Below are 42,528 nucleotides of genomic sequence, written 5' to 3' on the forward strand. Positions count from 1 at the left end.
ATGAACAGCCCGATCTTGGTGCGGACCACCGGAACACCGACCGCACGCGCGGCCTTCTCGTCCCCGCCCACGGCGAAGATCCAGTTGCCGATCTTGGTGCGCATGAGCACCCAGGAGGCGATGACGACCATGGCCAGCCAGATGAACACGGTGACCTTCACATCGATACCACCGATGGTCACCGAGGAGGCGAAGATCGCCTTGGCGCTGGCGAAACCGTCCATTTGCGAGATCGAGGGCGAGGAGACCGAACCGCCGATGGCGCGGGTCAGACCCAGATTCAACCCGGTGAGCATCAGGAAGCTGGCCAGGGTGACGATAAAGGAAGGCAGCTGGGTGCGGATCAGGATCCAGCCGTTGATAAAACCAATGAGCAAGGAGACGCCCAGCGCGAAAATGATTCCGACCCATACGTTCATACCGAAGTACCAGGAGAGCAGCGAGGCGCTCAGCGCCGAGGAAATCACGGCCACACCCGTCGAGAGGTCGAATTCACCACCGATCATCAGCAGGGAGACCCCGACGGCCATGATCCCGATGGTCGAGGCCCCGTAGAGCACCGTGGCCATCGAGGACGGGGCCAGGAAGACCGGGGCAACAATGGCGAAAAAGGTGAACAGTGCAATGGCGCCGACCAGCGCTCCGATCTCGGGTCGTCCTAGCAGCTTGGCCAGCAGGCTTTTTTCGGCGACACGTTCATCCTTGGAACCTGCAGCGGGGGCGGTGGTGGTTGTTGTAGCCATGATTACTCCTCATTCCCGGTGCTCCATGCCGGGCCATATGGCCCGGCATGGAGCCCTCCGGAATAGTTAGCGGATACCTTCCTGGGCGAATTCGGCGATATTCTCCGCGACTTCCTTATCAACGATCGCCGGACCGGTCAGTGTGGCCTGCCCACCGCCGATCGTGAATCCGCCGCGCTTGTTTTGCCAGAGCGAATCCACCGCGAGGTACCCCTGCAACCACGGCTGCTGGTCGACGGTGAAAATGATATTCTCCGCGACGATCTCGTCCACCAGCTGCTGGTTCATGTCGAAGGAAGCCACTGCGGCATCCGAATTGGCAGTCTCCTTGGCCTTGAGGATTGTCATGGTGAACGGAGCTCCCAATCCGATGACCACATCGACATCCCTACTCGCCTGCAACTTGGCGGTGACTGTCGACTCGACCTGGGTCATGTCGGTGCCCTGCACGTACAACACCTCGGTGTCCGGGACAATCTCCTTGACTCCAGCGCACCGGGCTTCGAGCCCCACATGTCCCTGCTCCTGGATCACACAAACCGGCTTTGAATAGCCGAGCTCCTCCATTTTCTCGCCTGCCGCTTGGCCTGCCAGCTCTTCGTCCGAGCCGAAATGCGCGAAAGCCCCGACATCAAGGAAGTCATTCTCGCCGGCGTTCAGGCTGACTACCGGAATCCCGGCCGCCGCAGCCTTTTGCAGCGCACCGGACATCGCGTCAGGCTTGGCCAATGTCAAGGCAATCCCGTCAACCCCTTGGTCCACGGCCTGTTCGACCAATTGGGACTGGCGGCCACCATCCGGGTCAGAGAGGTATTGTAGTTCGATATTGTCCTTGGCCGCGGCTTCTTCCGCCCCCTTCCGAACGATGTCCCAGAAGGTATCACCCGGGGCAGCATGCGTAATAAGCGCGACCTTGATGCGCTCGGTGCTGGCGACCTCCCCGCCGCCATTGGAATCCGAACCGGCCGCCGGTGCCCGGCCGCCTTCGGAGGAGCAGGCCGCCAGGCCCAACGCCGGGACGATTGCCAAGGCCACTGCTGCCCTACGCCAATTGATCTTTCCCATGATGTTCAAAACCCCTTCGTTGTCTTTCCGGCCTGCCGTACCCACTGCCAGCCAGCCGCCACCCCGCCTTCGGGGTGATGCGAGTCACATGACTATATGAGTGTGCGTGAGAATCCGGCGAGAGTCAATAGTTTGTAAAGACATAAGGATGTTCTGACCAAAATATTTCGGAAGCATTGTTGACCACAAGGAAGCGGCCCCTTCGGAATTACGGAAGGGCCACAGTGGCCGGCTATTGGAATTACCGCTGCGACGCGGTTGATGAACGCACCACGAGTCTCGGCCTAACCAGCACCCGACGTCCGGACGCGGAGGAACCACCAGGCGCCAGCGCACGCAGCAAAAGCCTGGCCGCCTGTCGGCCCATGGCGAGATTGTCGGAATCAACACTGGTCAGCGAGATTCTCCCCATGGCCGCCACCGGGATATTGTCATACCCCGACACCGCCATGCTGGCACCTGCGGCATCCAGGGCCTGCATGGCACCCAGCGCGCTCAGGTCATTGAAACAACACAGTGCATCGGGTCTGGTTTCCGCCGGGCGGGACAGCAACTGCGTGACTACTGCCTGCCGGCCTTCCTCGAAGGATGGTCCGGCATCCACGACCCATGCGGCCAAACCATGTCGCTTCATGCTTCGGTGATAGGCAGCCTCGCGTAGCGCCGACACCACACCGGGCCCGCCGGTCAGATGGGCGATCCTGCGATGACCGGACTCCAGCAGGTGAGTGACCAGCAAGTCGATGCCGGCGGCATCATCACCGCCAACCACATCCAAGCCAGGTGCCGGAGGTACGCCGCTACCGACGAAAACCGCCGGGATGCCATCCAGGGCTGACGCAAAACTGACGTTGTCATCCGCGGTGCCAATGACCAGCGCACCGCTGACCCGCAGGTCCCGCAACGTCTGCAGCGCCGTGGCGTCCACGCCTTGTCCACCATGTTGCCCCATCGCGCTGAACAGCACACCGAAGCCGGCGGCCTGCAGTTCTCCGCGGGCAATCTCGGCAAGATCCACCACCCACGGGTTGTGCAGTTCACCGAGCACCATACCCACGGTATTGCGGTTCCGGGCCACCAGGGAACGGGCAGCGAGGTTCGCCCGGTAACCCAGGGCCGCAATCGAGGCCTCGACCCGTGCGCGGCGTTCCTCGCCGACCCGCTGCGGCTGCGATAGCACCAGGGACACCAGGGATTTGGAGACCCCTGCATGCTGGGCCACGTCCCGGATCGTCGGTCGCTGCGGGCCGGCTGGTTCCATGGCCTATCCCCGGCTCTTCAGTGCCATGGACCCGCTCTCCACCGGCAGGTGCTGCCAGCTGCCGTCCACGGCCGACTTTTCTGCGGCGTCAACCAGTGCCGCACTGGCAACCGCGTCCTTGATGGTCGAGTTCCCCCCGTTACCCCCGGTGACCGACACCAGGAACTTCTTGGCCTCGATGGTTTTCAGGTCATCAAACCCCATGGTGTTACCCGGACCGGGCTGGAAGCGGGAGTAGTCCCCATGGGCCGGGGAGGCAATGACGGTGGTATACCCCTGCTGCGGGTTGTGCCGGCCGATAACCACCTGCAATTCATTCATCCGCTCAAAATCCCATTTGACCGATCCCTCGGTACCGTAGATCTCGATCCGGTAGCCGCATTCGGGGCCCACCGCGATCCGCGATGCCTCGATGGTTCCCACCGCTTCGGCCCCTGGCCCGTCGTCGCTGAAGCGCACCATGGCGGTGGCGTAGTCCTCGTTCTCCACCGGCCCCAATTCACCGCCTTCGATCACATCAAAGTGCGTCCCCTGCCCCATCGCCAGCTTCGGGCGCGTGGCATGCATGGTGCTGGTCAACGCGGTGATCGACCTGATCTCCCCCACCGTGTACCGGCAGAGGTCCGCGGCATGGCTGAAGAGGTCGCCGAGCACCCCGGTGCCGGACAGCTTGCGGTCGAAGCGCCAGGACAGCGCGGCCTTGGGTTCGGCGGCGTACCCTGCCAGGAAGCTGGCCCGCACATTGGTGATCCGCCCCAGCTGCCCTTCGGCCACCAGCGTGCGGATATGTTCCACCGCCGGGGCATGACGGTAGTTGAACCCGACCGTTGACTGTACCCCGGCGGCTTCTGCTGCCGCACTGATCGCCAGTGTTTCAGCCAGGCCACGCCCTGCGGGCTTCTCGATCCAGAAGTGTTTGCCCGCCTTGGCGGCCGCGATGCCCATTTCGGCGTGCAGGAAGTTCGGGGCGCAAATCGAGACGACATCCACCTCCGGGTTCTTCAGCACCTCTCGGTAGTCGGTGGTGCCCGTTTCAAAGCCCAGGACCCGGGTGGCGAATTCGACACGGGAGGCCTCGGTGTCCGCGGCCATCACCAGCCGGGGCCGGATACCCAGCTCCGGGTAGACATACGGGACCGAGCTATAGGCCCGCGCATGCAACTTACCCATCCAACCCACCGAAATGAGACCAACACCGATTGTGCGCTGCGAACTTGTCATGGACTCTCCTCATCGGCCGGTGCTCCGGCCGTCATTGCCATTCAGTTGATTCCCGGCCGATTGGACCGTTCCAATCGAGCGTACGAAGCGCCGGGGAACGAATCAATGGTTCATCGCACTTATTTTGTCCGGACAATTGGACAATCTACACTTCTGTCCAAAATGCCTCGTCACTCCATGGCGGGTAGGGCCCACGGGGGGGCAGAAGGGCACCAACAGGACCCGGAAAACTGATGATCCATGGCGCAGGGGGGCGAGAATTCACCGGACTTTTGGCCGATAGCTTCACTTTCCACGCAGATCGGATATAGTTTGTCCTGTCAAAGAGACATTTGATGACGTTGCGCGTTCCTAGGGAGTGTCCGTGAGTGCACCACTGAGTATCCAGATTGATCGTTCCTCACCGATTCCGCTGTACCACCAGGTGGTCCAGGGGATCGAGCAAGCGATCCATGACGGCTCCCTGGCCTCGGGAACACGCCTGGAGAACGAGATCGAGCTGGCACGACGCCTGAACCTTTCGCGTCCGACCATCCGCAAGGCCATGGACGACCTGGTGCGCTCGGGCCTGCTGGTGCGAAAGCGCGGGGTGGGCACCCAGGTGGTGTCCAGCCAGATCAGGCGACACCTGGAACTCTCAAGCCTCAACGATGACTTGCAACGGGCCGGCAAGACACCGACCACCGAACTGCTCGGATTTGAGCACATCGACGCGCCCGACAACATCCAGGAGCTACTGCAGCTGCCCAAGGGAATCAGGGTCTACCACTTCACGCGCCTACGCAGCGCCGGCGGTACCCCGTTGGCCCTGATGGAGAACTGGGTGCGCGACGATATTGTCGAGCTCACCGAGGAATCCCTGCGCGAGCATGGACTCTACGAACTGCTGCGCAATGCCGGAGTCAATTTCCGTCTCGCCCAGCAGCGCATCGGCGCCACCACCGCGACCGAGGACCAGGCCAAGTCGCTGGATGTCTCGCCGAAAGCGGCGCTGGTGACCATGCAACGCACTGCGGTGGACGACGCCGGACGCAATGTGGAAACCGGGTCCCACGTGTACCGCGCGGACTCCTACAGCTTTGAAATGACACTGGTGCAGCGTTAGGGCACCACCTGTAATCCTTGAAAGGACGGATGCATGACCGACTGGATCTACCCCTCCGGCAGCGCCACCGACGGCCCCTGGATGATCTCGCTGGGTGCCCACGATTCGGCATTGCCGGTTCCCGGATGGGAACACACCGGGCTCAAGGTCGCCCAGCTGGCACCGGCCGGCAGCGTGGAGTTGGCCGCCGCCGCCGAGGAACGCATTGTCATCCCGCTGACCGGGGATTCCTTCACCGTCACCCTGGACAGCGGCGAAGTCTTCGAGCTCACCGGGCGCCCCTCGGTGTTCCACGGTCCGGCCGATGTCCTCTACACCGGCATCAATACCGGCCTGAGGATCTCCTCCGCCACCGGCGGGCGGGTGGCCCTGGCCCTGGCCCCGGCGAAAGCCGGCTATCCGACGCGGCTGATCCGTGCCGAGCAGACGCCGGTGGAACTGCGCGGCGCAGGCAATTGCTCCCGCCAGGTGCACAACTTCGGCACGCCTGCGGCCCTGGAAGCCGACCGATTCATCGTCTGCGAGGTCATCACCCCGGCAGGGAACTGGTCCTCCTACCCGCCGCACAAGCACGACGAGGAGAAGGACGGGGAAACCAGCCTCGAAGAGATCTACTACTTCGAAACCCAGCTGGCCCGCGACATGCCCGCCCCGGTGTCCACCGACCCGATCGGCTACGCCCGGGTCTACGCCTCGGATGAGCGCCCGATCGACGTGAACACCGAGGTCCGTACCGGAGACGTGGTCCTGGTCCCCTATGGATGGCACGGCCCGGCCATGGCCGCCCCCGGCTACGACCTGTACTACCTCAACGTCATGGCGGGCCCGGGCCGGGTGCGCGAATGGCTGATCAGCGACGACCCGCACCACGGCTGGGTCCGCCAGACGTGGGACGAACAGCAACTGGACCCACGCCTGCCTTTCGGCGCCTGATCCAGGCGGCGGGGCGGCGAAGTGGCGCTTTAGCGGCACCGACTCCGGTCAGCGGAAACGTAACAACCCGTGGGGTGTCGTGATCCTGATGATCACAACACACCACGGGTTTCGCTGTTCCGGCCGGTACCTGCTCAAACGCCAGCCCACGGCGCGAAGGCCCTGCGGAATTCGGCCAGCGCCTGCTCATCCGAGCCGCTGGCGTAGGCTTCCATGCCCACAACCCCCTCGTACCCCGCCTCGTCCAGGGCCCGGGCGACCGCCTGGTAGTTGATCTCCCCGGTCCCCGGTTCGCAGCGCCCGGGCACATCGGCCACCTGCACCTCGCCGATGGAGTCCAGGCTGGTACGCACCAGCTCGACCAGGTTCCCCTCACCGATCTGCGCATGGTAGAGATCCAGCATCATCTTCACCCGCGGGTGGCCGACCGCTTCGACCAGGGCAAGGGTATCCTTGGCCCGGGCCAGCGGGATACCGGGATGGTCCACGATGGTGTTCAGGTTTTCCAGCAGGAAGCTCACCTGGTGCTTGTCGCCCAATTCCGCCAGCTGCTCCAGGGTACGCAGGGCGGTCAGCCACATGCCTCCGGTGCTGCGGTGCCGGGGCACGGCCGCCTGGCCGTCGATCAGCTGCGCCGGGTGCACCACCAGCCGCTCAATGCCCAGCCGGTGCGCGGTGGGGATCAGTTCGCGGGCCGTGCGCACCACCCGGTGGGCGTTGTCCGGATCGCACAGGCTGCCGTCGCTGTAGCCGGTCATCGAGCCGAAGCTGGCCCCGCTGCGCTCCAGCGCGCCCAGGTCCTTGGTGCTGCTGTCCCACAGTTCGATCTCGAACCCGGCCTCGTGCAGCCGTTCAACCCGCTCGATGAACGGCAGCGAGGTGAAGACCATTTCGGCGCAGACCGCCAGGGTGCGGCTCACTGCGCGACCGCCAGACGGGTGGCCGCATCCAGGCCGACCGGCAGGCCGGTTTCCGCGGATTCCAGGGCGGCCAAGGCCACCCGCAGGGCCGCCCGGGCGTCCCGGCCGGTGGGCACCGGCAACCGGGCTTCGGCGCTGCCGGCGCGGATCCCGGCCAGCTTGCGCACGAAGACCACCAGCTGTTCGCGGTAGGCCTGGGCAAACAGCTCGATGTTCAGCCGCTCGGTGGGGGCGTGGCTACCGGCGGCATCGAACTGCGTGACGGTGCGCTGTACCGGGTGTCCGGCCTGCAGCATCCCTTCCGAGCCGAAGACCTCGCCGCGCACGTCGTAGCCGTAGGTGGCGCTGAAGTTCGCCTCGGCCACCCCGATGGCCCCGTTGGAATAGCGCAGTGTCACTACCGCGGTGTCCAGCAGGCCGTTTTCGCGGTGTTCCGGGGCGACCAGGGCATCGGCCATCACGTGCACCTCGGTGACCTGGGCGCCGGGGTTCAGCCAGTTCAGGGTGTCGAAATCGTGGATCAGTGTTTCGGTGAAGATCACGTGGCGGCGGATCGCCGCGGCATTGGGCAGTCCCCCGGCCACCGCAGGGTCGCGGGTCAGCGAACGAAGCAGCTGCACCTGGCCGATCCCACCGGAGTGCACGCGTTCCCCGGCCTCGGCGAAGTCGCGGGCGAAGCGGCGGTTGAAGCCGACCTGCAGCAGCACCCCGGCGGCCTGCACCGCGTCCAGCGCCGTATCCAGGTCGGCCAGCGAATGCGCGGCGGGCTTCTCGCAGAAGATGTGCTTGCCCGCGCGGGCGGCCTGGGCGATCAGCCCGGCATGCAGGGCCGAAGGGGCCCCGATGATGACCGCGTCCACCCGCTCGTCCTCGAAGACATCCTCGATCCGCTCGGTGGCGTTCGGGCAGCCCAACTCCGCAGCCAGCGCGGCGGCGCGGCCCTCGGCGGGGTCGGCCACCACATGCAACACGGCATCGGGCAGGTAGTCGGTGACGGTTCGGGCGTGGAAGGCGCCGATCCACCCGGTGCCGATCACCGCGAGGTGCAGGGGTTCGGGGCGGGTACCCGGGATGTTCTGATAAGCCATGAGATTCTCCTAGAACGTTCTAAGTGGATGTACTGGGAAAATCATGGCACACTGGACTGCACATGTCTAGAACGTTCTAGGAAAGTGTTTTCGTGACGGTTTCACCTCCCCCGCGCCCGGCCAAGCGGCCGACCCTGGCCGATGTCGCGCGCGCCTCCGGCGTCTCGGTGGCCCTGGCCTCGATCGTGATGCGTGGGGCCGAGGGGGCCAGCGAGACCTCGCGCCAGCGGGTCAAGGCCGCCGCCGCGCAGCTTGGCTACCGCCCGGACTCCCGGGCACGGTCGCTACGCAGCCACCGCAGCCGGACCATTGGCCTGGCCCTGGCGCTCGGTGAGCCGCTGCATGCGGAACTGGCCGATGCGCTCTATGCCGAAGCCGATGCCCGCGGCTACCAGCTGCTGCTGGGCGCCACCGGGGCGCACCACAATGGGCAGCGGGCCATGGATACCCTGGTGGATGCCGGGGTCGAGGCGATCATCTCGATTTCCAGCTCGCTGTCTTCCGCACAGCTGGGGCAGATCACCACCCGGGTCCCGGTTCTCAGCCTGCTGCGCCGCTACCGGAACCATCGCTCGGTGCTCACCGATGAGGCCGCGGGCATTGAACAGCTGGTCACCCACCTGGTGGATGGTGGTCATCACCGGCTGTTGCATCTGGATGGTGGGCACGCTGTCGCGGCGGACCAGCGCCGCGTGGCCTTCGAACGGGCCGTCGCACAGGCCGGCGACGCGGTGAGTGGCCTGGTACTGCCCGCGGGCGCCGATGAATCCAGTGCCGCCACGGTGCTGGGCACCTACCTGACGCAGACCGCTGCCGCCTCCCGGGCCACCGCGGTGCTGGCCTTCAACGACCGTGCCGCCCTCGGGGCGCGGCAGGCGATCATCGATTCCGGATTGCACATACCCGGGGACATCGCGCTGACCGGATTCGACGACAGCGAGTTCGCCCGGTTGGCCCATGTGGATCTGACCAGCGTCCGGCAGGATGTGGCGGCGCTGGCCGCCTCGGCCATCGCCGGGGTCCTGGCGACCCTCGACCCGGATACCAAGGACGATACGTCGTTGGCGATATTCCACGCCCCGCACCTTGTGGTGCGCGGCAGCAGCCGGGAAAAGAAACCGCCCCACCGCGGAATCGATCCGTAGCAGGGCGGTTTTCACCGGTCTTCGCACAACAGTGGTGGAAGTCCGCGATCAGGCGTTGACGGCGGCCCCTGCCGGAACCTGCACGGTGTCGCCGCCGGCCTGGGCCGAGTCGACCACCGCCTGCAGGATCTGCATATTACGCACGCCGTCGGCGAAGCTGGCGTTACGTGGCAGCGAGGCCTCGGCGTCGATCCCGGCCACCTCTTCGAGGAAGGCGCGCGCCTGGTAGGCGAAGGCCTCGTTCTGGCCGAAGCCGACCATCGGGGCGTCCATCGCCAGCCCACCGCGCAGGTAGGGGTGGTCCGGGCCCAGGATGATGCGGCGGTAGCCGTTGCTGCGGTCCGACTCCCCATGCAGGTACAGCGCGATCTCCGAGGGCTTGGACTGGTCGAAGACGGCCGAGCCGTTCTCGCAGAAGACCTCCACGATCAGGGCGTTGGCATGGCCGGCGGCCACCCTGGAGACCTGCAGGGAACCCACACCCTGGGCGAAGCGCACCGCGAAGGAGGCCACGTCGTCGTTTTCGACCGGTTCGTAGGTATCGGAGACCGGGGCATGGTCATGGCCCAGCACCGCGCCCAACGGCAGCGGACGCTTGGTGATCACGGTATCAAGCACCCCGCCGGACACCGACTGGATGGGTCCACAGAGGAATTCGGAGACATAGGTCAGGTGGCTGCCCACATCGGCCAGCGCGCCGGAACCGGCCCCGCCCTTGTACCGCCAGCTCATCGGGGCGTTCTGGTCGCAGCCGTAGTCGGTCCAGTAGCGGCCGGAGAAATGCAGTACCTTGCCCAGGGTGCCGTCCTGGATCAGCTGGCGGATGGCTGCCAGTCCTGGAGTGCGGTGGAAGGTGAAACCGATCCGCGCCAGGGTGCCCGAGGCCTCGGCCGCGGTGGCCGCATGGGCCATCGCGTTGGCATCCTCGATGGTGTCGGACAGCGGCTTTTCGCACAAGACGTGCTTTCCGGCGGCCAACAGGCCCTCAACCACCTCGCGGTGCATCGAGTTGGCAATCACCACCGAGACCACATCGATGTCATCGGCCGCGGCAATGGCCTGCCAGGTCGAGTCATGGCGTTCATATCCGAAGCGGTCGGCGGCAGCCTGGCCGAATTCGGCATTAACATCCCCAATCGAGACCAGCCGGATCTCCGGCAAGGTCGGGGAGTACAGCGTGGATGCGGTCCGGTAGGCCGCGGCATGGGCCTTGCCGGCCATTCCGGCGCCGATGACGGCTACGCCGATTGATTCTTTCACCATGGGTCTCCTTGGATAATTCGGCCACCACCGGCGGCTTCACGTTATTCTGGTTGGTCCGGGCGCACGGAAAGTACCGGCACCGGGCTATTGAGCAGGATGCGTTGGCTCACGCTACCCAACAGGGCTTTGCCCATCGGGGACCGGCGACGCAGGCCGATCACCACGCGGGAAATCCTGGGGTCGTCGGCAATCTCATCAAGTAGTGCGTCCACCGGGTCCCTGTCACCACGGCCTTCGCGTTCGATCACGCGCCACTGGATACCGGCCGGGACATCGCTGGGATCCACCGGGGTCAGACCCAGGTTGAAGATCACCAGATCCTCATCCCGGGATCGGGCCTCGTCGATTCCGGCGTTCAGCGCCAGGGTGCCTTCCAGGCTCTCTGCTACTGCTGCGATGATGCTCATTGTGCTGATCCCTTCACTTTTTCGATGAAGCCAGTCTGGAACTCCTCCTCAAACTGTTCCAGAGACTTGCCGCCGGTCTCGGGAAGCTCGCGGTGCAACACGATGATGGCCACCACACCGATGCCGAAGAAGATGAAGAAGGTGCCGGCAATGCCCAAGCCAGCGATCAGCGGCGGGAAGACGAAGGCCACCAGGGCGTTGGCCAGCCACAGGCAGGTCACCGCCACGCCGGTGGCGAAGGTGCGGATCTTCAGCGGGAACAGCTCGGAGAGGATCAGCCAGGACAGCGGGCCGATCGCACCCTGCATGGAGATCACGAAGCACAGCACGAAGACCAGGATCAGCCACATCTTCAAGTCCCCTTCGGGCAGCAGCTGCGCGGTCAGGGCGATGAGCAGGTGGAAGGTCGTGGTGAGTACAAACCCGGTGATGATCATCTTGCGCCGGGAGATCTTATTGATCAGGTAGATGCAGATCAGTACGCCGGAGACGGAGAACAGCCCGTTGAGGGTATTGAACACGATCGCTGCATCGGCGGAGAACCCGGCATTTTCCAGCAGCTGCGAGCCGTAGTACATCACGGCGTTGATACCGGAGAACTGGGAGAAGACACCGACCAGGGCACCGATGATCACCAGCTTGCGCACCCAGGGCACGGCCAGGTCGGCCCAGCCGGCGGTCTGGGTCTTGTTTTCCTCCTCGGCCAGGTGCTCGACCTCAGCCATTTCGGCTGCGGCACGTTCCTTGTCACGCACCTGTTCGAGGACCACCAGGGCGTTCTTGTGTTGCCCTTGGGAGATCAGCCAGCGCGGGGATTCGGGCAGGAAGATCATGCCCACCAGCAGGGCGATGGCCGGCAGCACTGCCACAATCAGCATGTAGCGCCAGATGAAGTCGTGGTGTCCCCAGATCTGGTAGAGGATCGCGTTGATCACGAATGCGGCGAACTGCCCGGACACGATCATCACCTCGTTGCGGGTGACCAGGGAGCCGCGAGTCTCCTGCGGGGAGATCTCGGCCAGATAGACCGGGACGATCGCCGAGGCACCACCGACGGCCAGACCGAGGATGAAACGGCCGACAGCCAGCGCCTCCCAGTTCGGGGCCAGCGAGCACAGCACGGTACCGACAATGAAGATGATCGCCAGGTACAAGATGGTCTTGCGCCGACCGATCGCATCGGCCAGCCGGCCGCCGAGCAGGGCTCCCACGGCAGCGCCCAGGATCAGGATACTGACCACAAACCCCTCGGTCGTGGCGTTGATCTGAAGTTCACGGCGCAGCGGCTCCAGCGCCCCGTTGATCACCCCGGTGTCATAGCCGAAGAGCAGCCCACCGAAGGTGGCGACATAGGCAATGATGCCCAACCGCCGCGAATGTGGACCCTTGGTCAATGGGGGCAATGCATACACATTGCCCTTGGTACTTCCAGCCACGCAGAACTCCTTTGTTGCCGGCCACCCTCCGGTGACCTCAATCACAGGCTATTTGTAATGACATTACGTCATTAAGAGCTACGTGACAATGAATTGTCACGACACAGTTGGGTAAATGTCACCGGATGTTCCCCGTGGGCATTCGCCCGCACCGAAAGGCTAAATCATCACACCTTGTCAGCTGCTGGTTCCAGACCGAGCGAGAGGCCCCGCTGGCGGCGAACAGGCCTCCGCCAACGGGTAGTGCAACGCCCGTAATGTAAGACGCCTGCGCGCTGGACAGGAAGAGTACCGCCTGGGCCACATCCTCCGGTTCGGCGGCATTGCCCCTGACTCCTGCACCCCGGGTCAAGGGCCATGGACTGGACCAGGGCGTTCACCCCGGCCTTGGTGGTGTTGTGCCGGCTTGTCGCCAATCGCCGCCCAGGCCCGCAATGGAGGACACCGCGGTGAAGGTCCCCCGGCTGCCAATCAGCGGGAGCATGCATTCGCGGGCCAGGTGCATCACCCCGACCAGGTTCAGCGATCGCATCGTTTCCCACGACTGCGGATCCAGTCCAGCGATCCGGCACCCGTGAGGGGCACAACCTGGTCCTGCATCCCGGGGTCGACCATGGCCTTCACGCCACACTCCATTTCCGTGACCGGGCATAGGTCGGCGGCGCCGGGAACACCTCATGTGCTCCCGGCGCCGCCGACTGGTTCCCGCATTGCGCTATGGCCGCGAACCGGCCTTGCTGAACTTGTCAATGTACTCGTTCATCTTCTGCTGCTGGTAGCGGGCCACCTCATGGGCGCGCTCGTTTTCCGCGAAGACACAGGTGGCCATCACGGTTTCCTCGCGGTCCAGGAAGCCATTGGCGGCCAGGCCGCCGAAGAACTCATCCCAGTCCACATCCCCGTCGCCGATCTTCAGGTGCTGGTGCACACGCACCGCGTTGCCCGGCGGATTGGTGATGTAGCGCAGACCGTGCGAGGCATGGTGGTCCAGGGTATCGGCCACGTGGACCACCCGCAGCCGGTCACCCGCCGCCTGCATGATTTCCAGCGGCTCGTCCTTCATGTGGAAGGTGTGGGCCGCCACGTAGGCAAAGCCCAGGTTCGGGGAGTTCACCCCGCGGATCATCCTCCACCCAGCCAGGCCTTCCTCCACGAAGTCATCCGGATGCGGGTCGATGGCCACGTGCACGCCCTCGCGCTCGATGACCGGCACCAGCTCGTCCATGGACCGGTAGAACGCCGCCTCGGATTCCTCGGACAGCTCGGGGCGCCCGGAGAATTCGGTGTTCATCTGGGTGATCCCCAGGTCCACGGTGATTTGGATGGCGCGCTTCCAATAGCGCACCGAGGCCTCGCGGATCAATGGGTCCGGCGAGGACCACTTGAGCACGGGCAGGACCGAGGCGATCTGCACCCCGTGCTTCCTGCACTCGGCCACCAGCCGGGACACCAGTTCGTCGTCGGCCTTCGGGTGGCCGAAGAACGGGATGAAATCCTTGTGCGGGGTAATCTGCAGGTAGTCGTAGCCCAGTTCACGGGCGAGTTTCGGAAACTCAAGCAGCGAATGGCTGTGATGGAACGGGGTGGGATCCAACGCGATCTTCATGATGCCTCCTCAGGCGTAGAGTCCAGGCTTGGTCTTGAGTTCCACGGCGATCTTCTCACCGGTGTGCAGGGCCTGAACGCCGGCCTCGCAGCAGGCCGCGGCGGCGTAACCGTCCCAGGCGCTGGGCCCGGCAATCTCGCCACGCAACGACGCGTCCACCCAGTCCTGGATCTCGGCGTCATAGGCGGCCACAAAGCGTTCCTCGAAGCCCGGGGTGACCTTCCCTCCCCAGTTGCCGCCGGTGCGCACGTAGGGTCCCGAATCCCCGCCGATATTCACGATCCCGTCCTCGAAGGCCGCCTCGGTGGCGACCTGGTAGCCGAACTTGGCCTGGACGAAGATCTCCACGTCGGCCAACACCCCGGATTCGGTTTCGATCAGCACCTGTTGCGGATCGGCCAGCTCGCCGTTCCCGGTGCGGGTCCTCTTGCCGGTCCGTACCTGGACGGAGGTGATTTCCTCGCCGGTGAAGAAGCGGATGGCGTCGAACTCATGGACCACCGAGTCGTTGATCAGGTTCTCGCTGGTGAAGTTCGGTGGCACATCCGCGTTCCGGTGCTGGTGGTGAAGCATCAGCAGTTCACCCAGGTCACCGGAGGCCACCACTTCGCGCAGCTGCCGGTATTCGGCATCGAAACGCCGCATGAAACCGACCTGGATGCGCTTGGTACCCAGTTTGGTCTCGGCCTCGATCACCTCCCAGGAGGTCACCGCGTCAATGGTCAGCGGCTTCTCACACAGGACCGGAAGATCCCGCTCCAGGATGGCCAGCAGCGCGTCGCGGTGCAGGAAACCGGGGGTGGCCAGCAGGACGGCGTCCACCTGGCCCGAATCCAGCGCTTCATCCAGTGTCGCGTAGGCGGTGGCACCGGCGATCCCCTCGATGGCGGCGTTGGCCCGCTCAAGATCGATATCCACCACGGCGCTGACCGCCGCAGAGTTGATACGGCGGTGCAGGCGCTGGATGTGGTCGTATCCCATGCGGCCGGCTCCTACGACGGCGATGCGAAGCGTATCTGCCACGGTATGTCCTTTCAATTCGGTTCCGGGATTCCCGGCGGGGGTCTTCGTCTGGTTAATGGTGTGCACGGTCCAGGCCCTAGACCCGGGTCCGCGAACCGCAGCTGAGCAGGTACTGCCGGGTGCGGGTGGCGATGGGCAGCGGCACGGAGAAGTCGGCCACCGGGTACATGTCCTGCTCCACGATGCCGAAGACCGGTCGGTCCAGCTTCTCGATTTCCTCGATGACCTCGTTCAGATCCGGCAGGCCCGCCGGTGGTTCGCACATGACTCCGGCCAGGTTGGCTGCGGCCCAGGTCATGTCCTCGGCGCGCACCCGTTCGAGCACCTGCGGGTCGACCTGCTTCAGGTGCAGGTAGCCGATGCGCTCGGGGTACTTGCGGATCAAGTCCACACTGGAGGCGCCCCCGTACTCGGCGTGCCCGGTGTCCAGGCACAGGGTGGTGTACTGCGGGTCGGTGACGGACAGGAACTTCTCGATATCCGGCTGACCGCAGACATGCGAATCCGCATGCGAGTGGAACTGCTGCTTCAGCCCGTATTCCTCCTGGAGAATACGTCCCAGGCGGTCATGTCCGGCGGCCAGCGAGGCCCAGGCCGCGGCGTCCAGGGTACCCGATTCCACGGCCTGGCCGGTGACATCATCGCGCCACATCGCGGGAATCACCACAATGTGCTCGCCGCCGATGGCGGCGGTCAATTCGGCGACCTTGCGGGCCGGCTCCCAGGCATCTTCCCAGGCGTTGGCACTGCCCTCGATCCCGCGGTGGAACGCGGTGAACACGGTCCCGGCGCAGACATTCAGCCCGCGCTGGGCCAGTTCGTCGGCCAGCCGCGACGGATCGGTGGGTAGGTACCCGTAGGGTCCCAGCTCGATGGTCTTGTAACCGGCCTCGGCTACCTCATCGAGGAAACGCTGCCAGGGGGTTTGCTTCTCATCATTGGCGAACCAGACGCCCCAGGAGTCGGGGGCGGTGCCGATGGTGATGTTCTTTGCCATGATTTTCTACCGTGTTCTTTCGACACTCGTGCCGTTGCCGGCCCGGGTGGGACGGCAACGGCAGCGGGGTGTGACTGGGCTTAGTTGGACGGGAAGTTGTACGAGGCGGTGGAAGCCTGGGAGACTTCCGGCCAGCGCTGGGTCACGGCCTTGCCGCGGGTGTAGAAACGCACGCCATCCGGACCGTAGATGTGGTGCTCGCCGAACAGCGAGTCCTTCCAGCCGCCGAAGGAGTGCCAGGCCACCGGCACCGGCAGCGGGATGTTGACCCCGACCATGCCCACCTGGATGCGGCGGGTGTAGGTGCGGGCGTGCGCTCCGGAGGAGGTGAAGATCGCGGTGCCGTTGCCGTAGGGGTTGGCGTTGACCACCTCGATGGCTTCCTCCAGGGAATCTACGCGCAGCACCACCAGCACCGGGCCGAAGATCTCCTCGGTGTAGGCGCTCATCTCGCGGCTGACCTTGTCAAGGATGGTGGGGCCAACGAAGAAGCCGTTCTCATGGTCCTTGACCACCAGATCGCGTCCGTCAATGACCAGGGCGGCACCGGCTTGCTCGGCTTCGCCGACGATCTTCTGCAGCCGGGACTTGGAGGCCGGGGTGATGACCGGACCCATGTCGGCCTTCTCATCCAGGCCGTTGGAGACGTTGACCCCGCGGGCACGGTCGGCCAGCTTGTCCACCAGCGCGTCGGCGGCCTCGCCCACCGCGACGGCCACCGAGATGGCCATGCAGCGTTGCCCGGCCGAGCCGAAGGCGGCGGCGTTGATGTGGTCGGCGGCCAGTTCCATATCGGCATCCGGCATGATCACCGCGTGGTTCTTCGCCCCACCCAGGGCCTGGACGCGCTTGCCGTACTTGGTGGCGGTCTCGTGCACGTACTTGGCGATCGGGGTGGAACCGACGAAGGAGATGCCGTCCACATCCGGGTGCGACAGCAGCCCGTCCACGGTGTCCTTGCCGCCATGCAGCACCTGGAAGACACCGTCGGGCAGGCCGGCCTGCTTGAACAGGTCGGCGATCAGCAGCGAGGCCGAGGGGTCGCGCTCGGAAGGCTTGAGGATGAAAGCGTTGCCGGTGGCGATCGCCACCGGTGCCATCCACAACGGCACCATCACCGGGAAGTTGAACGGGGTGATCCCCGCAACCACGCCCAGCGGCTGGCGGAAGGAGAATACGTCGATGCCGGAGGACACCTGGTCGGAATACTCGCCCTTGATCGCCTGGGAGATCCCGGCGGCGTACTCGACGACCTCGATACCGCGGCCGATTTCGCCGGCCGCATCGGAGAGCACCTTGCCGTGCTCGCTGGTGACAATGCGGGCCAGCTCATCGGTGTGCTCGGTGAGCAGCTGCTGGAAACGGAACATGACCTTGCTGCGCCGGGCGATCGAGACCTCGGCCCACTGTTCGGAGGCGGCCTTGGCCACGGCCACGGCCTGGTTCAGGTCCTCGTCGTTGGCCAGGCGCAGCTGGCCGGTGACCTCGCCGGTGGCCGGGTTGTAGACCGGCTGGGTCTCGGTACCGCTGCCGGCAGTGGCTTCGCCGTTGATGTAGTGACGGATTTCGGTCACTTCGGTGGCTGTGGTGGTCATGGGAAATACTTCCTGTTCTCTTCGATTAATTCTTGGAATTCTTGTGGTCGGCCGGTGGGATCAGCCGAGATACGGCTTCTGGCGGGCCTTGTGCTCGGAGTACACCCGGTAGGCATCCTGGGTGGAATCCAGCTCGGAGATCTCGGAGACCGGCACATCCCACCAGGATTCGCTGGAGGGCGCATCGGCGTAGAGGTCCGATTCGATGTGGATCAGGATCGGCCCCGAGCCCTCGGGGGCGGCCTTGGCCTCGGCCACCGCGGCGGCCAGGTCCTCGATCGCCTGCTCTCCCGGGGCGATGCGGATGACCTTCACGCCCAGCGACTCGGCGTTGGTGGCCAGATCGATCGGCAGGGTGGGGCCCTCGTCGAAGGAGTGCGTGGACTCATCCAGGGTGCGGTACTTGGTGCCGAAACGCTGGGAGCCCAACGATTCGGAGAGCGAGCCGATCGAGGCGTAGCCATGGTTCTGGATCAGCACGGTAATCAGCTTGATGCCCTCGGCCACCGCGGTGACCAGTTCGGTGTGCATCATCAGGTAGGAGCCGTCCCCGACCATGACCACCACGTCGCGGTTGCCTTCCCCGCGCCGGGTTTCGTCGATGACCGCACGCTTCAGGCCCAGCCCGCCGGCGATCTCATAGCCCATGCAGGAGAAACCGTATTCCACGTGGTAGCCGAACGGGTCGGACACCCGCCACATCTTATGCAGGTCCCCGGGCAGCGACCCGGCGGCGCAGACCACCACGTCGCGGGGGTCCATGGCCTGGTTGACCGCACCGATGATGGAGTTCTGGGTGACCAGCGGGCTTTGGCGTTCGGCGAAGGCCGCATCCACGGTCGCATCCCAGCGCCGCTTCTCGGTGGCGGTGCGTACTTCCAGGGCGCCATCCACGCGGTATCCGGTCAGTGCCTCGCGCAGCGCGATCAACGCCTTGCGGGCATCGGCCACCACCGGCAGCACGGTGGCGTGCTTGTAGGCATCCAGCGCCGCGACGTTGATGTTCACGAACTTCACGTCCGGGTTCTGGAAGGCGGTGCGGCTGGCGGTGGTGAAGTCCTCGTAGCGGGTACCGATGCCGATGACCAGATCCGCCTCGGCGGCCAACGCGTTCGCGGCGGTGGTGCCGGTGGAGCCGATGGCTCCCAGCGAGTACTTCGAGTCCCAGGGCAGCACCCCGACCCCGGCCTGGGTGTTGCCCACCGGGATACCGGTGGCCTCGGTGAAGGCGGCCAACTCATCGGTGGCGTAGGCGTAGAGCACCCCGCCGCCGGCGACGATCAACGGGCGCTTGGCGGCACGGATCATTGCGGCGGCCGCGGCAATGTCCTCGGCTTCGGGTTCCGGGCGGCGGATCTTCCACTCGCGTTCGGCGAAGAGTTCCTCGGGGAAGTCAAAGGCCTCGGCCTGCACGTCCTGCGGCAGCGAGATGGTGACCGCGCCGGTTTCGGCCGGGTCGGTCAGCACGCGCAGCCCGTGGTGCAGGGCGGAAGCCAGCTGCTCCGGGCGGGTGACCCGGTCGAAGTACTTGGACAGCGGGCGGAAGGCGTCATTGACGGTGATGTCGTAGCCGTGCGGCATTTCCAGCTGCTGCAGTACCGGATCCGCGGCGCGGGTGGCGAAAGTGTCACTGGGCAGCAGCAGTACCGGCAGCCGGTTCGCGGTGGCCAGTGCCGCCCCGGTGAGCAGGTTCGAGGAACCCGGGCCGATCGAGGTGGACACCGCGTAGGTGGCCCGGCGCCGGGTGTGCCGCGCGTAGGCCACGGCCTGATGCGACTGGGCCTGCTCGTTGCGGCCCTGGTAGTAGGGCATCAGCGTGGGGTCGGTGACCTGCCACTGCTTCAGCGCCTGGCCCACACCCGCCACATTGCCGTGGCCGAAGATGCCGAACATGCCCGGGATCAGCCGTTCACGGTAGCGGGTTCCGCCAATGTTGTCCACGGTGTACTGGCGGCCCAGGAATTCGACGACCGCCTGGGCAACGGTCATTCTGCGCGTAGTCATGGTACGGAAGCGTCCTTACTTCAGTTTCCCGTAGGGGCGGTGGTATTGAGCAACGAGGCGGCCGTGGCCACGGCCGCGGACACATCCCCGTCCTCCGGGTAGAGCAGCGTGCGGCCCACGGTCAGCCCCTGCACCCCGGGCAGGGCCAAGGCCTCGCGCCAGGAGGCGAAGACCTCGTCGGGGCTGCCGGCCGGATCCCCGCCCAGCAACACGGTGGGCATGGTGGTAGCGGCCATGACGCGTTCCATCTCGGCGACCACCGGGATCTTCAGCCAGGTGTAGGCGCTGGACTCCCCCAGTCCCGAGGCGATGCCCATGGACTTGATGACCGTGTCCGGGCGCAGGTCGTTGACGACCTTACCCTCCACCCGGCGGGAGATGAACGGTTCAACCATGGCCACCAGCTCATGCCGGGCCAGGTCGCTGACCGCGTGGGCGGTGGCTTCCAGGGTCGCCACGGTATCCGGATCCTCGTAGCTGATCCGCGTGAGCATCTTCCCTCCGTCGGCGCCGATCGCGGCCAGGGCGGCGGCGGTATGCCCGGTGAAGCGGTCGTCGATCTCGTTGACCAGGCCGGTCAGCCCGCCGCGGTTCATCGATCCGAAGACCAGTTTGCCCTCCAGCGCACCGAGCAGCAGCAGGTCGTCGAGCACATCCGGGGAGGCCAGCACGCCATCGCAGGCCGGGTTTTCCAGGGCCAACTGCAAGCGGTCCAGCAGGTCGCGGCGGTCCGCCATGGCGGTGGCACGCTTGCCGACCGACAGAGCACCGCGGGCCGGATGGTCGGCGGCGATGATGAAGTTCTGTTCGCCCAGCTTCGCGCCGGCGTGGCGGCGGCGGACGGAGGCGGCCCGCGCCACCGCCTGCGGGTCTTCCAGCCGTTGGCAGGTCAGCGACTCGTAGCGGCGCGGATCCTCGCGGTCCACGCGGGTCTCGAATGCCTGTTTCATGCTCTACACCAGGTCCTTCTGGGTGTTCGGGAGGGCGCGACCGCGTTCGGCCAGCAGTGTGGTGACTTCCTCGGGGGTGGGCATCGCGTCGGAGCAGGCGACCTTCGAGGCCACAATGGCCCCGGCGGCGTTGGCGTAGTCCAGCACCTGTTCCAGTGGCCAGCCGGCCAGCAGACCGTGGCAGAAGGCCCCGCCGAAGGAGTCCCCGGCTCCCAGGCCGTTGGCGGTTTCCACCGGCACCGGAGCGGAGACCACGCGTTCGGTGCGGGTCTTGGCCATGACCCCCTCGGGGCCGAGCTTGACCACGGCAATCTGCACGCCGGCGGCCAGCAGCCGGTCCGCCTGCTCATCGGGGGTCCCCTCGCCCACCGCCACGGCGCATTCGGTGTCGTTGCCGATGGCCACGGTGACGTGGGGCAGGATCCGGGCCACCTGCTCACGGGCCTGTTCAACCGAATCCCAGAACATCGGGCGGTAGTCCAGGTCCAGGATGGTGAACTGTCCCCGGGCCAGCGAGTCATTGGGGCGGGCCTGGTGGGCTGCGATCTGTGCCGAGCGCGAGGGCTCGCGGCTCAGGCCGGTCACGGTGCTCCAGAAGATCCGCGCCCGTTTGACGGCTTCCAGATCCAGGTCGCCGGGCTCGATATTCCAGTCCGGGGCCATCGGGAAACGCCCGTAGAAGTAGAGCGGGAAATCCTCCGGCGGCTGGATGGCGCAAAAGGTGACCGGGGTCTGCAGCTGCGCATCGCGGCGCACCTGGCTGCGGTCCACCGAGAACTTGTCCAGCTCGCGTTCCAGGAAGGTCCCGAAGTCGTCGTCACCGATCTTCGTGATGACCGCGGTCTTGCGGCCATGCCGGGCTGCCGCCACCGCGACATTGGTGGCCGAACCGCCCAGGTACTTGCCGAAGGAGGTCACCTCGGCCAGGGGGACACCGATATCATTAGGGTAGACGTCAACGCTGATGCGCCCAAGGGTGAGTACGTCGTAAGTCACGCAGATCGACGTCCTTTCGTTCCAGAGGTTCCGTATGCCGGCCCGCTCCACACGCTTGTGAAACGAAGCACACTACACACTTTGCACCACAACCCTTTGACCTGTCAAAGGTTTGTACTGACATATGGACAAGTTGCTTAACCTTGGGCCTTTCGTCACCGCAGTTATCCGCATCATCCTGCCGATCCACCTACGGTGGCCCGAAAACAATCCCGCCTTCCATTGTTTGTCCTAACATTCTTACTTATGATGTAATCGCGTAACCGGCATCACAACCCCGGACTTCACCCGAGCGCCTAGGCGGCGTTCACTGTCAAAGGACAATTCCATGAAACTTGGCGTCTACAACGCAATCCTGCACGACCGTCCGCTGCCCGAGGCCCTGAAGGTCATTGCCGACCTGGGGCTGAGTGGAATCGAGCTGAACACCGGCGGTTTCCTTCCACCAACCCACGTGCCGAATATCGACCAGATCCTGGAAAGCGATGCCGCCCGCGACGACTTCCTGGGGATCTTCGAGGGCACCGGGGTCGACATCGCCGGGCTGAACTGCAACGGCAACCCGCTGCATCCGAACCGCGCCATTGGCGAAAAGCACGCCGAGGACATCCGCCGCTCCATCAAGTTGGCCCAGCGGCTCGGGCAGACGCGCGTGGTCACCATGTCCGGCCTGCCCGGCAGCGAACCGGGCACCACCCGCCCGAGCTGGGTGGTCAACGCCTGGAACTCCGCGGCATTGGACCAGCTGGACTACCAGTTCGAGGTGGCCGCCGGGTTCTGGGGCGACATCGACAAGCTGGCCGTGGAGAACAACGTGAAGGTCGCCCTGGAGCTGCACCCGCAGAACCTCGTGTTCAACCCGGCGGGAGTGCGCGAACTGGTCGAGCGTGCCGGCACCAGCAATATCGGTGTCGAGCTGGATGCCTCACACCTGTTCTGGCAGCAGATGGACCCGGTGGCGGTGGTCCGCGACCTGGGCGAGCTGGTCTTCCATGCCGCGGCCAAGGATGTGCGCATCAACCCGAATGCCGCCGTCCAGGGCGTGCTGGATAACAGCTTCCGCCGGCTGCGCGAGGACGAGCCGCGCACCAACCTGGGCGGGGACGAATGGGCGAACGAATGGCCCAAGAACTCCGCCTGGGACTTCGTGGCCCTGGGCAAGGGGCATGACACCGCCTTCTGGACCGAATTCCTGCGCGCCCTGCACGAGGTCGATCCGGAGATGATCGTGAACATCGAGCACGAGGACACCGAACTGGGTGCCGTGGAGGGTCTGGAAATCGCCGCCGAGGTCCTGCTCGACGCCCACCGCGCACTGCTCGGCTCACTGGCCACCAAGTAGCCGAATACCACACAGGCCAGGTGCGGCCGGGATATCCCGGCCGCACCTGGCCTTCGTCTTTGTTGTGGGCTGTTAGCGTCCCACCAGGATGCTGCCGCCCTGCAGGGCGCTGGCACGTGCCGCGTCGAGCACCTCGACGGTATGCACCGCCTGTTCGAGGGTCACCGGCAACGGTCCGTTCCCGGCGAGCGCCCGATGCAGGTTCCGGTAGAAGTCCGCGTGGTTTCCCGCCACCGGGGCGACCCGGCGTGATCCGCTGGGGGTGCGTAGCTCGCCCCAGTCGGCGGCATCGGGCACACCCCACACCTCGGGATTGGTCGCCGGCCGCAGCCCCGCCTTGACCTGGTCGCTCTGCACATCGGCCATGCGCGAGAGGTAGGAACCCCGCTGCCCGTAGACGGCCAGGGTCCGTTCCTCACGGCCGCACAGCTTGCTGCCCGAGACGCTGCTGTAGGTCCCGGACTCGTGGTGCAGCCCGAGGCTGAATCCCACATCCGTGCGCTGCTCGCCGGAGCCCAGCCAGTCCAGGTGGGCGTCGACCCGCACCACGGGCCCCAACGCCTGGATCGCCTGGTCCACCACATGCGCCCCGAGGTCGCGCAGCAACCCGTCGTTCGGGTCCAGCTCCACCGAGCGGACCGAATTCTGGTCCAGCACGATATTCGCGCGCCACAGCTGGCCCAGCTCCCCGGAATCGATGACCTGGCGCAGGGTCAGGAAGTCGCTGTCCCACCGCCGGTTCTGGTAGACGGTCAGCACCTTGCCGGCCCGCTCGGCCGCCGCGACCAGTTCGCGGGCGGTATCCGCATCCGGGGCGAAGGGCTTGTCGGCCACCACATGCACCCCACGTTCCAGGGCGCGGAGCACCAGCGAACGGCGCGTGGCCGGCGGGGTGGTGATGACCACCAGGTCAACCCCGGCGTCGATCAGTTCGTCCATGGTGTCGAAGGCCGGCACCCCCGGTGCCTCGCGGGCCAGCAGTTCACGGCGTGCCGCCGATCGGGTGACCACCCCGACCACCTGCCACTGCTCGGCAGCCTGGATGAAGGGCAGGTGGAAGCGGCTTCCGCCGGCTCCGTAACCAACCAATCCAATACGCATTCGGTTCCTCCTTCTCTGCGCGCACGGCGCGGTTAGTCTCGTACCGTCGCCGGGTCCAGCAATCTGCGGTGCAGCAATCCGGCCCCCACGGCCCCCAGTGCGATCAGCATCCCGAACCAGAACACCGCGGTGACCTCGTCCGACAGCGCGCCGACCCACCCCAGTCCGAGAGCGCCGGCGGCCGTCAGGGCATAACCCAGGACCCAGAAGGCGGAACTGGCACTGCCGCGGGTGGCCGGCGGGATCCGGCGCAGGACAATGGCCAGTCCGACCGGGAAGAGGGCACCGTGGCTGAAACCGGCCAGCACCAACCCGCCCAGGTAGAGGCCCGGAGCCACGGAGGTGTCGAACTGCGGTGCCACACCGATCAGCACCGCCCCGACCGCCAACCCGGCGAAGCCCGTACCGACGTGGCGTGCCACGAACCGTCCACCGGCTTTCTGGCCGATCGTGGTCGCAGCGAAGATCAGGGACCCGACCAGGCCGAGCACCCGCAGGTCGGTGATCCCGAAGGCCCGGACCACCAGGATTGAGGTGATCGCCGTGCACCCTCCCATGACCGCAAAGCCCAGGGTCATCAGCCCGCCGACGGCGAAGTCGCGTCGGGCGGACCTGTCAATGGCCGGCAGGCTCAGGGCGAATCCGCGACGGCGCGGGTTCACCGATTCGGGGACCGCCGCCAACAGCACGATGCACACGGCCGAAAGGCCGGCATGGGTCGCGAAGGAGACCATCGGGAACCCGGGTACCAGGTAGGTGAGAAAGGCCGCGAAAACCGGGCCGCTGCCCAAACCCGCCATATTGGCGATACTGGATACCCCGGCCCCGCGGGAGGTACTGCGCAGCAGGTCGGTCAGGTAGGCGGTCGCGGTACCGGTGACCAATCCGGCGCAGATCCCGGACAGGATCCGGGCGGCAAAAAGCGTGGGGGTTTCGGTGGCGGTGGCATACAGCAGGCCACTGGACAACGAGGCGGCCAAGCCCAGCCAGAGCACGGGTCTGCGGCCAATCGCATCGGACAGCGCACCGAAGACGCAGAGCACCAGCAGGACGGTCACCGCGTAAATGGCGAAGAGCTGGGTGGCTGCGGCGGTGCTCATCGCGTAGCTGTCCTGCAACATCGGATACAGGGCGGTGGGCATGGTCGTTCCGGCCATGGCCACGGCATAGGCCAATACCACGATGCCCACATGCCGGAGCGGGGCCCGGTCGGCCCGATCCGCCCGCTGGACAGCGGCCGGTGTGCTGCGAGGGGTCACGGGTCTCCCGGGGCTGGATCTGGATGGTATATCGAGCCTAGGAAAGTCTTATTGTCCTGTCAATAGCATTTGGATTCCCGTTCATGGGATGGTCACTGCCCACCGGTGTTCCGGCGCGCCAGATCCGCGGCACCGATCAGCCCGGCCGCCGCGCCCAACTGCGCCCGCTGCACCGCGGCGAAGGGCCGGTATCCGCGACCGGAGAGTGTGCGCCGATAGCTTTCCTCCGCGGTGGCAACCAGCGCCTCGGAAGCCGACCCCAGTCCGCCGCCGATCACCACGGTACCGGGATCAAGCACCGACACCAGGTTCGAGATGCCCAGCCCCAGCCACTGGCCCATATCGGTGATCAGGTCCTGGCAGGCCGGATCCCCGGCGGCGGCCAGCTCGGTCACCAGTGCCCCGGTCACCCGCTGCGGGTCATCGCCCACGGCCTGGCGCAAACGGTGGGCCACCGGGGAATTGCTGCGCACCAGTTCGGCGCCTTCCCGGCCCAGGGCATTGCCCGAGGCGTATTGTTCCCAGCATCCCCGGTTTCCGCAGGCGCAGCGGTGCCCTCCGGGAACGATGCATTGATGGCCGAATTCGCCGGCGATCCCGGACTTTCCGCGGTAGATCTGCCCACCGAGGATGACCGCACCGCCGATCCCGGTACCCAGGGTCAGGCAGACCATATCGCTTTCGCCACGCCCCGAACCGAACCGGTACTCGGCCCAACCGGCGGCATCCGCGTCGTTGACCAGGGTCACCGGCCGGCCGATCTGCGCGGCCAGCCGGTCACGCACCGGTTCATTGCGCCAGGACAGGTGCGGGCTGAAGAGCACGGTGCATCCGTCCCGGTCCATCCACCCGGCGGCGCCCACCCCGACCGGTCGCCGGGGATCACCCTCCGAGAGCTGGGCCACCATCTGGGCGATGGCCCGTTCGGTGGCAACCGGGTCCTGGCGGGGGGTGGGACGGTAGACCCGGTCCGAGATCCGGCCTTCGGCGTCCACCAGCGCGGCCATGATCTTGGTTCCGCCGATGTCCACGCCTATTGAATGTTCTGCTGATTGCACAATCATCCATCATAGGCTCCGGCGCGGCCAGGGACCGTATTCACCACCGGAGTATTGCGTTCCACGCTGCTTGCCCTTTCCCCTGGCCCCGGGAATCCACGGCATCGGGAGGTCGGGCGCATCAAGTACGGCACACCCCTATCGGCGAGCGCGGATCGGTACTAGTGTTTTGCCCAGCTCTTCCGTTTGCGACCAGGACCGGAGTTCCCTTGACTGCACAGCTGGCCTTGCCGCACCCCACCCTGCCCGACCCGCGCACCGCTCCGGCGCTGGGCTGGGGAATCCTCGGCCCGGGATGGATCGCCGCGCAGTTCGGCCTCAGCCTGGCCGCGATGACCTCCAGCCGGGTTGCCGCGGTAGGGTCGCGGAGCCTGGAACGCTCCGGGTCCTTCGCCCGGCAGTACGGCGATGCAGGATCCCGTGCCTACGGCTCCTATGCCGCGGTGCTGGCCGACCCGGCAGTGGATGTGGCCTATGTGGCGGTACCGCATAGCGGCCACCGCGATCTGGCCCTGCAGGCGATCACCGCCGGCAAGCACGTGGTGGTCGAAAAGCCGTTGGCCCTGGATGCCGTGCAGGCGCAGGAGATCGCTGCGGCGGCCCGGGCTGCCGGGGTCTTCGCCATGGAGGCCATGTGGACCCGGATGCTGCCGGTGGGCAATGTGCTGCGCCAGGTGCTCGAACACGACCTGCTGGGCCAGGTGCTGTCCATCCACGCGGACTTCGGCTCCGCGATGGAGGTGGATCACGGCTCACGGCTCTACGATCCGGCGCTCGGCGGCGGGGCGCTGCTGGATCTGGGGGTCTACCCGGTGGCGGTGGCCGCCCTGGTGTCCCCCGCCGACCGGGTGCTGCATGCCTCCGGGCGGCTGACCGGGACCGGGGTGGATGCGACGTTCACCGCGGTGATCGCCAATGCGGACGGCTCGACTGCCAGCATCTTCTCCAGCATCGAGGCCGCTTCCCCGCAGCGCGCCTGGATCGCCGGCACCCGGGGCACCCTTGAACTCGGCCATCCCCTCTATGCCCCCTCCCGCCTGGTGCTGCGGACCCCGGAGGGAGCGGTGGCCGACACCATGGACTTCACCGAGGACTCCCCGGCCACCGGGCTGGGCTGGGAAGCGGCCCATGTCGCCAGGTGCCTGGAGCGGGGGCTGACCGAGTCGCCGCTGATGCCGCTGGACGAGTCGGTGGCCATCGCCCGGACCATGGACGACATCGCCGCACGGCTGCGCGACCGGTAGCCTGCGCCGCCCCCGGTGGCCAGTCAGGCCCTGGACAGCGACGCTCGGTAGGCGCTGGCGACCATATCGTCCAGGCTATGGCGCATGGACCAGCCCAGGTCGCGGGCGGCCAGTGTGCCGTCGGCGACGATCCGGGACGGGTCACCGGGGCGGCGCGGTTCCTCCACCGGGATGAACGGTATCCCCGTGACCCGTGCGACCGCCGCCATGATCTCGCGTACCGATACCCCGTCCCCCGAACCGAGGTTGTACACCGGCTCCAGTCCGGCATCCGCGGCCAGCGTGCGGGCCGCGGCCACATGCGCCAGCGCGAGATCCACAACGTGCACGTAGTCCCGGACACACGTTCCGTCGATCGTGTCGTAGTCGGTGCCGAAGATCCTCGGTGTGTTCCCCGCGCCCAGCGCGGCGAACACCAGCGGGAACAGGTTATGCGGGCTCGCATCGTACAGCGCGTCATGTCCGGATCCGACCACGTTGAAGTAGCGCAGGGAGGTGTGCCGCAGTCCCGCGGCGACCGCCTGGTCGCGGATCAGCCATTCGGCCACGAGCTTGCTCTGCCCGTACGGGGATTGTGCGGCGGTGGCCGTGGTCTCGGTAACCAGGTCCTCGTGCGGTGTTCCGTAGACTGCCGCCGAGGAGGAGAAGACGATATTCCCCACCGCGGCCGCCTCCATCGCCTCGAGCAGTCGCGCGGTACCGGTGACGTTCTGCTCGAAGGCATGCAACGGATACTTCACCGACTCGCCCGCATACTTGTAGCCAGCCAGGTGGATGACCCCCTGGACACCGTGGTCGCGCATGATCCGGGTGAGCGGTTCGCGCTCCAGCACGCTGACCTGGTAGAAGGGAACCTGTGGGGCAACGAAGCCGCGTATGCCGCTGCTCAGCGAATCCACTACCACCGGCGAGAGGCCGGCCTGTTGCAGGGCCAGTACCACGTGGGATCCGATATATCCGGCACCGCCGGTCACCAGCCAACTCATGCCCGGCCCGCTCCTTCGGCTGCATTCACGGTGAATATCGACGGCTCGGCGTATCCGGCCTGCGCGAAGGCCCGGCGAATCGACGCGCTGGCCGCGGGGATCCTCTCCACCGCGATCAAGGCAATGGCGCTGCCGCCGAAGCCGCCGCCGGTCATCCGCGCTCCGATCGCCCCGGCTGCCAGCGAGGCCTGTACCGCGAGGTCCAGTTCGGGGCAGGAAATCTCGTAGTCGTCCCGCATCGAAACGTGCGAGGCCCGCAACAGCCTTCCCACCTCCCGGAGATCGGAGGCTTCCAGGGCCTTCACGGTGTCCAGCACCCGCTGGTTTTCGGTCACGATATGCCGGGCCCGGCGGCGCAGCTCCGGCTCCAGCCGGTCAAGCAGGGCCACCTCGGTGATCTCCCGCAGTGATTCGACCCCCAGTGCGACGGCCGCCTGTTCGCAGCTGGCCCGGCGGGCGGCATACCCGCCGTCGACATGCGAATGCTCCACCCGGGTATCGATGACCAGCACCGCGGTGTCCTGGGCGGCCAAGGGCAGCGGCACGGTGTGCGATGCCAGCGAACGGCAGTCCAGGAACAGCGCATGCTCCGCGCGGGACATCAGCGATGCACTTTGGTCCATGATGCCGGTCGGCGCGCCCACGAACCCGTTTTCCGCGCGCTGGGTCAGCCGTGCCATCGCCGTTGCATCCAGCTCCAGCCCGAACAGGTCGTTGAGCGCGACAATGGTCCCGACCTCGATCGCGTGCGAGGACGACAGCCCGGATCCCACCGGTACGTCCGAGTCGACGAGCAGTTCGAAACCGCTCAGTTGCACCCCGGGTAGTTGTCCGAGCACATAGGCCACCGCCGCCGGGTAGGCGGCCCAGCCGGGCACGTTGCCCGGCGCCAGCGCATCCAGCTCGATGCCCGTCACCGGAAGCGGCCCGGTCGTCCCGCCGTAGGTGGAGGCGAATTCCAGCAGGCGAGGTGACGCCTCGTTCGCGGTGCGGCGCCGCACGGCCACCAGGGCGTTCTTGTCGATGGCGAAGGGCAGCACGAACCCGAGGTTGTAATCGGTATGCTCCCCCATCAGGTTCACCCGGCCCGGGGCGCGCCAGATCCCCTCGGGCGCGCTGCCATAGGTGCGGATGAAGCCCTCGCGCAGGGCGGCACCGCGGGCCGTGGTCGAGGTGGTGTCGGTGGTGTCGGTGGTGTTCACGATGCCACCCCACGCAGCCGTGCGGCCGTCTGTTCGGCGGGCACGTCATTGATGAAGGCCCCCATGGCCGATTCCGATCCGGCGAGGAACTTCAGTTTGTCCGCGGCACGGCGCGGGCTGGTCAGCTGCAGGTGCAGGCGCGAGGCTTCACGGTCCCGGGCCGTCAACGGGGCCTGGTGCCAGGCGGAGATATACGGCGTGGGCGTGTCATAAAGTCCGTCGAACTTCCGGGTCAGGTCGCGGTAGAGCAGCGCCAATTCATCCTTTTCCGCGGAAGTCAACGCCGCCAGGTCCGGGACGTGGCGGTGCGGTACCAGGTGGGCTTCCAACGGCCAGCGGGCCGCATAGGGCACGAAGACCGAGAAGTGCTCACCTTCCATGACCATGCGCGACCCATCGGCATGTTCGGCCTGCAGGATATCGCCCATCAGCGTCCGGCCGGTGGCCTGCAGGTATTCGGTGGCACGGGCGGCCATGCGTCCGGCCGTCGGAGTCACATAGGGGTAGGCGTAGATCTGACCGTGCGGATGGTGCAGGGTGACCCCGATGTCCTGTCCGCGGTTTTCGAAGGGGAAGACCTGTTTGATCCCCGGCAACGCCGACAGCTCGGCCGTGCGTTGGGCCAACACCTCAACGACCGTGCGGGCGCGCTCATCATCCAGGGCGCTGAAGGAGCCGGTGTGATCGGAGGTGAACACGACAACCTCGCAGCGTCCAACGGCCGGATTGGGCCGGGCAGGCAGGTCGGCACCGATGCCGGGTTGCGGGATGTCGCCCAGGGCCGGCCCGAGTGAGGGGAAGCGGTTCTCGAAGACGACCACGTCGAATTCGGTGGCGGGGATCTCGCTGAGCCGGCCGTCGCCACTCGGGCACAGCGGGCATTCCTCCTTCGGCGGCAGATAGGTCCGCGACTGCCGGTGCGCCGCCACGGCCACCCACTCACCGGTCAACCGGTCGAAACGCAATCCGCCCGGTTCCCCGCGCGGGTCCAACGGCCGCACATCGGTGACGTGTTTGGGGACGGTGTGCCCGTGATCGGCGAAGAAAATCGCCTCGCGGCCGTCGGCCAGATGATGCACCCGGTGCCGGTCGGCGGCGATCATGTCGTTGTTGAGTTGGCCTTGTAGCATTAAGGCTTCTCCAGTCGTAGGTCGTGGACGTGCCGGGCGATGAGTTCCGCATCGGAGTCGGCCAGTCCGGCATCGGTGATGAGCGTATCGATCGAGTCCAATGGCGCAATGCTGTACAGCCCGCGCATACCCCATTTGGACGAGTCGGCCAGCACCACCCGGCTGTCGCTGCGCTGCAGGAAAAGCTCATTGACCTCGACCTCCATCATGTTCGGAGTCGTTAATCCGTCACTCAGCGATAGCCCGTGCACCCCCATGAAGCAGCGGTCCACATGCAGCGAGCGGAGCGCCGCGGTGGCCAGCGGCCCGACCAGCGCATCCGACACGGTGCGCAGTCCCCCGGTGAGCAGCACCGTCTGGTCCCGTGCGGGGGCGTCCTGCAGGACATCGGCGATCCGCGGCGAATTGGTGACCACGGTGATCTCCGGAATCTGCCGCAGGGCCCGGGCCAGCGCGAAGGTCGTCGTTCCCGAGGTCAGCGACACGGACATGCCCGGTTCGACCAGCGTCGCCGCGGCGGCGGCGATCGCCGCCTTTTCCGGCAGCTGCAGCTCCGATTTGCTCCGGAATCCCGGCTCGTCCGCGGATGAGCCGGGCTGGAGCCGCGCACCACCGTGCACCTTGTGCAGCTCACCCTCCTTGACCAGGTGGTTCAGGTCGCGCCGCACGGTCATGTCCGAGACACCCAGTTCCTCGGCGAGCTCGGAGACCCGCACCGCACCCGCGGCCCTGACCTGCTCCACAATCTTCTGCCTGCGTACTGCCGGCAATCCATCGGCCACGGTCCGCCCCCTCCTTGTTCGCCTGTTGTCGCCCATCCTATGTGCGATTCGGTTCATTTGCCCACTTAAATACAAACATATTATTGTTTGCTTCAACAGTCTTGATGTTCACTTATGTTCGATCTACCATGATCTGAAACACATTATCGATTTGTCCGACTTCCACGCCCCACCCTTCCAAGGAGTCCCAATGACGAAGCACCCCCAGAACCCCGACGCCGCTGGCGCCGATCGCGTTCACCTTCGCAGTGGAGGTGTTTCACTGCTGCTGGATATCTCCGAGCACCAACTTCCTTCGATCATCCACTGGGGGGCCGACCTTGGCCCCCTGTCCCCGAGTGAGGCAGCGACACTGGCGGCGGCCGATGCCAACCACTTCACCCCCAACAACCAGGACCGGCCGGTACGCACCGACATCCTCGGCTCCCTGCACTCGGGCTGGGCCGGCCGCACCGGCCTGTCCGGGGACCGTGACGGGACGGACTGGAGCCCCAAATTCACCTTGGACAGCTCTTCCCTCACCCCGTTGGACGGTGCGGTACCGGAATCGGCGGACGGGCTGGCCAGCTGCGGTGCCGCGGCGCTGGAACTGCACGCAACCGATCCCGCGGCGGGCCTGGAACTCAGCATCGACATCGAGCTCACCGGTTCCGGTTTGCTCCGCGCGAAGGCGGCACTATCCAACACCGGCGCCGGGAACTACCGCCTGCAGGAGTTGGGTCTCATGTTCCCGGTGCCGAGCACCGCCAGCGAGATCCTGGATTTCGCAGGGCACTGGGCCAAGGAACGCGTGCCGCAGCGGCGGGATCTGACCGTGGGCACGCACCTTCGGGAGAACCGCAAGGGCCGCACCGGCGCCGACGCGGTGCACCTGCTCAACGTCGGGGAACCGGGATTCAATTTCGCCGCCGGCCAGGTCTGGGGGCTCCACCAGGGGTACTCGGGGAACCAGCGGGCCTGGGCCGAGAAGCTCTTTGACGGCAACAAGTCCCTCGGCGCCAGCGAACTACTGCTTCCCGGAGAGGTCGTGCTGGCCCCGGGCGAAAGCTACGCCACCGCCTGGATCTACGGGGCCTACGGCAATGGGCTGGATGAGCAGGCCGGGCGGCTGCACCAGTGGCTGCGTGCCCGGGAAAACCACCCGCGCCGCGAGCGGCCGGTGACCCTCAACGTGTGGGAAGCGGTCTACTTCGACCACAACCTGGACAAACTCAAGGCCCTGGCCGAACACGCGGCCGAGCTCGGTGTCGAACGCTATGTGCTGGACGACGGCTGGTTCGGCGGGCGGCGGGATGACACCGCCGGCCTTGGGGATTGGACCGTCTCCCCCGACGTCTGGCCGAACGGCCTGAATCCACTGATCGAACATGTCAACTCCCTGGGCATGGAATTCGGTCTGTGGTTCGAACCGGAGATGGTCAATGTCGATTCGGAGGTGGCCCGCGCGCATCCGGAATGGATCATGGCCCCCACCGGTCGCCTGCCCATCGAATCCCGGAACCAGCAGGTGCTGAACCTGGGCATCGAGGAGGCCTACAGGCATGTCCGCGACCAAATGGTGGCCGTGCTCGAAAGCCACAATATCGCCTACATCAAATGGGATCACAACCGGGACCTGCTCGAAGCCGGAAACCAGCTCACCGGTCGTGCCGGGGTCCGCGAGCAGACGTTGGCCGCCTACCGGCTCATGGCCGAACTCAAGGAACGTTTCCCAGGGCTGGAAATCGAGTCCTGCTCCTCCGGCGGCGCACGCGTCGATTTGGGTGTGCTGGAACATACGGACCGGATCTGGGCATCGGATGACATCGATCCGTTCGAGCGCCAGCAGATCCACCGCTGGACCCAGCAGCTGATCCCCGCCGAACTCGTCGGTTCCCACGTCGCCTCGGGGGCATCGCACACGACCGGTCGGCTTCACAGCCTGCACTTCCGCGCAGGTACCGCATTCTGGGGCCATATGGGCATCGAGTGGGACCTGACCCAGGCCGGCGACGCGGAACGTGATGAGCTCGCCGCATGGATCGAGTGCCACAAACTGCACCGTTCCCTATTGCATACCGGACGTCTGGTTCGACTGGACCAGTTCGATGCGTCACTCGACATCCACGGGGTGGTCAGCCACGACCGCCGCGAGGCGCTCTTCGCGGTTATCGGGCTGGGCCTGGCCGACACCGAGCCGATCGGCAAGTTCCGCCTCGCCGGGCTGGATGATTCCTTCCGCTACGAGATCCGCGATGTGACCCCCGGATTCCCCGCCTCCGAGGACTACAAGGCGCGCCACCCGCAAACCTCGCACAGTGAACTGAGCATGCGCATTCCGTCCTGGTGGCCAACCCACGGCCCGGTCACGCTCCCGGGTGCCGGACTGCAAGGGGCAGGGGTCTTCAGCCCGTGGCTCAACCCGGAATCCATGCGTATCCTCCACCTGACGGCAGTCGATCCGGGAGCAGGGCAGTGACAACGAATACTTCCACACGCTTCCGCTCGACGACCCAGGCCAAGCGCAGCCGCCGCTCCGCGCAGGACCGGCGAGTCGCGCTGCTCTTCCTCACCCCCGCCGCCCTCGGATTCCTGGTCTTCCTCATCTGGCCCACGGTCCGCGGTATCTGGCTGAGCTTCACCGAGTACAACCTGCTGACTCCGGAGAAATTCGTCGGTCTGGCCAACTACGAACGCCTGTTCTCGGATCCCGTGTTCTGGCATTCGCTGGGTGTCACCGTGCAGTATGTGCTGATCAACATCGGCTTGCAAACGTCCATCGCACTCGTCGTCGCGCTGCTAATGCACCGGCTGACGCAATCCACGCTGCTGCGCGGCATCATCCTGGCCCCGTACCTGGTGTCAAACGTGGTGACCGCGATCGTGTTCCTGTGGATCCTGGATGTCCAGTTCGGCGTCGCCAACCAAGTCCTGGAGTGGATTGGCGTAGGGAAAATCGGATTCCTCTCCGATGAAACCTGGGCCATCCCCACCATCGCGCTGATCAATGTGTGGCGGCATGTGGGCTACACGGCCTTGCTGATCTTCGCCGGCCTGCAGATGCTGCCCGAGGACGTCTATGAAGCGGCACGCCTCGACGGCGCCGGGGAAATCCGCTCGTTCTTCTCGATCACGTTGCCCCTGCTGCGTCCGATCATGGCCCTGGTGCTGATCATGACCGTCATCGGGTCCTTCCAGGTCTTCGACACCGTGGCGGTGACCACCGGTGGAGGCCCGGCGAACGCGACGAACGTATTGCAGCTATACATCTACGACATGGCCTTCGGACGATTCCAGTTCGGCTACGCCTCGGCCATGTCCGTGGCCCTGTTGCTTGTGCTCGGAATCATCACCTTCATCCAATTCCGTCTGACCCGAGCCGGGTCAAACGACATGAACTAGCAAGGTACCCATCATGACCGCAACGCTTCCCGACACCAAGGCCCCGGACACAGTGGAACCGGCTTCCACCGGGACCCGGCGACGCATCCCGATCGGACGCATCATCGCCTGGATCGTCATGGCCCTTGTCATCATCGCAACGCTGCTCCCCTTCTATTGGATGCTGCGCACGGCGCTATCCACCAACCCCGGGCTACAAGCCAACCCGACCTCCTGGCTACCCCCGGACTTCACTTTCGGTGCGTTCGAGCGGGTTCTCGGATACCAATCCACCGAGGAAGCGCTTGCCGAAGGCGGTTCCGGAACCGGGATGAATTTCTGGCGTTACCTGTTCAACTCGGTCTTCGTCGCCACACTGGTCACCGTGTGCCAGCTGACCTTCTCCGCCATGGCCGCATTCGCCTTCTCCCGGTTGCAGTGGCGTGGACGCGATACGGTCTTCGCGATCTTCGTAGCGGGACTGATGGTTCCCTCGATCTTCACGTTCTTGCCCAACTTCGTGCTGATCAAGCAGCTCGGGCTGGTGGACACCCTGTTCGGCATCGCCCTGCCCACGATGTTCATGACCCCGTTCGCGGTCTTCTTCTTCCGCCAGTTCTTCCTGAATGTTCCCAAGGAAATCGAGGAAGCAGCGCTGCTGGACGGTGTCTCGAAGGTCGGAATCTTCTTCCGGGTGATCCTGCCGATGTCCTCCGCACCGATCGCCACTCTCGGGATCCTGACCTACATCACCGCCTGGAACGACTATTTCTGGCCGCTGATGGTCTCCTACACCGATTCCTCCCGGGTGCTAACCGTGGCCTTGGGTGTTTTCCGGGCACAATCGCCGCAGTCCGGCACCGACTGGGCGGGGCTGATGGCCGCCACTCTGATCGCGGCGGCGCCCATGATGCTCCTGTTCGGCCTGTTCGCCAAACGCATCGTCAATTCCATCGGCTTCAGCGGCATCAAGTAGGAGCGCTTCCATGACATCCACCACGAAACAACTCCGCCGTCGGGCGACCCGTACCCTCGCGTTCGGGGCCATCACCGCATTGGCCCTGACCGGTTGTTCGGTCTCCGCGGACCGGGCGCCGGTCTCGAACACCATCGACTACTGGCTTTGGGATACCAGCCAACTACCCTCGTACCAGAAGTGCGCCGACCAATTCGAGGAGGCGAACCCCGATCTCAAAGTCAACATCACCCAATACGGTTGGAACGACTACTGGGGGAAGCTGACCGCCAGCTTCATCGCCGGCACCGGTCCCGATGTCTTCACCAACCATGTCACCCAGTACCCGCAGTTCGTTTCGCTGGACGTGTTGGCACCCCTGGATGACTTCGAGGCCATCAACGAGGTTGACCAGCAGGCCTTCCAAGAGGGATTGACAGAATTATGGACCGGATCCGACGGGCATCAATACGGAATGCCGAAGGACTGGGACACCATCGCGGTCTTCTACAACGAGGAACTCTTCAAGGAAGCGGGCATCACCGCCCAGGAGCTGAGTTCCTCGGCGTGGAATCCCCAGGACGGAGGCAGCTTCGAACAACTGCTGGCGCACCTGACCGTCGATGCGAACGGTGTACGCGGCGATGAACCGGGCTTCGACAAGTCGAGGATCAAGATCTACGGGATGGGCCTGTCCGAAGCCGGCGGTGGACAAAACGGTCAGGGCCAGTGGGCCGGATTCGCCGCCACCAATGGCTGGAAGGCCACCAACCAACCGCTCTGGGGCGACTCCTACAACTACGACGACCCCAGGTTGCACGAAACCCTCGATTGGTACTTCGGCCTAGTCGACAAGGGCTACGTGCCGGCCTACGGCCAGTTCAACAGTTCCGACGGAACCCTTGGGCAGCTGACCAGCGGTGCGGTTGCCATGGTCACCGACGGCGCCTGGATGAATTCCGCCTATGCGAGCAGCGAACGTCCCATCAGCACCGCACGGCTACCCAAGGGACCGGATGGAACCAGCAAGTCGCCCATTAACGGTTTGGCGGACTCCGTGGTGAAGAGTAGCGATAATCCCGAAGCGGCCTCGAAATGGGTGGCCCATATGGCGTCCGAACAGTGCCAGCGGACCGTCGCAGAGAACGGCGTGGTCTTCCCCGCACGCAAGGACGCCACGGATATCACCTCCGAGGTCTATGCCAGCCTGGGGTTGAATCCCGAATCATTCACCGACCCGATTGACGACGGAAATACCTTCTACCTTGCGGTAACCGATCATGGAGCCGACGTGATCGCCTTATTGGGTCCGGCATTCGAAGACCTGTGGGCCAACCGCACTCCGGCTTCCGGCCTGACCCGGACTAACGAGGCGGTCAACAAGATCTTCGCCAAGTGATCCTCCCTGGTCCGGCTCCCCACCGCGGATCAGGCCCCCATCCTGTGCGGGGCGGCTGGTAGGACCAGATCGGCACCCCCCCTGAAATCGGCGCATATGGAAAGTGTCCCGACCGTACTTGCGGTCGGGACACTTTCATTGCTTCTCGGGGTCCTGCTCTTCGTCTTGAGGGTCAGTGTTCGGCACTTTTGGGAGGCCCCGGTTTCTGCAGTTCGATCTGACCGGTCATGATCTTCTCGAACTCCTCGCTGCTGACCACCGGGATTTCCTGTCCGTCCTTGTCGATCAGCTTGCCGTCCTGGAAGTGGTCGCCGTCGATCAGGCCGCAGACCTCCTCGCGCTTGACCATCCGCGGCGGGGCGGCGGCGAAGACCGAACCGTCCTTGCCCAGCGAACCCTTCTTGAACTCGTTGAACAACAGGTTCAGCAGTACCGCCATGATGGCAGCCGAGGAGATGCCGGAGTGGAAGATGGTCTCGAACCAGTTCGGGAAGTTGGCGTAGAAGTCGCCCTTCACGATCGGCAGGCAGCCGAAGGCGATGGAGGCCGCCACGATGACCAGGTTCGGTCCGTCGTACTTGACCTTGGACAGGGTGCGGATGCCGGAGGCAGCCACGGTACCGAAAAGCACGATACCCGCGCCACCGAGCACCGGCATCGGGATGGCGGCCACCACACGTCCCAGGATCGGCAGCAGGCCCAGCACCACCAGGATGCCTCCACCGGCGGCGACGACGAAGCGGCTGGTGACACCGGTGATGGCCACCAGGCCAACATTCTGCGCGAAAGCCGACTGGGTGAAGGTGTTGAAGATCGGGGCGAAGACCGATGAGGCCATATCGGCACGCAGGCCGTCGGCGATGCGCTTGGAGTCGACCTTGGTCTTGGCGATTTCCCCCACAGCCAGGATGTCGGCGGTGGTTTCGGTCAGGATCACCAGCACCACAATGGTCATGGAGATGATGCCGCCGATCTCGAAGATCGGCCAGCCGAAGGCCAGCGGCTGCGGGAAGGCAAAGAAGGCGCCCTCCCCGACCTCAGAGAAGTCGGCCATGCCCAGGATGACTGCAAGGACGGTGCCCACGACGATGGCCAGCAGGATCGACAGGCGTGAGATGGCGGCATTGCCGACCTTGGAGAGCAGCAGCACAACCAGCAGGGTCGCGGCAGCCAGGCCGATATTGGCCAGCGATCCGTAGTCCTCGGATGCGGCGTTGCCGCCCATGGCCCAGTTGGCGGCCACCGGGGTCAGCGACACACCGATCATGGTGATCACCACACCGGTCACCACCGGTGGGAAGAACCTGATGATCCTGGCGAAGAACGGCGCTATCAGGAACCCGATCAGCGAGGCGACCAGCACCGCACCGAACACCGCCTGGATGCCCCCGCCACCGTTGACGATGGCGACCATGGTGGCCACCGCGGCGAAGGAGGTACCCTGCACCAGTGGCAGCTGCGCACCGAAGAACGGGACGCCCAGGGTCTGCAGGATGGTGGCCAGGCCCCCGACGAACAGACAGCAGGCGACCAGCAATCCAATATCGGCACTATCCAGACCCGCCGCGCCACCGATGATCAGTGGAGGGGCGATGATGCCTCCGTACATGGTCAGCACATGCTGCAGACCGTAGGCAATGGTCTTCCCGAAAGGTAACCTCTCGTCCTCTGGACGCCTTGGTTTGATAGATTCTGAATGCGCAGCACTCATGGCTGACCTCCTTGTAGTCAGTCGCTGCCGGGGTGTACCCGTGTTGCACCACGGGCACACCCCAACCATAATGACGGGTTAGATTAACGCCGGGATATTAGATGAACGCCGGGATATTGGTCCAGATGGCGTGGGTGGCCTCCGTCCCCTCACGGGTGACGGTGGCTTCGATCAGCCCGTACGGGCGATCAGCGGCGAAGAACACTTCGTTCGGGTTGTCCTGCCCGAAGGGCTCAAGATCCACCAGGAAGTGGTGCTTGTTCGGCAGCGACATCTTGATCTCCGCGATCTCCGGGTGCGCTTCGAGCACGTCCTTGCCCATTTCGAACATGGTCTGCTGCAGGGCGTAGGAGTGGGTGTTGGCGAAGGCGGTCAGCAGCAGCTGGCGAACCGAGGTGTAGACGGCGTCGAAATCGATGCCGGCTTTGATGGCCTCGGCATCGTAGCGCCAGCGTGCGGTGACATCGGTGGCCAGGATGCGATCGCTGGTTTCCTTCAGGGTGGTGTAGCGGTCCTTGGGGAACCCGTGGAACTCGCTGCCGGTGGACTTGAGTACCGTCAGGTCTTCCAGGCCGGAAACGATGTTCTTCTCACCGTCGGCGCTGATTTCCAGCACCGCGGTGCGCACCTCGGACTTGTTCTGCGAGAAGGCGTGATCGTGGTCGTTGATCCGGTCCCAGAAGAACTGCTGTGCGGCCCAGCGTCCGCCGGTGATCCACTCGAATTCACCGGTGAAGTGCTCGCCGAGATTGACCAGGAACTCCTCGATGGATCCCACGCCGTTGCGGGCCAGACCGTAGACGGTGTTCTTCTGGGTATCGGTGGGCACGACCCGGCCGTTGTCGCCGCTGGCGTGTGCTTCGGTGAAGTCCCCGTGCAGCTGGCTGGTGACGTTCAGGTCCTGGATCTGGTGGCGGTCGGTGTCACGGGTGATCTTGACCAGACGGACCTCGGCCTTGCCGTACTGGTTCTGGCCCAGGACGATCTTGGTGCTGGTGTTAGCTGGTGCGGTTGATGCGGTAGTCATTGTTCTAGCTCCCTCGGTACGTGGAATATGCAAACGGGCTGATAAGAAGGGGTACGTGGTAATGCTCATCGACGTTGTTCACCTGGAAGTCGATGCTTACCGCGGGGAAGAAGCTTTCCGTTCCCTGCTTCCCGAAGTAGTCGCCGGTTCCAAAGGAAACCCGGTAGTGTCCTACTTCTACCTGTATCGGTCCCAGATTCTTGATGCGTCCGTCCGCATCGGTTGTACCGGATCCGATTTCTTGCCAGCCGGATGCCGTTTTGGCTTCCAGCGTGGCCTTGACACCGGAGGCAGGCCTCCCGGTCCCGGTGTCGAGTACATGGGTGGTGATGTGGCTTCGTTGAGCCTGGTCATCGGCCATTGTTCACTCCTTGGAAAAAGGGGTCGAATATAGTCAGTGGCTTGGTGCGGCGGCGGTTTCGCCCACCGCCTGGGACAGTCGCAACACGGCGATGGCACGCAGCTGTTCGGAGACTTCGGCCAGTTCGGTGGCGTCGTCGTTTGACAGCCGGCGCTGGCATTCGGCCAGGATTTCCTCGCTGCTGCGCCCCGCGGCACGGATCAGGAAGACCCTCGAGAAGCGTTCCTCGTAGGCACGGTTGGCTTCGGCCAGGCGCTGGTTGATATCGGCATCCAGTTCCAGGGCCGATTGCTCATTGCGTGAGAGCCGCGCTTCGGCGCTGTCCCCGGCGGCGCGTTCGCCGATCCGCGGGTGATGGGCCAACGCGGCCTCCAGCTCGGCATCGGTGAAGGGGTTGGCGCTTCGCTCAGCGGCGGCGATCAGGTCGCCGGTCGAGGCGAAGGGGCGCTGGGCGACCAGCTGGTCAATCCACCGGTCGATATCGATGCAGGGACGCAGCACTTGTGCTGCCTTCGCATCGTCAAGGGAATTGAATTCTGCCAATTGCATGGGTGATCAGCTCTTTCGAAAAGTCGAACCTCCACGAACCGATTCGCTGACACCCTTACCACCGGTTGGCTCCCGGCTTCGACTCGATGTTTTTGGATCGTGGAATCTTTGTTCCACTACTGTAAGCCAGCTCACAGATGTTCCGTCAACCCCTGGGGCGAGATTTTCCTGAAGTCATACTTATTTGGTACTTATTCGGCACGCTGGCGGCATCCCGAAAACTTAAGTTCCCAAACCCCTTGCGCACACCCCGAATGCCCGGCATACTAGTTTCACGTTACAAAATTTAGTTTCCACATTGTGAAACTTAGATTCCAGAAGGAGGGTCGCCTGACCACCATGGCACATCAAACTAGTTCCTCGAAGGAATACCCGGTCCTGTCGGCCACCGAAGCGATGAAGACCGGATTGTTCCAGCCCATCCCCTGCTCGGACCCGGATATCAGCAACCACGCCCGCATTAATCCGGCGGCGCCTACAGTCTGGAACCGCTTGTTCACCAAGAAGCGGTAGTCCCTCTTCATCCCCGTTCGGTGGATGACCATAAACCGCGTAGAGACCATGCTCCTGAGGCGTTGAGCATGGTCTCTACGTTTTTTGCTGATGCCTGGTACCCCGCGCTTCCGCCAGGAGCCGGGGGTCAGTGCATGAACAGCTGCGCCAACGCCGGCAGGGTCAGCAACGACAGGATGCAGGTGATGACAATCGCCAGCGCGGTTGGCTCACCGTCACCGGTATCCGACTGGGCCATGATGTAGGCAGTGGCAGAGGTGGGCATGGCGGCCATCAGCACGGCGGCGTTGAACCACAGCGGATCCATCTGCGGGGCCACGAGCGCCAGGATGCCCACGGTCAGCATCGGCAAGAGCAGAAGTTTGCCGCCCACCATGATCAGCATCGCCGCGGCGCTACCACGCCGTTTCGGTGTGCTAGCGCCGGAGGAGCGATGCTGCCTCAGGCGCTGGACCGTGCGGCGCAGCGACAAACCGATGGTGAACAGCGCACCGGGTGCCGCTGCGGCGGCCAGCATGTCAACCGTGCTGTTGACCGGCGAGGGGACCTGTACGTGCCAGATCACGACGGCTCCACCCAGGATCATGGCCCAGGTGACCGGGTTGTAGACCAGCGCATTGCGCATGGTGCGAAGAATTCGCCCGGCGCTGGGTTTGTGCCCATGGGCCGATCCCGGAGCCTGTCAGGAAGTTTGTGTAAGCCCCTAGTCACATCCGTTATTCAGGGCTTCTTAACACTCACTTCAAATACGGCTCGATGCGCTCCGGGTAGGCCATGGCCAGCTGCTGCAA

The 42,528-nt window shown here is 65.2% G+C and carries 39 protein-coding genes (1 of these 39 running past the window's edge); 10 read left to right on the forward strand and 29 right to left on the reverse strand.

Translation table 11 applies throughout. The features are described 5' to 3' along the window. The 4 genes from OK351_RS12760 to OK351_RS12775 form a co-directional block, all read right to left on the reverse strand. Nucleotides 1–743 carry the 5' portion of an ABC transporter permease gene (locus OK351_RS12760; RefSeq protein ID WP_265159519.1) on the reverse strand. It extends 313 nt beyond the left edge of the window, so only the first 743 of its 1,056 coding nucleotides appear in the window; the start codon lies at nucleotides 741–743; its stop codon lies off the left edge, out of view. Between the two features lie 66 nt (nucleotides 744–809). Continuing rightward, on the reverse strand, nucleotides 810–1,808 hold the full coding sequence (locus OK351_RS12765) for a substrate-binding domain-containing protein (protein ID WP_265159521.1): 999 nt from the start codon (nucleotides 1,806–1,808) through the stop codon (nucleotides 810–812). Between the two features lie 241 nt (nucleotides 1,809–2,049). Continuing rightward, nucleotides 2,050–3,069, reverse strand: coding sequence for a LacI family DNA-binding transcriptional regulator (locus OK351_RS12770; protein WP_265159523.1), 1,020 nt, complete (start codon nucleotides 3,067–3,069; stop codon nucleotides 2,050–2,052). Nucleotides 3,070–3,072: 3 nt separating this feature from the next. Beyond that, the gene (locus OK351_RS12775) at nucleotides 3,073–4,290 is read right to left on the reverse strand and encodes a Gfo/Idh/MocA family protein (protein ID WP_265159525.1); all 1,218 of its coding nucleotides are present in this window, start codon (nucleotides 4,288–4,290) and stop codon (nucleotides 3,073–3,075) included. Between the two features lie 364 nt (nucleotides 4,291–4,654). Here OK351_RS12775 and OK351_RS12780 point away from each other — a divergent pair, with 364 nt between their 5' ends. Then, the gene (locus tag OK351_RS12780; protein ID WP_265159527.1) at nucleotides 4,655–5,395 is read left to right on the forward strand and encodes a GntR family transcriptional regulator; all 741 of its coding nucleotides are present in this window, start codon (nucleotides 4,655–4,657) and stop codon (nucleotides 5,393–5,395) included. Between the two features lie 33 nt (nucleotides 5,396–5,428). Further along, the gene (gene iolB / locus OK351_RS12785; protein WP_265159529.1) at nucleotides 5,429–6,328 is read left to right on the forward strand and encodes a 5-deoxy-glucuronate isomerase; all 900 of its coding nucleotides are present in this window, start codon (nucleotides 5,429–5,431) and stop codon (nucleotides 6,326–6,328) included. Nucleotides 6,329–6,462: 134 nt separating this feature from the next. Here iolB and OK351_RS12790 read toward each other — a convergent pair whose 3' ends face one another. Beyond that, nucleotides 6,463–7,248, reverse strand: coding sequence for a TIM barrel protein (locus tag OK351_RS12790; protein ID WP_265159531.1), 786 nt, complete (start codon nucleotides 7,246–7,248; stop codon nucleotides 6,463–6,465). Continuing rightward, nucleotides 7,245–8,336, reverse strand: coding sequence for a Gfo/Idh/MocA family oxidoreductase (locus OK351_RS12795; protein WP_265159533.1), 1,092 nt, complete (start codon nucleotides 8,334–8,336; stop codon nucleotides 7,245–7,247). Before OK351_RS12795 ends, OK351_RS12790 begins: the two co-directional genes overlap by 4 nt. 92 nt (nucleotides 8,337–8,428) lie before the next feature. On the opposite strand from OK351_RS12795, the gene OK351_RS12800 reads away from it, so the two are divergent. Further along, the gene (locus OK351_RS12800) at nucleotides 8,429–9,481 is read left to right on the forward strand and encodes a LacI family DNA-binding transcriptional regulator (RefSeq protein ID WP_265159535.1); all 1,053 of its coding nucleotides are present in this window, start codon (nucleotides 8,429–8,431) and stop codon (nucleotides 9,479–9,481) included. 48 nt (nucleotides 9,482–9,529) lie between these two features. On the opposite strand, the gene OK351_RS12805 is transcribed toward OK351_RS12800, so the two are convergent. From OK351_RS12805 to iolC, 11 genes are all read right to left on the reverse strand, one after another. Continuing rightward, on the reverse strand, nucleotides 9,530–10,741 hold the full coding sequence (locus OK351_RS12805) for a Gfo/Idh/MocA family protein (RefSeq protein ID WP_265159594.1): 1,212 nt from the start codon (nucleotides 10,739–10,741) through the stop codon (nucleotides 9,530–9,532). Between the two features lie 44 nt (nucleotides 10,742–10,785). Continuing rightward, the gene (locus tag OK351_RS12810) at nucleotides 10,786–11,151 is read right to left on the reverse strand and encodes a universal stress protein (RefSeq protein WP_265159537.1); all 366 of its coding nucleotides are present in this window, start codon (nucleotides 11,149–11,151) and stop codon (nucleotides 10,786–10,788) included. Beyond that, a complete protein-coding gene (locus OK351_RS12815; protein WP_306349488.1) occupies nucleotides 11,148–12,587 on the reverse strand; it encodes a sugar porter family MFS transporter in 1,440 nt (479 codons plus the stop codon). The genes OK351_RS12810 and OK351_RS12815 overlap by 4 nt, the downstream gene beginning before the upstream one ends. Nucleotides 12,588–12,705: 118 nt before the next feature. Then, entirely contained in the window at nucleotides 12,706–12,939 is a 234-nt protein-coding gene (locus OK351_RS17955; RefSeq protein ID WP_371931443.1) for an SDR family oxidoreductase, read from the reverse strand. Between the two features lie 363 nt (nucleotides 12,940–13,302). Beyond that, entirely contained in the window at nucleotides 13,303–14,193 is an 891-nt protein-coding gene (locus tag OK351_RS12825; RefSeq protein WP_265159539.1) for a sugar phosphate isomerase/epimerase family protein, read from the reverse strand. A gap of 9 nt (nucleotides 14,194–14,202) precedes the next feature. Next, nucleotides 14,203–15,216: a Gfo/Idh/MocA family protein gene (locus OK351_RS12830; RefSeq protein ID WP_265159541.1), complete on the reverse strand. Its 1,014-nt coding sequence runs from the start codon at nucleotides 15,214–15,216 to the stop codon at nucleotides 14,203–14,205. Between the two features lie 76 nt (nucleotides 15,217–15,292). Next, the gene (locus OK351_RS12835; protein ID WP_265159543.1) at nucleotides 15,293–16,213 is read right to left on the reverse strand and encodes a sugar phosphate isomerase/epimerase family protein; all 921 of its coding nucleotides are present in this window, start codon (nucleotides 16,211–16,213) and stop codon (nucleotides 15,293–15,295) included. An 80-nt stretch (nucleotides 16,214–16,293) separates the two neighbouring features. Further along, nucleotides 16,294–17,808 (reverse strand): CoA-acylating methylmalonate-semialdehyde dehydrogenase, encoded by a 1,515-nt coding sequence (locus OK351_RS12840; RefSeq protein WP_265159545.1) that lies wholly within the window; start codon nucleotides 17,806–17,808, stop codon nucleotides 16,294–16,296. A 60-nt stretch (nucleotides 17,809–17,868) separates the two neighbouring features. Further along, on the reverse strand, nucleotides 17,869–19,797 hold the full coding sequence (iolD, locus tag OK351_RS12845) for a 3D-(3,5/4)-trihydroxycyclohexane-1,2-dione acylhydrolase (decyclizing) (RefSeq protein WP_265159598.1): 1,929 nt from the start codon (nucleotides 19,795–19,797) through the stop codon (nucleotides 17,869–17,871). 35 nt (nucleotides 19,798–19,832) lie between these two features. Further along, nucleotides 19,833–20,762 carry a Cgl0159 family (beta/alpha)8-fold protein gene (locus OK351_RS12850; protein WP_265159547.1) on the reverse strand — a complete coding sequence of 310 codons (930 nt, stop codon included), beginning with the start codon at nucleotides 20,760–20,762 and terminating at the stop codon, nucleotides 19,833–19,835. A 3-nt stretch (nucleotides 20,763–20,765) separates the two neighbouring features. Beyond that, nucleotides 20,766–21,758 carry a 5-dehydro-2-deoxygluconokinase gene (gene iolC / locus OK351_RS12855; protein WP_265159549.1) on the reverse strand — a complete coding sequence of 331 codons (993 nt, stop codon included), beginning with the start codon at nucleotides 21,756–21,758 and terminating at the stop codon, nucleotides 20,766–20,768. A 328-nt stretch (nucleotides 21,759–22,086) separates the two neighbouring features. Here iolC and OK351_RS12860 point away from each other — a divergent pair, with 328 nt between their 5' ends. Next, complete coding sequence (locus OK351_RS12860) at nucleotides 22,087–23,100, forward strand: sugar phosphate isomerase/epimerase family protein (protein ID WP_265159551.1); 1,014 nt, start codon at nucleotides 22,087–22,089, stop codon at nucleotides 23,098–23,100. A gap of 72 nt (nucleotides 23,101–23,172) precedes the next feature. Here OK351_RS12860 and OK351_RS12865 read toward each other — a convergent pair whose 3' ends face one another. From OK351_RS12865 to OK351_RS12875, 3 genes are all read right to left on the reverse strand, one after another. Next, nucleotides 23,173–24,201, reverse strand: a complete 1,029-nt coding sequence (locus OK351_RS12865; protein WP_265159553.1) for a Gfo/Idh/MocA family protein — start codon at nucleotides 24,199–24,201, stop codon at nucleotides 23,173–23,175. 32 nt (nucleotides 24,202–24,233) lie between these two features. Continuing rightward, nucleotides 24,234–25,460, reverse strand: a complete 1,227-nt coding sequence (locus tag OK351_RS12870) for an MFS transporter (protein ID WP_265159555.1) — start codon at nucleotides 25,458–25,460, stop codon at nucleotides 24,234–24,236. A 92-nt stretch (nucleotides 25,461–25,552) separates the two neighbouring features. Further along, nucleotides 25,553–26,491 carry an ROK family protein gene (locus OK351_RS12875; protein WP_306349489.1) on the reverse strand — a complete coding sequence of 313 codons (939 nt, stop codon included), beginning with the start codon at nucleotides 26,489–26,491 and terminating at the stop codon, nucleotides 25,553–25,555. A 236-nt stretch (nucleotides 26,492–26,727) separates the two neighbouring features. On the opposite strand from OK351_RS12875, the gene OK351_RS12880 reads away from it, so the two are divergent. Then, nucleotides 26,728–27,762 (forward strand): Gfo/Idh/MocA family protein, encoded by a 1,035-nt coding sequence (locus tag OK351_RS12880; RefSeq protein WP_265159559.1) that lies wholly within the window; start codon nucleotides 26,728–26,730, stop codon nucleotides 27,760–27,762. 23 nt (nucleotides 27,763–27,785) lie between these two features. Here the strand turns inward: OK351_RS12880 and galE are convergent, their stop codons facing one another. From galE to OK351_RS12900, 4 genes are read right to left on the reverse strand one after another with little or no spacing between them, the layout of a single operon-like run. Beyond that, a complete protein-coding gene (gene galE / locus OK351_RS12885) occupies nucleotides 27,786–28,748 on the reverse strand; it encodes a UDP-glucose 4-epimerase GalE (protein ID WP_265159561.1) in 963 nt (320 codons plus the stop codon). Next, nucleotides 28,745–29,950, reverse strand: a complete 1,206-nt coding sequence (galK, locus tag OK351_RS12890; protein WP_371931444.1) for a galactokinase — start codon at nucleotides 29,948–29,950, stop codon at nucleotides 28,745–28,747. Before galK ends, galE begins: the two co-directional genes overlap by 4 nt. Next, entirely contained in the window at nucleotides 29,947–31,080 is a 1,134-nt protein-coding gene (galT, locus tag OK351_RS12895; RefSeq protein ID WP_265159563.1) for a galactose-1-phosphate uridylyltransferase, read from the reverse strand. The genes galK and galT overlap by 4 nt, the downstream gene beginning before the upstream one ends. After that, nucleotides 31,080–31,862 carry a DeoR/GlpR family DNA-binding transcription regulator gene (locus OK351_RS12900; RefSeq protein ID WP_265159565.1) on the reverse strand — a complete coding sequence of 261 codons (783 nt, stop codon included), beginning with the start codon at nucleotides 31,860–31,862 and terminating at the stop codon, nucleotides 31,080–31,082. The genes galT and OK351_RS12900 overlap by 1 nt, the downstream gene beginning before the upstream one ends. A 190-nt stretch (nucleotides 31,863–32,052) precedes the next feature. Here OK351_RS12900 and OK351_RS12905 point away from each other — a divergent pair, with 190 nt between their 5' ends. From OK351_RS12905 to OK351_RS12920, 4 genes are read left to right on the forward strand one after another with little or no spacing between them, the layout of a single operon-like run. Next, nucleotides 32,053–34,320 carry an alpha-galactosidase gene (locus tag OK351_RS12905; RefSeq protein ID WP_265159567.1) on the forward strand — a complete coding sequence of 756 codons (2,268 nt, stop codon included), beginning with the start codon at nucleotides 32,053–32,055 and terminating at the stop codon, nucleotides 34,318–34,320. Further along, nucleotides 34,317–35,243, forward strand: coding sequence for a carbohydrate ABC transporter permease (locus OK351_RS12910; protein ID WP_265159570.1), 927 nt, complete (start codon nucleotides 34,317–34,319; stop codon nucleotides 35,241–35,243). The genes OK351_RS12905 and OK351_RS12910 overlap by 4 nt, the downstream gene beginning before the upstream one ends. Before the next feature lie 13 nt (nucleotides 35,244–35,256). Continuing rightward, nucleotides 35,257–36,198, forward strand: a complete 942-nt coding sequence (locus OK351_RS12915; protein WP_265159572.1) for a carbohydrate ABC transporter permease — start codon at nucleotides 35,257–35,259, stop codon at nucleotides 36,196–36,198. A gap of 10 nt (nucleotides 36,199–36,208) precedes the next feature. After that, the gene (locus OK351_RS12920; protein ID WP_265159574.1) at nucleotides 36,209–37,576 is read left to right on the forward strand and encodes an ABC transporter substrate-binding protein; all 1,368 of its coding nucleotides are present in this window, start codon (nucleotides 36,209–36,211) and stop codon (nucleotides 37,574–37,576) included. Between the two features lie 172 nt (nucleotides 37,577–37,748). Here the strand turns inward: OK351_RS12920 and OK351_RS12925 are convergent, their stop codons facing one another. The 4 genes from OK351_RS12925 to uraD form a co-directional block, all read right to left on the reverse strand. Beyond that, complete coding sequence (locus tag OK351_RS12925) at nucleotides 37,749–39,287, reverse strand: nucleobase:cation symporter-2 family protein (protein ID WP_265159576.1); 1,539 nt, start codon at nucleotides 39,285–39,287, stop codon at nucleotides 37,749–37,751. A gap of 97 nt (nucleotides 39,288–39,384) precedes the next feature. After that, complete coding sequence (gene pucL / locus OK351_RS12930) at nucleotides 39,385–40,314, reverse strand: factor-independent urate hydroxylase (protein ID WP_265159578.1); 930 nt, start codon at nucleotides 40,312–40,314, stop codon at nucleotides 39,385–39,387. 4 nt (nucleotides 40,315–40,318) lie between these two features. Continuing rightward, on the reverse strand, nucleotides 40,319–40,675 hold the full coding sequence (uraH, locus tag OK351_RS12935; protein WP_265159580.1) for a hydroxyisourate hydrolase: 357 nt from the start codon (nucleotides 40,673–40,675) through the stop codon (nucleotides 40,319–40,321). Between the two features lie 33 nt (nucleotides 40,676–40,708). Continuing rightward, on the reverse strand, nucleotides 40,709–41,224 hold the full coding sequence (gene uraD / locus OK351_RS12940) for a 2-oxo-4-hydroxy-4-carboxy-5-ureidoimidazoline decarboxylase (protein WP_265159582.1): 516 nt from the start codon (nucleotides 41,222–41,224) through the stop codon (nucleotides 40,709–40,711). Between the two features lie 339 nt (nucleotides 41,225–41,563). On the opposite strand from uraD, the gene OK351_RS12945 reads away from it, so the two are divergent. After that, nucleotides 41,564–41,737 (forward strand): hypothetical protein, encoded by a 174-nt coding sequence (locus OK351_RS12945; RefSeq protein WP_265159584.1) that lies wholly within the window; start codon nucleotides 41,564–41,566, stop codon nucleotides 41,735–41,737. A 127-nt stretch (nucleotides 41,738–41,864) separates the two neighbouring features. Here OK351_RS12945 and OK351_RS12950 read toward each other — a convergent pair whose 3' ends face one another. Then, nucleotides 41,865–42,362: an AEC family transporter gene (locus OK351_RS12950; RefSeq protein WP_265159586.1), complete on the reverse strand. Its 498-nt coding sequence runs from the start codon at nucleotides 42,360–42,362 to the stop codon at nucleotides 41,865–41,867. Nucleotides 42,363–42,528 lie beyond the last annotated feature (166 nt).

Origin of the sequence: Glutamicibacter sp. MNS18 (assembly GCF_026107515.2) — a bacterium.
Lineage (GTDB): Bacteria > Actinomycetota > Actinomycetes > Actinomycetales > Micrococcaceae > Glutamicibacter.

Bases quoted from the DNA above. Each gene is read 5' to 3' on its own strand.
- OK351_RS12765 (WP_265159521.1), bottom strand. From the start codon at position 1,808: ATGGGAAAGATCAATTGGCGTAGGGCAGCAGTGGCCTTGGCAATCGTC.
- OK351_RS12770 (WP_265159523.1), bottom strand. From the start codon at position 3,069: ATGGAACCAGCCGGCCCGCAGCGACCGACGATCCGGGACGTGGCCCAG.
- OK351_RS12775 (WP_265159525.1), bottom strand. From the start codon at position 4,290: ATGACAAGTTCGCAGCGCACAATCGGTGTTGGTCTCATTTCGGTGGGT.
- iolB (WP_265159529.1), top strand. From the start codon at position 5,429: ATGACCGACTGGATCTACCCCTCCGGCAGCGCCACCGACGGCCCCTGG.
- OK351_RS12795 (WP_265159533.1), bottom strand. From the start codon at position 8,336: ATGGCTTATCAGAACATCCCGGGTACCCGCCCCGAACCCCTGCACCTC.
- OK351_RS12810 (WP_265159537.1), bottom strand. From the start codon at position 11,151: ATGAGCATCATCGCAGCAGTAGCAGAGAGCCTGGAAGGCACCCTGGCG.
- OK351_RS12825 (WP_265159539.1), bottom strand. From the start codon at position 14,193: ATGAAGATCGCGTTGGATCCCACCCCGTTCCATCACAGCCATTCGCTG.
- OK351_RS12835 (WP_265159543.1), bottom strand. From the start codon at position 16,213: ATGGCAAAGAACATCACCATCGGCACCGCCCCCGACTCCTGGGGCGTC.
- OK351_RS12840 (WP_265159545.1), bottom strand. From the start codon at position 17,808: ATGACCACCACAGCCACCGAAGTGACCGAAATCCGTCACTACATCAAC.
- iolD (WP_265159598.1), bottom strand. From the start codon at position 19,797: ATGACCGTTGCCCAGGCGGTCGTCGAATTCCTGGGCCGCCAGTACACC.
- OK351_RS12850 (WP_265159547.1), bottom strand. From the start codon at position 20,762: ATGAAACAGGCATTCGAGACCCGCGTGGACCGCGAGGATCCGCGCCGC.
- OK351_RS12860 (WP_265159551.1), top strand. From the start codon at position 22,087: ATGAAACTTGGCGTCTACAACGCAATCCTGCACGACCGTCCGCTGCCC.
- OK351_RS12865 (WP_265159553.1), bottom strand. From the start codon at position 24,201: ATGCGTATTGGATTGGTTGGTTACGGAGCCGGCGGAAGCCGCTTCCAC.
- galE (WP_265159561.1), bottom strand. From the start codon at position 28,748: ATGAGTTGGCTGGTGACCGGCGGTGCCGGATATATCGGATCCCACGTG.
- galT (WP_265159563.1), bottom strand. From the start codon at position 31,080: ATGCTACAAGGCCAACTCAACAACGACATGATCGCCGCCGACCGGCAC.
- OK351_RS12905 (WP_265159567.1), top strand. From the start codon at position 32,053: ATGACGAAGCACCCCCAGAACCCCGACGCCGCTGGCGCCGATCGCGTT.
- OK351_RS12915 (WP_265159572.1), top strand. From the start codon at position 35,257: ATGACCGCAACGCTTCCCGACACCAAGGCCCCGGACACAGTGGAACCG.
- OK351_RS12920 (WP_265159574.1), top strand. From the start codon at position 36,209: ATGACATCCACCACGAAACAACTCCGCCGTCGGGCGACCCGTACCCTC.
- OK351_RS12925 (WP_265159576.1), bottom strand. From the start codon at position 39,287: ATGAGTGCTGCGCATTCAGAATCTATCAAACCAAGGCGTCCAGAGGAC.
- pucL (WP_265159578.1), bottom strand. From the start codon at position 40,314: ATGACTACCGCATCAACCGCACCAGCTAACACCAGCACCAAGATCGTC.
- uraH (WP_265159580.1), bottom strand. From the start codon at position 40,675: ATGGCCGATGACCAGGCTCAACGAAGCCACATCACCACCCATGTACTC.
- uraD (WP_265159582.1), bottom strand. From the start codon at position 41,224: ATGCAATTGGCAGAATTCAATTCCCTTGACGATGCGAAGGCAGCACAA.
- OK351_RS12945 (WP_265159584.1), top strand. From the start codon at position 41,564: ATGGCACATCAAACTAGTTCCTCGAAGGAATACCCGGTCCTGTCGGCC.
- OK351_RS12950 (WP_265159586.1), bottom strand. From the start codon at position 42,362: ATGCGCAATGCGCTGGTCTACAACCCGGTCACCTGGGCCATGATCCTG.